The organism is Microbispora amethystogenes (assembly GCF_016863015.1).
Lineage (GTDB): Bacteria > Actinomycetota > Actinomycetes > Streptosporangiales > Streptosporangiaceae > Microbispora > Microbispora amethystogenes.
This window is the reverse complement of sequence record NZ_BOOB01000027.1, coordinates 1-56486: the sequence shown is the minus strand read 5'-3', so window position 1 is coordinate 56486 and position 56486 is coordinate 1. Positions and strand designations below refer to the sequence as shown.

Annotated in this window: 54 protein-coding genes, 1 tRNA gene, 1 pseudogene and 2 riboswitches; of the genes and pseudogenes, 30 read left to right on the top strand and 26 right to left on the bottom strand. The window is 71.7% G+C overall.

The genetic code is table 11. The annotated features are described in order from the left end of the window. The first annotated feature begins 16 nt into the window (after positions 1-16). The gene (locus tag Mam01_RS18945) at positions 17-529 is read left to right on the top strand and encodes a MarR family transcriptional regulator (protein WP_239101425.1); all 513 of its coding nucleotides are present in this window, start codon (positions 17-19) and stop codon (positions 527-529) included. 134 nt (positions 530-663) lie between these two features. Here the strand turns inward: Mam01_RS18945 and Mam01_RS18940 are convergent, their stop codons facing one another. Beyond that, on the bottom strand, positions 664-2391 hold the full coding sequence (locus Mam01_RS18940; RefSeq protein ID WP_239101424.1) for a S8 family serine peptidase: 1728 nt from the start codon (positions 2389-2391) through the stop codon (positions 664-666). Between the two features lie 188 nt (positions 2392-2579). Here Mam01_RS18940 and icmA point away from each other — a divergent pair, with 188 nt between their 5' ends. Beyond that, positions 2580-4250 carry a coenzyme B12-dependent isobutyryl-CoA mutase large subunit gene (gene icmA, locus Mam01_RS18935; protein WP_204286613.1) on the top strand — a complete coding sequence of 557 codons (1671 nt, stop codon included), beginning with the start codon at positions 2580-2582 and terminating at the stop codon, positions 4248-4250. A 35-nt stretch (positions 4251-4285) separates the two neighbouring features. Here icmA and Mam01_RS18930 read toward each other — a convergent pair whose 3' ends face one another. Then, entirely contained in the window at positions 4286-4792 is a 507-nt protein-coding gene (locus Mam01_RS18930; RefSeq protein ID WP_204286612.1) for a DinB family protein, read from the bottom strand. Positions 4793-4919: 127 nt separating this feature from the next. On the opposite strand from Mam01_RS18930, the gene Mam01_RS18925 reads away from it, so the two are divergent. The 3 genes from Mam01_RS18925 (at position 4920) to Mam01_RS18915 (ending at position 8180) form a co-directional block, all read left to right on the top strand. After that, entirely contained in the window at positions 4920-5840 is a 921-nt protein-coding gene (locus tag Mam01_RS18925; RefSeq protein ID WP_204286611.1) for a tetratricopeptide repeat protein, read from the top strand. A 247-nt stretch (positions 5841-6087) separates the two neighbouring features. Further along, positions 6088-7497, top strand: a complete 1410-nt coding sequence (locus tag Mam01_RS18920; RefSeq protein WP_204286610.1) for an NAD-dependent malic enzyme — start codon at positions 6088-6090, stop codon at positions 7495-7497. Positions 7498-7604: 107 nt separating this feature from the next. After that, entirely contained in the window at positions 7605-8180 is a 576-nt protein-coding gene (locus Mam01_RS18915; protein WP_204286609.1) for a YqgE/AlgH family protein, read from the top strand. A 102-nt stretch (positions 8181-8282) separates the two neighbouring features. On the opposite strand, the gene Mam01_RS18910 is transcribed toward Mam01_RS18915, so the two are convergent. Then, on the bottom strand, positions 8283-9710 hold the full coding sequence (locus Mam01_RS18910) for a cellulase family glycosylhydrolase (RefSeq protein ID WP_204286608.1): 1428 nt from the start codon (positions 9708-9710) through the stop codon (positions 8283-8285). A gap of 235 nt (positions 9711-9945) precedes the next feature. Between Mam01_RS18910 and Mam01_RS18905 the strand changes: the two genes are divergently transcribed. After that, complete coding sequence (locus Mam01_RS18905; protein ID WP_239101423.1) at positions 9946-10923, top strand: leucine-rich repeat domain-containing protein; 978 nt, start codon at positions 9946-9948, stop codon at positions 10921-10923. Positions 10924-10945: 22 nt separating this feature from the next. Here the strand turns inward: Mam01_RS18905 and Mam01_RS18900 are convergent, their stop codons facing one another. Beyond that, positions 10946-11587: a TetR family transcriptional regulator gene (locus tag Mam01_RS18900; RefSeq protein ID WP_204286607.1), complete on the bottom strand. Its 642-nt coding sequence runs from the start codon at positions 11585-11587 to the stop codon at positions 10946-10948. A gap of 135 nt (positions 11588-11722) precedes the next feature. On the opposite strand from Mam01_RS18900, the gene Mam01_RS18895 reads away from it, so the two are divergent. The 6 genes from Mam01_RS18895 (at position 11723) to Mam01_RS18870 (ending at position 19004) form a co-directional block, all read left to right on the top strand. Continuing rightward, entirely contained in the window at positions 11723-13285 is a 1563-nt protein-coding gene (locus Mam01_RS18895; RefSeq protein ID WP_204286606.1) for a DHA2 family efflux MFS transporter permease subunit, read from the top strand. A gap of 117 nt (positions 13286-13402) precedes the next feature. After that, complete coding sequence (locus Mam01_RS18890; RefSeq protein ID WP_373868705.1) at positions 13403-13654, top strand: DUF3039 domain-containing protein; 252 nt, start codon at positions 13403-13405, stop codon at positions 13652-13654. Positions 13655-13935: 281 nt separating this feature from the next. Continuing rightward, a complete protein-coding gene (locus Mam01_RS18885) occupies positions 13936-14913 on the top strand; it encodes a zinc metalloprotease (protein WP_204286605.1) in 978 nt (325 codons plus the stop codon). Positions 14914-15043: 130 nt separating this feature from the next. After that, positions 15044-15946 carry a hypothetical protein gene (locus Mam01_RS18880; RefSeq protein ID WP_204286604.1) on the top strand — a complete coding sequence of 301 codons (903 nt, stop codon included), beginning with the start codon at positions 15044-15046 and terminating at the stop codon, positions 15944-15946. A 383-nt stretch (positions 15947-16329) separates the two neighbouring features. Next, positions 16330-16935 (top strand): hypothetical protein, encoded by a 606-nt coding sequence (locus Mam01_RS18875; protein WP_204286603.1) that lies wholly within the window; start codon positions 16330-16332, stop codon positions 16933-16935. Positions 16936-17249: 314 nt separating this feature from the next. Next, the gene (locus Mam01_RS18870) at positions 17250-19004 is read left to right on the top strand and encodes a DEAD/DEAH box helicase (RefSeq protein ID WP_204286602.1); all 1755 of its coding nucleotides are present in this window, start codon (positions 17250-17252) and stop codon (positions 19002-19004) included. Positions 19005-19061: 57 nt separating this feature from the next. On the opposite strand, the gene Mam01_RS18865 is transcribed toward Mam01_RS18870, so the two are convergent. From Mam01_RS18865 to Mam01_RS18850, 4 genes are all read right to left on the bottom strand, one after another. Further along, positions 19062-19643 (bottom strand): hypothetical protein, encoded by a 582-nt coding sequence (locus tag Mam01_RS18865; protein ID WP_204286601.1) that lies wholly within the window; start codon positions 19641-19643, stop codon positions 19062-19064. Between the two features lie 292 nt (positions 19644-19935). Beyond that, positions 19936-20610 carry a hypothetical protein gene (locus tag Mam01_RS18860; RefSeq protein WP_204286600.1) on the bottom strand — a complete coding sequence of 225 codons (675 nt, stop codon included), beginning with the start codon at positions 20608-20610 and terminating at the stop codon, positions 19936-19938. 159 nt (positions 20611-20769) lie between these two features. Continuing rightward, positions 20770-21342, bottom strand: coding sequence for an isochorismatase family protein (locus Mam01_RS18855; RefSeq protein WP_204286599.1), 573 nt, complete (start codon positions 21340-21342; stop codon positions 20770-20772). 63 nt (positions 21343-21405) lie between these two features. Then, a complete protein-coding gene (locus tag Mam01_RS18850; protein ID WP_373868709.1) occupies positions 21406-22683 on the bottom strand; it encodes a nicotinate phosphoribosyltransferase in 1278 nt (425 codons plus the stop codon). Between the two features lie 45 nt (positions 22684-22728). On the opposite strand from Mam01_RS18850, the gene clpS reads away from it, so the two are divergent. The 5 genes from clpS to Mam01_RS18825 all read left to right on the top strand — a co-directional run bounded on the left by clpS (position 22729) and on the right by Mam01_RS18825 (position 25512). Then, positions 22729-23016, top strand: coding sequence for an ATP-dependent Clp protease adapter ClpS (clpS, locus tag Mam01_RS18845; protein WP_150939384.1), 288 nt, complete (start codon positions 22729-22731; stop codon positions 23014-23016). Continuing rightward, positions 23016-23540: a DUF2017 domain-containing protein gene (locus Mam01_RS18840; RefSeq protein WP_150939382.1), complete on the top strand. Its 525-nt coding sequence runs from the start codon at positions 23016-23018 to the stop codon at positions 23538-23540. Before clpS ends, Mam01_RS18840 begins: the two co-directional genes overlap by 1 nt. A gap of 10 nt (positions 23541-23550) precedes the next feature. Then, positions 23551-23967 (top strand): M67 family metallopeptidase, encoded by a 417-nt coding sequence (locus Mam01_RS18835; protein ID WP_150939380.1) that lies wholly within the window; start codon positions 23551-23553, stop codon positions 23965-23967. Positions 23968-24285: 318 nt separating this feature from the next. After that, the gene (locus Mam01_RS18830; RefSeq protein ID WP_150939378.1) at positions 24286-24564 is read left to right on the top strand and encodes a MoaD/ThiS family protein; all 279 of its coding nucleotides are present in this window, start codon (positions 24286-24288) and stop codon (positions 24562-24564) included. Further along, positions 24565-25512, top strand: a complete 948-nt coding sequence (locus tag Mam01_RS18825) for a PLP-dependent cysteine synthase family protein (RefSeq protein ID WP_204286597.1) — start codon at positions 24565-24567, stop codon at positions 25510-25512. Between the two features lie 69 nt (positions 25513-25581). Here Mam01_RS18825 and Mam01_RS18820 read toward each other — a convergent pair whose 3' ends face one another. Then, positions 25582-27279, bottom strand: coding sequence for a DUF3352 domain-containing protein (locus tag Mam01_RS18820; RefSeq protein ID WP_204286596.1), 1698 nt, complete (start codon positions 27277-27279; stop codon positions 25582-25584). 190 nt (positions 27280-27469) lie between these two features. On the opposite strand from Mam01_RS18820, the gene Mam01_RS18815 reads away from it, so the two are divergent. The 7 genes from Mam01_RS18815 (at position 27470) to Mam01_RS36765 (ending at position 34937) form a co-directional block, all read left to right on the top strand. Beyond that, positions 27470-28264 carry a thioesterase family protein gene (locus Mam01_RS18815; protein ID WP_204286595.1) on the top strand — a complete coding sequence of 265 codons (795 nt, stop codon included), beginning with the start codon at positions 27470-27472 and terminating at the stop codon, positions 28262-28264. A 70-nt stretch (positions 28265-28334) separates the two neighbouring features. Then, positions 28335-29171, top strand: a complete 837-nt coding sequence (murI, locus tag Mam01_RS18810) for a glutamate racemase (protein ID WP_373868704.1) — start codon at positions 28335-28337, stop codon at positions 29169-29171. Further along, on the top strand, positions 29168-29920 hold the full coding sequence (locus Mam01_RS18805; protein WP_204286594.1) for an MBL fold metallo-hydrolase: 753 nt from the start codon (positions 29168-29170) through the stop codon (positions 29918-29920). Before murI ends, Mam01_RS18805 begins: the two co-directional genes overlap by 4 nt. A 5-nt stretch (positions 29921-29925) precedes the next feature. Continuing rightward, positions 29926-30642, top strand: coding sequence for a ribonuclease PH (gene rph, locus Mam01_RS18800; RefSeq protein ID WP_150939365.1), 717 nt, complete (start codon positions 29926-29928; stop codon positions 30640-30642). A 32-nt stretch (positions 30643-30674) separates the two neighbouring features. Next, complete coding sequence (gene rdgB, locus Mam01_RS18795) at positions 30675-31277, top strand: RdgB/HAM1 family non-canonical purine NTP pyrophosphatase (protein WP_204286593.1); 603 nt, start codon at positions 30675-30677, stop codon at positions 31275-31277. A 47-nt stretch (positions 31278-31324) separates the two neighbouring features. Beyond that, a complete protein-coding gene (locus tag Mam01_RS18790) occupies positions 31325-33064 on the top strand; it encodes a molybdopterin-dependent oxidoreductase (protein WP_239101422.1) in 1740 nt (579 codons plus the stop codon). Positions 33065-33182: 118 nt separating this feature from the next. After that, positions 33183-34937: a toxin glutamine deamidase domain-containing protein gene (locus Mam01_RS36765; RefSeq protein ID WP_239101421.1), complete on the top strand. Its 1755-nt coding sequence runs from the start codon at positions 33183-33185 to the stop codon at positions 34935-34937. 130 nt (positions 34938-35067) lie between these two features. On the opposite strand, the gene Mam01_RS18780 is transcribed toward Mam01_RS36765, so the two are convergent. The 4 genes from Mam01_RS18780 to Mam01_RS18765 form a co-directional block, all read right to left on the bottom strand. Next, the gene (locus Mam01_RS18780; RefSeq protein WP_204286592.1) at positions 35068-37566 is read right to left on the bottom strand and encodes an ABC transporter permease; all 2499 of its coding nucleotides are present in this window, start codon (positions 37564-37566) and stop codon (positions 35068-35070) included. Between the two features lie 3 nt (positions 37567-37569). Further along, on the bottom strand, positions 37570-38313 hold the full coding sequence (locus Mam01_RS18775) for an ABC transporter ATP-binding protein (protein ID WP_204286591.1): 744 nt from the start codon (positions 38311-38313) through the stop codon (positions 37570-37572). A 113-nt stretch (positions 38314-38426) separates the two neighbouring features. Further along, positions 38427-39092, bottom strand: coding sequence for a response regulator transcription factor (locus Mam01_RS18770; protein WP_239101439.1), 666 nt, complete (start codon positions 39090-39092; stop codon positions 38427-38429). Between the two features lie 141 nt (positions 39093-39233). Next, positions 39234-40418 (bottom strand): sensor histidine kinase, encoded by a 1185-nt coding sequence (locus tag Mam01_RS18765; RefSeq protein ID WP_239101420.1) that lies wholly within the window; start codon positions 40416-40418, stop codon positions 39234-39236. Between the two features lie 717 nt (positions 40419-41135). On the opposite strand from Mam01_RS18765, the gene Mam01_RS18760 reads away from it, so the two are divergent. After that, complete coding sequence (locus Mam01_RS18760) at positions 41136-41351, top strand: hypothetical protein (protein WP_150939357.1); 216 nt, start codon at positions 41136-41138, stop codon at positions 41349-41351. 103 nt (positions 41352-41454) lie between these two features. On the opposite strand, the gene Mam01_RS18755 is transcribed toward Mam01_RS18760, so the two are convergent. The 4 genes and pseudogenes from Mam01_RS18755 to bcp all read right to left on the bottom strand — a co-directional run bounded on the left by Mam01_RS18755 (position 41455) and on the right by bcp (position 44038). Beyond that, entirely contained in the window at positions 41455-42648 is a 1194-nt protein-coding gene (locus Mam01_RS18755; RefSeq protein WP_204286590.1) for an esterase-like activity of phytase family protein, read from the bottom strand. Between the two features lie 320 nt (positions 42649-42968). Next, positions 42969-43042 (bottom strand) — tRNA-Leu (locus Mam01_RS18750). A gap of 36 nt (positions 43043-43078) precedes the next feature. Continuing rightward, positions 43079-43285: pseudogene (locus tag Mam01_RS37690) on the bottom strand (HNH endonuclease); the annotation flags it as partial. 285 nt (positions 43286-43570) lie between these two features. After that, entirely contained in the window at positions 43571-44038 is a 468-nt protein-coding gene (gene bcp / locus Mam01_RS18740; protein WP_204286589.1) for a thioredoxin-dependent thiol peroxidase, read from the bottom strand. 134 nt (positions 44039-44172) lie between these two features. On the opposite strand from bcp, the gene Mam01_RS18735 reads away from it, so the two are divergent. Beyond that, positions 44173-44508, top strand: a complete 336-nt coding sequence (locus Mam01_RS18735) for a DUF3618 domain-containing protein (RefSeq protein WP_204286588.1) — start codon at positions 44173-44175, stop codon at positions 44506-44508. Positions 44509-44546: 38 nt separating this feature from the next. Here Mam01_RS18735 and Mam01_RS18730 read toward each other — a convergent pair whose 3' ends face one another. Continuing rightward, positions 44547-45722 (bottom strand): amino acid deaminase/aldolase, encoded by a 1176-nt coding sequence (locus tag Mam01_RS18730; protein WP_204286587.1) that lies wholly within the window; start codon positions 45720-45722, stop codon positions 44547-44549. Between the two features lie 191 nt (positions 45723-45913). Here Mam01_RS18730 and Mam01_RS18725 point away from each other — a divergent pair, with 191 nt between their 5' ends. Next, positions 45914-46729, top strand: coding sequence for a DUF6286 domain-containing protein (locus tag Mam01_RS18725; RefSeq protein ID WP_204286586.1), 816 nt, complete (start codon positions 45914-45916; stop codon positions 46727-46729). Between the two features lies 1 nt (position 46730). Further along, on the top strand, positions 46731-47204 hold the full coding sequence (locus Mam01_RS18720; RefSeq protein WP_150939347.1) for a hypothetical protein: 474 nt from the start codon (positions 46731-46733) through the stop codon (positions 47202-47204). Here Mam01_RS18720 and Mam01_RS18715 read toward each other — a convergent pair. The 6 genes from Mam01_RS18715 to Mam01_RS18690 all read right to left on the bottom strand — a co-directional run bounded on the left by Mam01_RS18715 (position 47133) and on the right by Mam01_RS18690 (position 52416). Further along, on the bottom strand, positions 47133-48578 hold the full coding sequence (locus tag Mam01_RS18715) for a hypothetical protein (protein WP_204286585.1): 1446 nt from the start codon (positions 48576-48578) through the stop codon (positions 47133-47135). The two genes, Mam01_RS18720 and Mam01_RS18715, sit on opposite strands and share 72 nt — an antisense overlap. A 73-nt stretch (positions 48579-48651) precedes the next feature. After that, positions 48652-50025: an L-serine ammonia-lyase gene (locus tag Mam01_RS18710; RefSeq protein WP_204286584.1), complete on the bottom strand. Its 1374-nt coding sequence runs from the start codon at positions 50023-50025 to the stop codon at positions 48652-48654. 34 nt (positions 50026-50059) lie between these two features. Further along, positions 50060-50449 carry a glycine cleavage system protein GcvH gene (gene gcvH / locus Mam01_RS18705; RefSeq protein ID WP_204286583.1) on the bottom strand — a complete coding sequence of 130 codons (390 nt, stop codon included), beginning with the start codon at positions 50447-50449 and terminating at the stop codon, positions 50060-50062. After that, a complete protein-coding gene (gene gcvT / locus Mam01_RS18700) occupies positions 50446-51537 on the bottom strand; it encodes a glycine cleavage system aminomethyltransferase GcvT (RefSeq protein ID WP_204286582.1) in 1092 nt (363 codons plus the stop codon). The genes gcvH and gcvT overlap by 4 nt, the downstream gene beginning before the upstream one ends. 43 nt (positions 51538-51580) lie before the next feature. After that, positions 51581-51676: riboswitch (glycine riboswitch) on the bottom strand. Beyond that, positions 51677-51774, bottom strand: a riboswitch (glycine riboswitch). It lies immediately after the preceding riboswitch. Positions 51775-51875: 101 nt separating this feature from the next. Further along, a complete protein-coding gene (locus Mam01_RS18695) occupies positions 51876-52196 on the bottom strand; it encodes a type II toxin-antitoxin system PemK/MazF family toxin (RefSeq protein WP_204286581.1) in 321 nt (106 codons plus the stop codon). Next, positions 52186-52416 carry a ribbon-helix-helix domain-containing protein gene (locus tag Mam01_RS18690; protein WP_204286580.1) on the bottom strand — a complete coding sequence of 77 codons (231 nt, stop codon included), beginning with the start codon at positions 52414-52416 and terminating at the stop codon, positions 52186-52188. Before Mam01_RS18690 ends, Mam01_RS18695 begins: the two co-directional genes overlap by 11 nt. A gap of 103 nt (positions 52417-52519) precedes the next feature. Between Mam01_RS18690 and Mam01_RS18685 the strand changes: the two genes are divergently transcribed. Continuing rightward, positions 52520-53365 carry a DUF4240 domain-containing protein gene (locus tag Mam01_RS18685; protein WP_204286579.1) on the top strand — a complete coding sequence of 282 codons (846 nt, stop codon included), beginning with the start codon at positions 52520-52522 and terminating at the stop codon, positions 53363-53365. On the opposite strand, the gene Mam01_RS18680 is transcribed toward Mam01_RS18685, so the two are convergent. Then, positions 53344-54114, bottom strand: coding sequence for an AfsR/SARP family transcriptional regulator (locus tag Mam01_RS18680; protein WP_204286578.1), 771 nt, complete (start codon positions 54112-54114; stop codon positions 53344-53346). The two genes, Mam01_RS18685 and Mam01_RS18680, sit on opposite strands and share 22 nt — an antisense overlap. A gap of 379 nt (positions 54115-54493) precedes the next feature. Between Mam01_RS18680 and Mam01_RS18675 the strand changes: the two genes are divergently transcribed. Beyond that, complete coding sequence (locus tag Mam01_RS18675; RefSeq protein WP_204286577.1) at positions 54494-55378, top strand: hypothetical protein; 885 nt, start codon at positions 54494-54496, stop codon at positions 55376-55378. Here the strand turns inward: Mam01_RS18675 and Mam01_RS18670 are convergent. Then, the gene (locus Mam01_RS18670) at positions 55357-56145 is read right to left on the bottom strand and encodes an AfsR/SARP family transcriptional regulator (protein ID WP_204286576.1); all 789 of its coding nucleotides are present in this window, start codon (positions 56143-56145) and stop codon (positions 55357-55359) included. The two genes, Mam01_RS18675 and Mam01_RS18670, sit on opposite strands and share 22 nt — an antisense overlap. Positions 56146-56486: the final 341 nt, after the last annotated feature.

The following is a 56486-nucleotide window of genomic DNA, read 5'->3' as shown; positions in this document are numbered from 1 at the left end:
CTCAGAGCCACCGTCCGTGACCGGTCCCCGGCCGCTCAAGCTCCCGTTCGACCCGATCGAGCGGGCCGCCGAGACCTGGCGCGCGACGTTCGGGCCGTCGTCGGCCATGGCCGCCGTGACTTCGATCATGAGAGCCCATCAGATCCTGCTGGCGCAACTGGACACGCTGCTCAAGCCGTACGACCTGACCTTCGCCAGGTACGAGGCGCTCGTGCTCCTGACGTTCAGCCGGTCGGGGGCGCTGCCGTTGTCGAAGATCGGCGAGCGGCTGATGGTGCATCCCACGAGCGTCACCAACACGGTCGACCGGCTGGAGCGCGCCGGGCTGGTGCGGCGCATGCGCAACCCGCGCGACGGCCGCGGGGTGCTCGCCGAGATCACTGGCGAGGGCCGCGACATCGTACGGCGGGCCACGGACGACCTGATGAACGCCGGTTTCTGCCTGGGCATGTACGACGACGCCGAACTGGGCGAGATGTTCGGCCTGCTCCGGACGCTCCGGGTCGCCGCGGGCGACTTCAGCCCCTGACCGCGGCCCCTGACCGCGGCCCCTGGCCCGGCCCCCCGGCGTGAGCGGGCCCCGGCCGCTGTCGCGCGGCCGGGGCCCGAAGGTGGAGCGGCGGCGCGCCCGCGTGTCACGGGTGCGCCACCGCTCCGCGGTCGTCAGCGGCCGACGGCGTGGAGGGCGTCGACGATGCCCTTGCCGTAGAAGCCGTTGCTGCCCGCCGTGCCCTCGCAGACGTGCGTGGCGGTCACCGTGGTGCCGCTCGGCAGGTTGCGGGTGTAGGTGAAGGCGGGCGGGTTCGGGCAGGCCGTCTTGGTCGCCGTGCCCTTGAGGATCGCCTCGACCCTGTCCGGGTCCAGGGTCAGGCCGCCGCGCAGGCGGTCACGCTGGCCGTACCGGCTGACGATGAGCGCCGCGACGCCGGCCGCGCGCGGCGAGGCCATCGAGGTGCCCTGCAGGTACTGGTAGTAGGCGCAGGTCGAGCCCTTGCAGTCCTTCACCACGTAGTCGACGGTGGGGTCGCCGTTCGCGTCGATCTCGCCGTTGGCGACGGCCAGCGCCTTGGGGTACGCCGACAGGGTGGCCTTGCTGACGTCCCGCGTGTTGCCGGGGGTGTCGTAGACGTCGCCGCCGGGCGAGGCCACGTCGATGTAGCCGTTGCCGTAGCTGGAGTAGTAGGCCTTCCGCTTGCTGATGCCGGTGGAGGAGACCGAGATCACGTGCTCGGCCTCGGCCGGCAGCGAGACGCAGGACGCGGGGATGGTCCGGGTCCTGGTCGCCTGGCCCGGGAAGCTGGCGTAGTCGGGGCTGGTCGCGTCGACGTTGGTCTTGGTGTAGTCGATCGCCTCGTTGCCGGCCGCGCCGACCAGCGTCACCCCGTGCGCGTGCGCGTAGTCGATCGCCCGCTGGGTGGCGGCGATGTAGAGCCGCTGCTGCGCCTGCTCCTCGGGGCTGTCGGCCGGGTTGTCGGCGCAGTTGAACAGCCACGGGTCGATGTAGTAGCTCATGTTCACCACGTCGACGCCGATGTCGCCCGCGTAGGTGAGGGCGTCGACGGTCGGCTGGAGGAAGAAGTAGCCCGAGTCCTGACCGGCCCGGAGGTTCACGATCGTCACCTTGGGCGCGACGCCCGAGATGCCCAGCTTGTTGATGGGGGAGGCGATCGACGAGGCGACGTGGGTGCCGTGGCCGTCCTCGTCCACGTCGTTCGGGTCGGTGCAGGACCCGTCGGGGTCGTCCTCACACGGCCCGTCGATCTCGGTGCCGTTGGCGTCCGCGGGCACGTCGACCGTGAAGTTGCGGCTCAGCCGCCGGTCGAAGTTGGGCGCGATGTCGGGGTGCGAGGCGTCGACGCCGGTGTCGAGGATGCCGACGAGGACGCGCTTGTCGCCCTGCTCGTACCTGTGTGCCTCGTCCGCGTGGATCTGCTTCATGTCCCACTGCAGGTCGGCGAGCGGCTCGTCCTTGACGTTGCGCCCCCACTTGGGACCCTTGCCGCCCCGGCCCTCCCTCTCGACGCCCCGGTTCCTGGCCGCCCGCGAGGGGGCCTTCCGCGCGGCGGACGCCTTGGCGTCGTCGGGCGCGCTGCCGATCACCCGGTTGGGCGCGACGCCCTCGATGGCCGCCGCCCCGGCGAGGGCGTTGGCGAAGCCGGCGTTCGTGCTGCTGACCGTGGCCACGCCGACCTCGGTGTTCGCCTTCACCACGGTGCCGCCCGCGGCCTCGATCGCCTTTTGGGCGTCCGCCGCGGACGTGCCTTCCTTGTACAACACCACGTATTCGGTCTGCGTCGCCGATCCCGCGGCCGTCGGTGCGGCCTGCGCGGGTACGGCGAGGGTTGCCGCCACCATCGCCGCGGTCGCGGCGACGACTGTCAAGCGGTTCACATCCACCTCCGTGTGGACCTTCAAGGGCGGTGACCATATTTGAAGATTTCCGCGCGCTGTCAAAGACCTGTTGGATTTCGCGACCAACGTGTGACGTGACCTTGGCGGAACCGGGGAGTCAGACGATGGTGGCCGAGATTACTAGGACGTCCTAGTATTCGGAGAGGAGTCACGACCGGGGAGGACGCATGCAGCCGGATGAGCCGATCGAGGCGGGCCGGGCCCGCTGGCAGGCGCGGTACGACGCCGCCTTCAAGCGCGACCGCGAGTTCCGGACCCTGTCGGGCTTGGAGGTGGACCCCGTCTACGGCCCGCCCGGCGCGGACCCCAGGTTCGGGCGCATCGGCTGGCCGGGGGAGTTCCCCTTCACCCGCGGCCTGTACGCCACCGGCTACCGCGGCCGTCCCTGGACGATCCGGCAGTTCGCCGGGTTCGGCAACGCCCGGCAGACCAACGAGCGTTACAAGATGATCCTCGGCGCCGGGGGCGGCGGCCTGTCGGTGGCGTTCGACATGCCGACGCTGATGGGCCGCGACTCCGACGACCCGCGCTCGCTCGGCGAGGTGGGCCACTGCGGCGTCGCGGTCGACTCCGCCCTCGACATGGACCTGCTGTTCGACGGCATCCCGCTCGGCGACGTGACCACGTCGATGACCATCAGCGGGCCGGCCGTGCCGATCTTCTGCATGTACGTGGTCGCGGCCGAGCGGCAGGGTGTGCCGGTGGGGAAGCTCAACGGCACGCTCCAGACGGACATCTTCAAGGAGTACATCGCGCAGAAGGAGTGGCTGTTCGCCCCGGAGCCGCATCTGCGGCTGATCGGCGACCTCATGGAGTTCTGCGCCGCCGAGATCCCCGCGTACAAGCCGCTGTCGGTGTCGGGCTACCACATCCGCGAGGCCGGGTCCACGGCCGCGCAGGAGCTGGCCTTCACGCTCGCCGACGGGTTCGGCTACGTCGAGCTCGGCCTGTCGCGCGGACTCGACGTGGACGTCTTCGCCCCGGGGCTCTCGTTCTTCTTCGACGCGCACATCGACTTCTTCGAGGAGATCGCCAAGTTCCGCGCGGCGCGCCGCATCTGGGCCCGCTGGATGCGCGACGTGTACGGCGCCCGTACGGAGAAGGCGCAGTGGCTGCGTTTCCACACCCAGACGGCCGGGGTGTCGCTGACCGCGCAGCAGCCGGACAACAACATCGTGCGTACCGCCGTCGAGGCGCTGGCGGCCGTGCTCGGCGGCACCAACTCGCTGCACACCAACGCGCTGGACGAGGTGCTCGCGCTGCCGTCGGAGAAGGCCGCCGAGATCGCGCTGCGCACCCAGCAGGTGATCATGGAGGAGACCGAGGTCGTCAACGTGGTCGACCCGCTCGGCGGATCCTGGTACGTGGAGGCCCTGACCGACCGGCTGGAGGCCGAGGCGGAGGAGATCTTCGCCAGGATCCGCGAGATGGGCGGCGGCGGCACGATGACCGCCGGCATCCTGCGGGGCATCGAGGACGGCTGGTTCATGTCGGAGATCGCCGAGTCGGCCTTCGACTACCAGCGCAAGCTGGAGAAGGGTGACAAGCGGATCGTCGGCGTCAACTGCCACACCTCGACGGTGGAGGAGCCGCTGGAGATCCTCCGGATCAGCCACGAGGTCGAGGCCGAGCAGCGCCGGGTGCTCGCCGAGCGGCGCGCGGCGCGCGACCGGAAGGCGGTGGACACGGCGCTGGCCGCCCTGCGGAGCGCGTCGAGGACGACCGAGAACATGATCGTGCCGATGCTGGAGGCGGCCAGGGCCGAGGCCACCCTGGGCGAGATCTGCGACGTTCTGCGCGAGGAGTGGGGCACCTACTCCGAGCCCGCCGCCTTCTAGACGCTTCCGGCCCGCCTGAGTGCGGCGGCCCGGTCTCAGACGCCCACGGTCCCGTCGACGCCCTCGCGCAGGAAGTCGGCGTGGCCGTTGTGCCGGGCGTACTCGTGCATCATGTGCAGCATCACCAGCCGCAGCGACACCTCCTCGCCCCACCGGGGCTGGTAGGCGGTGACGTCGAGCGACTCGGCCGCCCGCTCGATCCGGCGGGAGTGCTCGACCTCCGCCTGCCAGGCGGCGAACGCCTCCGCGCCGGTGGACCCGCTCGCGTCGTACGCCGCCTGGTAGTCGCCTTCCTCCGACCAGACGAGCGGCACGTCCTCCCCGCCGATCACCCGGCGGAACCACGCGCGCTCGACCTCCGCCATGTGCCTGACCAGGCCGAGCAGCGAGAGCGTCGAAGGCGGCATCGACCTGCGGCGCAGCTCCTCGTCGGACAGGCCCTCGCACTTCAGCGCGAGCGTGGCCCTGTGGTAGTCGAGGAACGCGCGCAGCATCTCCCGCTCGCCGGCGATGCTCGGCGGGCCGATGCGTTCCACTGCCATTTCCTGCTCCCTCCGATGCGGCGGTCGTGCGCCGTTCACCCTATGGCGGGCGCCGGGTCCACCCGATCGCGAGGAAGGCGGCGGGGATGGCACGGATCACGCGGAAGAGTACGGCAGGATTGGGGGTATGGCAGCGGAGTTCTCTCGACCTGGATCGCTCTACGGCGCCGTGGACCTCGGCGCGCGCAAGCAGGCACTCGACGCCCAGGCGCGGCGTGAGGCCGCCGGACCGTCCGGAGCCGCCTCCTCGGCGGCCGTCATCGAGGTGACCTCGGCCACCTTCAACGCCGATGTGGTGGAGCGCTCGCTGAGCGTGCCCGTGATCGTCGAGGCGACGATGCGCCGGGCCGAGCAGGTCCAGCAGTTCAGCGGGGTGATGGACAAGCTGGCCGCCGAGGCGGCGGGCGCGTGGCTGCTGGCCCGCGTCGACGTGGAGGCCGAGCCGCAGCTCGCCCAGGCCCTGCGGATGCGCGCGGTGCCCACCGTCTACCTGGCCTTCCAGGGGCAGCTCATGCCCCTGTTCGAGGGTCCGCTCCCGGAGGCGCAGCTCCGGCAGGCGCTCTCGCAGGTGTTCGAGCAGCTCGGCGTCGAGGCGGGCGCGCCCGCGGACGCGGACGCGGCGGACGAGCCGCCGGTCGACCCCGAGCTTCTGGCGGCGGAGCAGGCCGTGGAGAAGGGCGACCTGGACGCGGCGGCCGCCGCCTACCAGCGCCTGCTGGCCAGGTCGCCCTCGGACGAGGGTGCGAAGATCGGGCTCGCCGGGGTCGGCCTGCTGCGCCGCACGCAGGACCTCGACGAGGCCGACGTGCTCCGGCGGGCCGTGGACGCCTCCGACGACATCGACCTGCAGCTCCAGGCCGCCGACCTCGAAATGGTGAGCGGGCGGGTGGACGAGGCGTACGACCGGCTCATCGGGCTCGTGCGGCGCACGCGCGGCGGCGACAGGGACCGGGTCCGGGTGCACCTGCTCGGGCTGTTCGACGCGCTGCCCGCCGACGACCCCTCGGTCGTACGGTCGCGCAGGGCCCTCGCCAACGCCCTGTTCTGAGAGCCGTTCCGGAGCCCGGCGGGACGGCGTCACGGCGCCGTCCCGTTCTCGCCGCGTGCGGACTTGAGGCGGCGCCGAGCGGCGCTCTGGCCGTGGGCTGAAACACCCGGCCGGAGATGGCACGATGGAAACACTCATGTGCCGCCCACGCCGGGGTGCGAGAGCGTGACCGCCACGCGGAGGCCGCGCGTACGCGAGCAGCCGGGCGGGCGCGGCCAGGCACCACCCCGCAAAGGAGCGGATAGACGTGGCCACCGTGCCCAGCGTTTCCTACTCGATCACTGTGCGCCTCGAGGTGCCCGCGGGGGGCAAGGCCGTCAGCCTGCTGACCCACGCGGTGGAGAACGCGGGCGGCGTGGTGACCGCCCTCGACGTGACCAACGCCGGGCACGAGAAGCTCCGCATCGACGTGACGTGCGCGGCCAAGGACGCCGACCACGTCCAGGCGATCGTGGACAGCCTCGGCGCGGTCGAGGACGTGGCCATCCACAAGGTCTCCGACCGCACCTTCCTCATGCACCTCGGCGGCAAGATCGAGATGCAGTCGAAGGTCCCCCTGCGCAACCGCGACGAGCTGTCGATGGCCTACACCCCCGGTGTGGCGCGGGTCAGCCTGGCGATCGCGCGCAATCCGGAGGACGCCCGCCGCCTCACCATCAAGCGCAACTCGGTCGCGGTCGTCACCGACGGCTCCGCCGTCCTCGGGCTCGGCAACATCGGCCCCGCCGCCGCGCTGCCGGTGATGGAGGGCAAGGCCGCCCTGTTCAAACGGTTCGCCGGCATCGACGCCTGGCCCATCTGCCTCGACACCCAGGACGTGGACGAGATCGTCGCGGCCGTGCGGGCCATCGCGCCGGGCTTCGGTGGCATCAACCTGGAGGACATCTCCGCGCCGCGCTGTTTCGAGGTCGAGCGGCGGCTGCGCGAACTGCTCGACATCCCGGTCTTCCACGACGACCAGCACGGCACCGCCATCTGCGTGCTCGCCGCGCTGACGAACGCGCTGAAGGTGGTCCGCAAGGAGATCTCCGAGGTGCGGATCGCGATGGCCGGGGCGGGCGCGGCGGGCACCGCGGTGCTGCGCCTGCTGCTGGCCGCCGGAGCGCGCAACGTCGTGGTCTGCGACTACCGGGGCGCGGTCCACCTCGGGCGCGACGACCTCGACGACTCGCTCCGGTGGATCGCCGAGCACACCAACGCCGACGGGTACGGCGGCGACCTGCGCGGCGCGGTCAAGGGCGCCGACGTCTTCATCGGCGTCTCCGCCCCCGGGATCCTCACCGGGGACGACGTCGCGGCGATGGCGCGGGACGCGGTGGTGTTCGCGCTGGCCAACCCCGAGCCCGAGGTCTCCCCGGACGACGCCCGCGAGCACGCGGCGGTCGTGGCGACCGGCCGGTCCGACTACCCCAACCAGATCAACAACGTGCTGGCGTTCCCGGGCGTGTTCCGCGGGCTGCTCGACGCGCAGGCGGACGGCGTGACCCCGGAGATGCTGCTCGCCGCGGCCCGCGCGCTGGCCGCGGTGGTGAGCCCCGAGGAGCTCGGGCCCAACTACATCATCCCCAGCGTCTTCCACCCCGACGTGGCCAACGCGGTGGCGGCCGCCGTACGGGAGTCGGCCGGGGGCAGGCCGCGCGGCTTCACGGAGGCCTGACCGGCGCCTGGCACCGACGGCGACGCTCCGGTCGCGGTGGGTCACCTGCCGCGGGCAAACCGGGGGCGACGTACACGAATTCGCATTCCTCCCTCATGATGGGATGTATGGCGGAGGCGATCTACGTCGGCGGTTTGCTTGTGGCGACGCCACTGCTCGACGACCCCAACTTCCGGCGTAGCGTCGTGCTCGTCCTGGAGCACGACGAGGACGGCGGCACCCTGGGCGTGGTGCTCAACCGGCCCAGCGAGATCGCGGTGACCCAGGTCCTGCCCTCGTGGGACCCTCTGGTCACCGGTCCTCCGGTGCTGTTCGAGGGAGGTCCGGTGCAGACGGACAGCGCGCTCGCGCTCGCCGTCGTGCTGAGCGGGGAGGAGCCGCTGGGCTGGCGCCGGCTGCAGGGCAGGGCCGCGGTGTCGCGCCTCGGCACGGTCGACCTCGACGCGCCCCCGGAGATCCTGGCGGGGGAGATCTCCCAGATGCGGATCTTCGCGGGCTACGCGGGCTGGACGGCGGGGCAACTGGAGAACGAGCTGAAGGAGGGCGCCTGGTACGTCGTCGACTCGGAGCAGGGGGACACCTTCGATCCCGACCCCTCCGCGTTGTGGCGCACCGTGCTGCGCCGGCAGAAGGGCGATCTCGCCCTGGTCGCCACGTTCCCGGACGACCCGACGCTCAACTGAATCACCGGCCTTTCCTCACGACCCGCACGACCCGTACGGCCTGTACGGCCGAGGGCCGGGCGCGGTGCGCGCGCCCGGCCGTGTATTGGGGATCGCGGTGTCTCAGCTCGCGGTGCAGCTCACCGCGGGCACCGGGTTGGCGCCGTTCCAGGAGCCGAGGAAGCCGAACGACGTGGACGCTCCGGCGCCGAGGCCGCCGTTGTAGCTCACGTTCTTCGCCGTGACCGACGAGCCGCTCGACGTCAGCGTGGCGTTCCACGCCTGGGTGACCGTCTGGCCGTTGGCGTACGTCCAGGTGACGGTCCAGCCCGAGATCGCGCCGGAACCGGCCTTGACGGTGACCTCGGCCTGGAAGCCGCCGCCCCACTGGTTCGTGACCTGGTAGGTCGCCGAGCAGCCCCGGCCGTTGCCGCTGGGCGACGCGCTCGGAGACGCGCTGGGAGACGCACTCGGGGACGCGGACGGGCTGCGGGGCGGGCTCGGAGACGCGCTGGGCGACGTGCTGGGCGAGCCGGACGGGCTGGCCGACGGGCTCACCGGCGGCTGGCCGCTGTAGATCGTGGCCTCCTTGGCGGTCGGCTTGATGCCGTTCGCGCCGTTGAACAGCCGCTGGCCCCACGAGGTGAGCTGGTTGACGTTGAAGTTCGTGACCTGGTCCAGGTACTCGACGCCGCCGCCGTTGCCGCTCCACGACCAGCCGAGGTAGCCGACGCCCCGCGACTGGGCCTGGGACATGATCGTGTCCTCGTCCGGGTCGCCGTCGGAGTGCATGTTGCCGAACTCGCCGATGACCAGCGGAAGGCCCGCGGTCTGGAACGCCTGCAGGTAGCTCGTGATCTCGGCCGCGGTGTCGAAGACGCCGTACATGTGGATCGAGAAGACGGTGTTCTTCTGGGTGTCGCTCGCGAAGACCGAGGCGGCGTTGTCACGCATGACGAACTGCCAGTCCTGGCCCCAGTTCGGCGCGTCCACCATGAGCATGTGCTGGAAGCCGGCGGCGCGCATCCGGACGATCGCGTTCTTGGTCGCGGTGGTCCAGGCGGACGGGTTGTTGTTGCCGTACGGCTCGTTGCCGATGTTGATGACGACGTAGTTCTCCTGGCCGGTCAGCACGCTCTTCAGGCCGACCCAGTAGTCGACGGCCTGGTCGAGCGTGTACGCCCCGCCCTGCTCGGCGTACCCGGTGGTGTCGTGGTTCTCCAGCACGCAGATTAACCGGTTCTGCTTGCACAGCGAGATGACGTTGGCGACGTCGCTCGCCGTGTTGGCCGTCCAGCGGCCGCCGCTCAGCACGACGCGCACGGTGTTCGCGCCCAGCGACTTGATGTTCGCGAACGAGCTCGTCTGGCTCGCGTACCAGGTGTGCGCGTGGCTGGTGCCGCGCATCACGAAGTTGTTCCCGTTGGCTTCGACGATCTTCGTGCCGCTGACGTGGAGGCCGGTCGCGGCCTGCGCGGTCTGGTTCATCGCGACCACCGACAGCAGGAGGGCGAGCAGTGCCGCGCCCACGGCGATGAGACGTGTTTTCATTCTGTACCTCGGGTGGGGGAGCGACGCCGTTGGGAGCGCCTCCGGCACCATAGGCGGCGCGGCCCGGCACCGTACAGGAGACGGACCGGCGGGGCCGCCGCGCGGATCCGCCTCAACTGAACCGGTTCGGCAGGATGGGCCACCGGACCAGCGCGATCGTTCCCCGCCACCCCTCACCTGGGCCTCCGCGACCCGATGAAACGTTCACCGGCCCTCGCGCCGATAGGGTCGGCGCGTGCCCGAACCCAGCCGGCTCCCCGAGGACGCCGTGAGAGTCGCCGGCGACGTCCCGGTCGCCCTGGTGGCGCCGGACGCCGGGCTGTCGTCGCTTCCCGCCGCCGTCCGGGGCGCGGAGACGATCGAGCACATCGACCTCGACGGGAACGCGCTCACGTCGCTGCCCGGATGGGTCGCGCGGCTGGAACGCCTGCGCGTCCTGTCGCTCTACGGCAACCGGCTCACGGCCGTCCCGCCGGAGCTGGGAGAGCTGACCGCCCTCGAACACCTCGGCCTCGGACGCAACGCGCTGACCTCGGTGCCCGCCGCGCTGTGGCGGCTGAGCCGGCTGCGGACGCTCGTCCTCGCCGAGAACGAGATCACCGATCTGCCTCCCGGCCTGGCCCGTATGGGCGCGTTGCGCATGCTCGACCTGGCGCACAACCGGCTCCGGGAGGTGCCGGCGGAGATCGGGGATCTCCCCGGTCTGACCGACTACCTCTACCTGGGCGACAACGGGCTCACGACGGTGCCCGCCTCGCTCGGACGGCTCGACCGCCTCGGTTATCTCAGCGTCGCCGAGAACCGGCTTACGGCGCTGCCCGCGTCGATCGGCGGCATGGCGGCCCTGCACGAGTTGCGCGTGCAGGACAACCGGCTCACCGAGCTGCCGGAGACGATCGGCCGCCTGGCCGGGCTGCGCGAGCTGCACCTCAGGAACAACCGCCTCACCGTGCTGCCCGAGTCGATCGGGGGGCTGCGCGGGCTGCGCCACCTGGACCTGCGGGGCAACCCGCTGGAACGGCTGCCCGAGTCCGTCGTACGGCTGACGCGGCTGACCCACCTCGACCTGCGGGCGACCCGCCTCACCGCGCTGCCCGCCGGGCTGGCGGAGCTGCCCCTGCTGGAGAAGCTCGACCTGCGCTGGGTCAAGCTCGGTGAGGTACCCCCCTGCGTGGAGTCGCTGCGCGAGCGCGGCCGCGTCGTCCTCCTGTGAGTTGTCCCCCTGTGAGGGGCGCTCAGCGCGCCGGGGGGACGGCCCCGGCCGTCCCGGGGCGTACGGGCAGGTCCCAGCCGGGCTGGAGGGAGCGCTCGGCGAGCGTGAGCAGGTCCTCGTACCGCCGTGCCATGTCGCCCAGATCCTCGGTCGGTCCGTTGAGGCAGAGCAGGCCGATGCCGACGAACAGCGACACGACGAACTGCGGCTGGAGGTCGTCGGGCGGGACTCCCATCCTCCGGGCCACCTCGGCGACGAGCCTGCGCTCGTTCTCCCGCACCAGCCGCATGCCCCCGGCGAGCAGGGACGGAGTGGAGTGGATGAGGCGGCGAGCCTTGAGGATCCTGCTCGTCCCGGCCTCGTCGAGCTCCCGTAGGATGCCCAGCATGGCCCGCATCGACTGACTCAGTGCCGTGAACGGCGGCTCCGACTTCGGGCGGGTGACCAGTTCGGCGAGGAACATGTCCTGTTCCTCGGCGGTCAGCGAGAGCGCCACGTCCTCCTTCGAGGCGAAGTAGCGGAAGAACGTCCTCGCCGACACGTCCACCTCGGCGGCGATCTGCTCGACCGTGGTCGCCTCGTACCCCCTGGTGAGGAAGAGGTCGAGAGCCGCGTCGACCAGAGCGTCCCGGGTGCGTTGCTTCTTGCGCTCGCGGAGCCCCACGGTGTCACCTCCTTCGAAAACTGCCGGTAGCAACCCTCAGATGTCACCGTATGTCGGATAAAAGGATTTGTCATCTGTCATCGACTGACATTAAATTGCTAGGGGTCTGCTCAGTGGTGCTAAGGGGGAACCTCGATGACACAAGCCGTATCGGTGGACGCGGACGCGCCTCCAGGACGGGGCCAGGGACGTCCGTGGCTCACGCTGCTCGCCGTCTCGCTCGGCGTGATCATGGTCATGCTGGACGGCACGGTCGTGGCCATCGCCAACCCGGTGATCCAGGTGGAGCTCAAGGCGACGCTGTCGGACCTGCAATGGGTGACCAGCGGTTATCTGCTCGCCCTCGCGGTCTTCCTGATCACGGCGGGCAAGCTCGGCGACCTCTTCGGGCACAAGCGGGTCTTCCTGGTCGGCGTGGCCGGCTTCGCGCTGACCTCGCTGGCGATCGGCCTGTCGTCCTCGGTGGGCATGCTGATCGCGCTGCGGGTGCTGCAGGGACTGTTCGGCGCGCTGCTCCAGCCCGCCGCGCTCGCGTTGCTCAGGTCGGCGTTCCCCGCCGAGAGGCTGAACATGGCCATGGGCGCGTGGGGCGCGATCATCGGCCTGTCGAGCGCGGGCGGCCCGATCATCGGCGGCCTCCTGGTGGAGAACGTGAGCTGGCAGTCGGTGTTCTTCGTCAACGTGCCGGTCGGCGCGGCCGCGCTGGCGTTCGGCCTGTGGGCGCTGAGGGAGAGCAGGGCGCAGGCGCTGTCCAGGGTCGACTGGCTCGGCGTGCTGTTGCTGTCGTTCGCGATGTTCGACCTGGTGTGGGCCATCATCAAGGCGCCCACGTGGGGCTGGGGCGACGTCCGCACCGTCGCCTTCCTCGCCGCCGCCGTGCTGATCGGAGCGCTGTTCGTGTTCTGGCAGTCCAGGGCTCGCGAGCCGCTGCTGCCGCTCAGCCTGTTCCGCAACGCGTCGGTCTCGATCGGCACCGTGCTGATGATCCTGATGGCGTTCTCGATGTTCGGCGCGATGTTCTTCCTGACGTTCTTCTTCCAGGGCGTGCACGGGCTCACGCCGCTCGACTCCGGTCTGCGCATGCTGCCCATGAGCGCCGGCATGATCGTCGCCTCGCCCATCGCGGGCGTCCTCATCGGCAAGCTCGGGCCCAGGATCACCATCGCGGGCGGCATGGTGATCAGCGCGGTCGCGATGTTCCTCATGTCGCGGCTCACCGTGGACGCCGCCTTCGCCGACACCGCGATCCCGTTCGTGCTGCTCGCGTTCGGCCTGTCGCCGGTGTTCGTCGGCGCCACCGAGATCATCGTCGGCAACGCGCCGGAGGAGCTGAGCGGCGTCGCCGGCGGTGTGCAGAACTCCGCCATGCAGGTCGGCGGCGCGCTCGGCACCGCCATCCTGGGCGCGATCGTGTCCGCCCGGGTGGCCGACGTGCTGCCCGGCCACCTCGGCCCGGCCGCGGCGGCCGTACCGCCTGAGCAGATGGGCCTGCTGGAGGCCGCCGCGTCGGTCGGCGCCGCCCCGCCGGGGACCGGCCCCATCGCGAAGGTGCTGGCGGACGCCTCGCACCTGTCCTTCATGGACGGACTGAACCTCGGCTTCCTCGTGAGCACGGCGGTCGCCGTGCTCGCCGCGGGCTTGGCCCTGTTCGTCCGGGCCGGCCGCAAGACCGAGGGCGCCCCGGTCCACCTGGGCTGACGGCCCGGCCATCCGTTCCTCGTACGGCCCCCGCCACCACGCGGGGGCCGTACGCGTGTCCGGGCGACCGGTTCGCGGGCCGGGGGGAGCGCGCCCGCTGCAATAGACTTGGTGCTCGTGAGCGGCACGAAGATTCTTCCCGAGAGCGACGTAACACCCCGGCTCTCGCACGGCGACGGTGACCACGAGCGCTTCTCGCACTTCGCCGACAAGAACAAGATCACTGAGAGCTACGTGACCGGTGCGCCGGTGCGGGCCCTGTGCGGCAAGGTCTGGGTGCCCAGCCGCGACCCGAAGAAGTATCCGGTCTGCCCGGAGTGCAAGGAGATCTACGAAGGGTTGCCGAAGGGCGAGCCGCCGGCCGAGTGAGTGTCGGTACGGGATGACCATTCCCCCGACGGCTAACGTCAGCCTTCTGACCAGCCGTATCGGGGGAAAGAATGGTTCGGCGACCGATCGCCGTCGTCCTCGCATGCCTTTACGCGCTGGGCGGCGTCCTCGCCGTCCCGGCGTCCGCCGCCTCTCCGCCGCCCCGCCACGGGGGGACGCGCGGGCCGGTCACGGGCCTCCCGCCGGACCGCCATGCCGCGACCTCGACGCGCGGGCCGTCCGCTGCCCGTGTGTCGGCGGCCCGTGTGTCGACCGCACGCGTGACGGCTGCCCGGATGTCCGTCGCCCGGCCGGGTGACTGCCCGGCCCGGCCCGGCGTCGCCCCGCGCCGGGGCTCGGGGGCCGCGCTTCCCCAGGGGCTCACGCACGCGCTGGAGCCGCGCGACCCCGGGCCGGACGAGGTCGCCCGCATGTCGGCCGATCTCGGCCGCAGGCTCCAGGCGGCGGAGGGGAGCGGCGGCGCGGGCCCGGCCCGGCGCGACCCGGGCGCCGTCGAACGGATCACCGTGCCGGTGTGGGTGCACATCGTCAGGGACGGCGCGCTCGGCCTGCCCGACGCCGCCGTGGCCAGGCAGATCGCCGTGCTCAACACCGCCTACTCCGGCGGGTACGGCGGCGCCGACACCGGGGTCAGGTTCGAGCTCAAGGGCGTCACCCACACCGACAACCGCGCCTGGTTCCGCGACCCGCTGGGATTCGAGGAGCCGCTGAAGGAGAAACTGCGGACCGGCGGACCCGAGACGCTCAACCTGTTCATCGCCCAGATGAGCCGGCTCGTGCTCGGATACTCGACCTATCCCTACTGGTACAAGGACGACCCCGGCCTCGACGGGGTCGTCATCGACTGGCGGAGCGTGCCCGGTGGCCCGCTGCGCGACTTCGCCAGGGGCTTCACCGCCGTCCACGAGATCGGCCACTGGCTCGGCCTGCTGCACACCTTCGAGAACGGCTGCGCCTCCACGGGCGACGCGGTGGACGACACCCCCGCCGAGGCCCGCCCGACCAACGGCTGCCCGCCGCGGAAGGACACCTGTCCCGCGCCGGGGGACGACCCGATGCACAACTTCATGGACTACTCCCAGGACCGGTGCATGCGCGAGTTCACGCCGGGCCAGGCCGTACGGATCCGGCAGATGTGGGACGTCTACCGCCGCCCGGCTCCGCAGGGCGCCGACCCGGAGGCGACGCCGGGCGCTCTCGCCGAGCGGTCCGATGACGAATCCGCTGGGAAGCGTTGACGCGGCGGCGCGTGTGTGAGTAACTCCACAGCAGCGTTCATGGTCACAGGGCTCCGCGGGTGGCCCTGATCGCTTCGTCACTCGCCGGTTCCGTCCCACGCACGCCCGGCCAGGTCGCCCGGGAGGCTATGTGGATGACGAGTGGACCCGCCGGGTCTGGCCGCCCGCCGAACAGCCCCCGGGACCGGGCGAGGCGGGCCGTGAGACCACCGGCAGGGGCCTCACGCGTCCGTACGGCATGCCGGGAACGGGCGGGGACACGGGTGCGGAGGACGCCGGGAGCGCCTCCGGCCGGCATCGCACGGCGCGCGGCGCCGGAGGGCGCGACCGCACGGCCCCGTACGGCGCGCCGGTCCCCGGACGGGCGACGGCCGAGCCCTCGGTGTGGCCGCTGACGTCGCCCGCCGAGGAAGAGGAGGACGAGCTTCCGCCCGCCGCCCGCCGGTACGGCGCGCCCGCCGCACCTCCCCGGCGCATGCCCCGGTGGCTGTGGCGGCTCCTGGTGGGCGGCCTCGCGTTGGTGTGCTCGGCGGCGGTCATCGGCGCGGTGGTGGTCACGGTCCTGAACCGGGCCGAGCGCGTGCCGCCCACCGTGATCCACGACCAGGTGGCCGGAGTCGCCTACACCCTCCCGCCCGAGTGGCGGGAGGGGGTGGTCGCCCCGGTGAGCGGCTTCACCACCGTCGCCGCGCGCGGGGACAGCGCCACGGTCATGGCACGGCCGGGAGACCCGGTCGATCCGCCCGGCCTCCGCTCGGAGGTCATCGACCTGAGCGATCTCTACGCCCGCCTGCTGCTGCACGGCGACAAGGTCGAGGTGCTCGACGACCGCGCGGTGACCGTCGGCGGGCGGCCGGGCCACACGCGGGCCGTACGGGCCGAGTACAGCGACGTCGTGAACGAGCCCGCCTTCATGCGGGTGACCCTGCTGACCCGGTCCGACGGCGGCAGCACCGTCCTGCTCGGGCTCGCGCATCCCGACCAGCCGCGGTCGCGCGCCGAGATCGAGGGCCTCATGTGGGGCGCCCGCTGACGGCCGTGGCACGTTCCGCCAGGCCTTCTCCGTACGGCGGAACCGGCACATGGCATGCCAGGAAAATGGCTTCTTGACGGCGTTCTGCCCGATATAGCGGCTCAAGTGGAAAACGGGGCGTCATAACGGTCGAGTGCTCTTTCCTCTATGCCCGGACGCATCGGTATATGAATGGCCGAGTGCTCGGTCGGCGGTTCCGTCGGGTGATGCGGGGAATCGCGGCAATCGCCGGAACGGCTTTGAGATAGGCGTAACATCTGTTTGCCGGTATCCGATAAGTGGCTCGCTGCCCGCGTTTCTCCGGACGGGTATCTTCGAGGTCGCATCGCACGAAAAACGCGGTGACCCGGAAAGACCAATTCTCACCATGGGGGGAAATCAAATTGATTTCTCGTAGGAGCAGCTCTGCCTCTGGTTCGCGTGGCGCCGGTCGCCTGCTGACCTGGTCCGCCGCGGTGGCGGTGACCTGCGCGACCGTGGGGCTGTCGGGCTCGATCGCGGCGAGCGCCACCTCGACGAAGACCACCCCGGTCACGCAAGAGGCGACGAGTCCGCAGGGCGGGGAGAAGAGCTTCATTCCCCTTCCGCGCCTCGACTCGGCGAACATCATCACAACCTTCAGCGTGCTGCCGGCGGTGGGCACCACCACGAGCGTGACGCCGCTCACCTCGCAGACCTTCACCGGGTCGGCGCGCAGGGGCCACGTGTTCGTCAACGACGGCACGGCCTGGGCGGACCTCACCTCTGTGTTCTCCCCGGGCTTCCTGTACGACGTGACCCTGTCGCCGGCGCCGAGCAGCGCTCTGTCGGGCACCGGCGGCGTTCTGACCAGCCTCACCACCAGCGGCATTCCCGTGGGGCGGCTCAGGGTCACCGTGCGGAAGGCCGACGGCAGCATCTTCGCCTCCGACTGCAGCGTCTCGACCACGAGCGGCGCCTCGACGCTGCCGCTGACCGCCGCGGACTGCACCACGCCGACGCGTCTGTGACGACGGGCGAAGCCGGCTAGACGACAGGGCGGGTGGCCCGCGGAGGCATGAAACTCCGCGAGCCACCCGCCCTTCGTGTCTCCGTCGTCCTGACCTGGGCCGTGACCCCGCGTTCCGCGGCGTCGGCCGGTGCGGATCGGGCCAGGTCCGGTGGCGTCCCGATCGGTGGCTGTGGCGATTCCCACACCATGCGATTTCGGACCACCATGCGTGTGGTCGGCGCGTTCTGTCGGTGTGGCGGGCTACTCTGATGGCACTGTGAGGGAGCGAACCGATAGAGACACCAGTGTTCCGATGAGTTCGGGGAGGCGTCGTTGAGCGTTTCGGCCGCGTCCCACCTCTCCCCGTCCTACCCCGACAGAGCCGCCTGGGGCACCGCCCCCAAGCTGCGTGCCTGGCAGCAGGAGGCCTTCGACCTCTACGTCCGGCACGAGCCGAGAGACTTCCTGACGGTCGCCACCCCCGGCGCCGGCAAGACGACGTACGCGCTGCGGATCGCCAGCGAACTGCTCAGCCGCGGCGTCGTGCGCGCACTGACGATCGTCACGCCGACCGAGCACCTCAAGCGGCAGTGGGCCGACGCGGCGGCGCGGGTCGGGATCGGCATCGATCCCGAGTTCAAGAACAGCCAGGGCGCCACCTCCCGCGACTACACCGGCGTCGCGGTCACCTACGCCCAGATCGCGATGCACCCGGCGCTGCACCGCGCCCGCACCGAGGCGCGCAAGACCCTGGTGATCTTCGACGAGATCCACCACGCCGGTGACGCCAAGTCGTGGGGCGACGGTGTCCGCGAGGCGTTCGAGCCGGCGACCCGGCGGCTGGCGCTGACCGGCACGCCGTTCCGGTCCGACGAGAGCCCGATCCCGTTCGTCACCTATGTCGAGGACGGCGAGGGCGCCCTGCGCAGCGTCGCCGACTACTCCTACGGGTACGGCCCGGCCCTGGGCGACGGCGTCGTCCGGCCGGTCATCTTCCTCGCCTACTCGGGGGAGATGAAGTGGCGCACGCGGGCCGGGGACGAGATCGCCGCCACGCTCGGCACGCCGCTGACCAAGGACCAGCTCTCCCAGGCGTGGCGCGCCGCGCTCGACCCGAAGGGCGACTGGATCCGCCAGGTCATCCACGCCGCCGACCGCCGGCTCACCGAGGTCCGGCGCGGCGTCCCCGACGCCGGCGGCCTGGTCATCGCCTCCGACCACGAGTCCGCCCGCGCGTACGCCCGGCACATCCGCGCCGTGGCCGGCGAGGGCGCGGAGATCGTCCTGTCCGACGACCCCGGCGCGTCCAAGAAGATCAAGGACTTCGCCACCTCCGAGCGGCGCTGGCTGGTCGCGGTCCGGATGGTCTCCGAAGGCGTCGACATCCCCCGGCTCTGCGTCGGCGTGTACGCCACGAGCACCTCCACCCCGCTGTTCTTCGCCCAGGCCGTCGGGCGTTTCGTCCGCGCCCGCAAGCGCGGCGAGACGGCCTCGGTGTTCCTGCCGTCGGTGCCCGTCCTGATGGGCCTGGCGGGGGAGATGGAGACCGAGCGCGACCACGTGCTGGGCCGCCGCCGCGATGAGGACGGCCTCGACGACATGCTGCTGGAGCAGGCGCAGCAGGAGAAGAAGCAGCCCGACGCGCTCGGCGACGAGCTGCCCTTCCAGACGCTGGAGGCGTCCGCGACCTTCGACCGGGTGCTGTTCGACGGCGGCGAGTTCGGCACCGCCGCCGCCCCCGGCTCACCGGAGGAGGAGGACTTCATCGGCCTTCCCGGCCTGCTGGAGCCCGACCAGGTGGCGTCCCTGCTGCGCAAGCGTCAGGCCGACCAGCAGGCGGCGATGCGCAAGACCCGCAAGAGCGAGGACCAGGCGCCGGCCCTCGCGCCGCACGAGCAGCTCGCGGAGCTCCGCAAGGAGCTCAACGGCCTCGTCGGGGCGTGGAACCACCGCACCGGCCAGCCGCACGGCGTCATCCACGCGGAGCTACGCCGAGCCTGCGGCGGCCCCGCGATCGCCCAGGCCACCGCCGAGCAGGTGCGTGAGCGAATCGCGATGATCCGCAAATGGGCCACCCAGCGCAGGTGACCCCACCTCGGCCCTCGGTTCGCCGCCCCTAGCAGGGCGGCGAACCGAGGGACGCCGTCACTCTCCGCCGCGCGGAGCCCCGCTTCGCGAGGCGTGCTGGTTCACGCGGACCTGGGCGGACAGGTCGTCCAGCCGTTGGAGAACGGCCTCGAACATCGTCGCGTTGGACTCCGCCATCTTGTCCATCCGGTCATGGAGGCTGTCGACGCGCTGGGTGAGGTGGTCGACTCGGTCGCTGAGTCCGTCGACCCGTTTGGTGAGGTGGTCGACTCGGTCGTTGAGGGCGTCGACGCGGTCGGTCAGCCCGTCGACTCGGTCGCTGAGTCCGTCGACCCGTTTGGTGAGGCCGTCGACCCGGTCGTGGAGGCTGTCGACGCGGTCGGTGAGGTGGTCGACCCGGATGTTGAGAGCCTTGATGTTGCCGTCCAGGCGGCTGATCTCGCCGTCGATGCGGTCGAGCCGGATGGTCACGACGCCCATCTGCCGCTTGAGGATGCCGACGTCCGTCCTCGTCTCCTCGGAGACCTGCTCGACCCGGAGCAGGCGGTCGCTCATCTCATCGATTTTGTCCCAAGCCATCTGCGTCGCGTCGTACGCGTGCTCCGCCGCCTGCTTGCGGCAATAAACGCTGAGTTCCATGAAGTCGTTCTCCAAGCGATTGACGCGTTGTCTGAGGGTGAGCATGGCCATGGGGCGTCCTCCAACTGTAGGGCAGCGCAACCGGGGGCGCGCTGCGAAGGCGGGGTGCGCGGAGGACATTGCTATCAGGTTCGAACCGTCATGGGAGGGTGAGGATTCAGGAAATTCGCGGGACGTCCCGCGCGGGATAAGGGTTGTCCTCACCGGTGTATGAATGGTCACCGGAAGCGGGAGCGGCACGTGTGTTTTTCCACCGGCACCGGAAAGTCGAGAAACGGCGAATCGCCATTCACTACGACATGGGCGACCGAAGGGGAATTCGGTCGCCAGTGTGGCCGTCGATGGCGACGTAGCGGTGATGGTGCCGGGCGACCGGACTCAGCCGGAGGCTGAGAGAGGCGACGCCGCCCTCCACGCGGATCGGGACGCGGTGCGTCCCCTCCTGGCTCTCGCCCTCCGCGCCCTCCTGCACCCAGATGCGCAGACGGTGCCCGGCCTGGTGCACCGCCACCGTGGCGGTGTCGCACTGTCCCGTGGTGGCGGGCCAGTAGACGGTGAGGCCGTGGAGGGCCCGGCCGCGGAACGACAGCCGTACGGCGTCGGGGGTGGCGACGCGCTGGTCGCAGGCGGGCCCGCCGCTCAACGCGGGCGGTGGCGACACCGGCGAGGGGGCGGGGCCCGCCGGGCCGCCCGGTGTCTCCTGGCCGCTCCGCCCGCCCTGACCGCTCGGCTCGTCCGGTTCGTCCTGCCCGGGTGTGGCGGCGCCGGGGTCCCGTACGGCGACCGTCTGTGCGGGCACGGCCCCGGGCCTCTGGGCGAACCCCAGGGCGATCGTGGCCGTCTGCAACGCCGCCAGGGTCAGCGCGCCCGCGGCGCGAAGCGCACCCCGGTGGCCCCGGCCGAAGATCAGCCAGACGGAGACCGGGGTGAGGACGAGCCAGCACAGGCCGAGCGAGAACGCGATCATCGGGCCGCCAATCCACGAAGGGTCGTCACTCCAGGTAATACACCCATGACGGTTCGTGGTACGGGCATTGACGTCCGGCGCGGCGCGGCTCGGGACCAGCGGATCAGGACAGGCGGATCAGGACAGGCGGATCAGGACCGATGGATCAGGACCGATGGATCACGACTGGAGGACGGGCTCCCCGGTGAGTTCCACGCCGGCCTCGGCCAGGCGGGCGAGCGCCGACTCGGTCGTGTCCCTGGCGACCCCGGCGGTCAGGTCCAGCAGGACCCGTACGGCGAAGCCGCCGGCCGCGGCGTCGAGAGCGGTGGCCCGGACGCAGTGGTCGGTGGCGATGCCGACCACGTCGACGGCCTCCACCCCCCGCTCGCGCAACCACGCGGCCAGCCCGACTCCGTCGGCGGTGGCGCCCTCGAACCCGCTGTAGGCCGCCTGCCGCGCGCCCTTGCTGAAGATCTCCTCGACCTTCGCCGTGTCGAAGGCCGGGTGGAAGCCGGCGCCTTCGGTCCCGGCCACGCAGTGCGGCGGCCAGGTGTCGACGTAGTCGGGTTCGGCGGCGAAGTGCGGCCCGGGGTCGATGTGGTAGTCGCGGGTGGCCACCACGTGGTCGTACCCGTGGTCGTCGACGTGGCGGCTGATCGCGGCGGCCACCCCGGCGCCGCCGCCGACCGGCAGGCTGCCGCCCTCGCAGAAGTCGTTCTGCACGTCCACCACGATGAGCGCGGTCTTCATCCGATCACCCTCCGGCGCGATCACGGAGGACCGGCGTCGTCCTCATGCGCCGGTCCTCCGCGATCACTTGAAGATAGTAGGGACTGCGGGGTCTCCAGGGGAGAGGCTGCGGGCTTCGAGTGGCAACTCCGCCAAAGTCGCCCGGTGGCGCTCGCGGGCGGCCAGGAGGCTCTCGCGGCCCACGACCTTGCCGTCCCGGACGAGTTCGGCCAGCAGCGGGCGGTCGTCGGACTCCACCGGCTCGCGGGTGAGGACCTCGGCGGTGGCGGCGCCTCCGCCGGTCCTGCGGTAGGCCCACTTGCGCCCGCCGATGCTCGGCTTGCCCACCGACGCCTTGGCGACCGCCTGGAGGCCTCCCGAGCCGTCCTCGCGGGCGACCAGCTTGTAGACGAGGCTGGCCGTCGGATGACCCGAACCCGTGGACAGGGCGGTGCCGACGCCGTACGCGTCGACGGGCGCGGCCGCCAGCGCGGCGATCGCGAACTCGTCCAGGTCACTGGTGACGACGATCCGGGTCCGGTCCGCGCCCAGGTCGTCGAGCAGGCGGCGCACCTCGACCGCCACCACGGCGAGGTCGCCGGAGTCGATGCGGACCGCGCCGAGGTCCGGCCCGGCCAGCTCCACCGCCGTCCGTACGGCCGTCTCCACGTCGTAGGTGTCCACGAGCAGGGTGGTGCCGAGCCCGAGCGACTCGAGCTGGATCCGGAAGGCCTCCGCCTCCGAGTCGTGCAGCAGGGTGAACGCGTGGGCGGCGGTGCCCGCGGTCGGCACGCCGTACAGGTGACCGGCCATGAGGTTGGAGGTGGAGGCGAAGCCGCACAGATAGGCGGCCCTGGCGGCGGCGACCGCGGCGTACTCGTGGGTGCGGCGCGAGCCCATCTCGATCAGCGGCCGGTCGCCGGCCGCCTGCGCCATGCGGGACGCGGCGGCGGCGATCGCGCAGTCGTGGTTGAGAATCGACAGGATCAACGTCTCCAGCAGCACGGCCTCGGCGAAGGTCCCCTCCACCACCATGATCGGGGAGCCGGGGAAGAACGCCTCGCCCTCGCGGTAGCCGTACACGTTGCCGGAGAAGCGGTAGCCCGCGAGGAAGTCGCCCGTCGGCCCGTCCACGATCCCGGCGGAGCACAGGAACTCGATGTCCTGCTCGTCGAAGCGGAAGTCCTCCAGCGCGTCGAGGAACCGCCCGGTGCCGGCCACCACGCCGTAGCGCCGTCCTCCGGGCAGCCGCCGCGCGAACACCTCGAAGACCGCCCGCCGGTGCGCCGCGCCGCCCGCCAGCGCGGCCTGGAGCATCGTCAGTTCGTACTGGTCGGTCAGCAGGGCCGTGCCCGTGGTCATGCGCACGTGTCGAAGACTACGACGGTCGTGGTGCAGGATGGTTACGTGGGTAGCACAGCTCCAGCCGAGGTCGAGCGTCCGTCGTCGGACGTGCGTCCCGATCTGCCGTGGCTCACGATCGTGTGGAACGACCCGGTCAACCTCATGTCGTACGTCACGTACGTCTTCCAGACCGTGTTCGGCTATCCCCGGCAGAAGGCCGAGAAACTGATGATGGACGTCCATCACAAGGGCAGGGCCGTCGTTTCCAACGGCACCCGGGAGGAGATGGAGCGGGACGTGCAGATACTCCACTCCTACGGCCTGTGGGCGACCGTCCAGCAGGACAAGTGATGAGCGCGGGATTCAGGGCGGCGCGCGACGGCGTCTCGGTCCACCTCGACGCGGGCGAGGTGTCGATCCTGCGCTCGCTGGTGTCGCAGGTGCTGGGCCTGGTGGAGCCGGGCGCCACGGGGGACGACCCGCTGGAGCGCGCGCTCGGCATCGGCTCGGCCACCCCGCCGGACGACCCCGTGCTCGCGCGGCTGTTCCCCTCCGCGTACGCCGAGGACGACGAGGCGGCGGGGGAGTTCCGGCGGTACACGGAGGCGACGCTGCGCGACGGCAAGCGGGCCGACGCGACCACCCTGCTGGAGACGGCGGCGCCGGGGCGGCTGACGCTGACCTCGGAGCAGGGTCAGGCGTGGCTGCGGGCGCTCAACGACGTCCGCCTCGCGCTGGGCGTGCGCCTGGAGGTGACCGAGGAGGTCCACGAGGAGATCGCCTCGATGTCCGAGGACGACCCGCGCTATCCCGCGTTCGTGACCTACGACTGGCTGACCTACCTGCAGGACACCCTCGTCAGGGCGCTTTGGTAGGTTTTCCGGCATGCTGACGATCTCACGCGAGCTGGTCGACAAGATCGTGGCCCATGCGCGGGCCGATCACCCGGACGAGGCGTGCGGCATCGTGGCCGGGCCCGCCGGGTCGGACCGTCCCGAGCGCTTCGTCCCCATGGAGAACGCGGAGCGGTCCCCGACGTTCTACCGCTTCGACTCGATGGAGCAGTTCCGCGTGTGGCGGGAGATGGACGACAGGGACGAGGTGCCCGTCGTGATCTACCACTCCCACACCGCCACCGAGGCGTACCCCTCCCGCACGGACATCGGGTACGCCTCCGAGCCCGACGCCCACTACGTACTGGTCTCGACCGCCTCCGAGGAGGAGACGCCGTTCCGGTCGTTCCGGATCAATGACGGCGTCGTTACGGAGGAGGACGTAAAGATCGTCGAGGCGTACGGTTAAACTTGAGCCATGCCCTACGATGACGCCCGTCCTGTGTCGTCACCGGCTGTCCTGATGCGCCGGGTACGCCCGGAATCTCCTGTTCAGGCGTTCCTCTTCGCCCACACGCCGTCCGTCGTCGTCTACGACTGTCGCTGAGCCCCGGCCGCCTGCAGCCGCCCGGTCGATCCCGGCCGGAACCCGGCTGGAATCGCCGCCCGCCCGGCCATGTTCCATCCAGATGAACGGACGCGCGCTCCGCACGGACGCACGCGGGCGGACGTGAGTAAACGGACGCCCACCCCAACGACGACCACAGATCAAGGAGATTGAGCCGAGATGGCCATCGAGGTCCGCATTCCTACCATCCTCCGCAGCTACACCGATGGCGCCAAGGCGGTCAACGCCAAGGGATCGACCCTCGAAGAGCTGTTCGGCGACCTGGAGTCGCGTCACCCCGGCCTGAAGGACCGGCTGGTGGACGACTCGGGGCTGCGCCGCTTCGTCAACGTCTACCTCAACGACGAGGACGTGCGCTTCCTCGGCGGGCTCGGCACCCCGGTCGCCGACGGCGACACGGTGACCGTGCTCCCGGCCGTCGCGGGCGGAGCGCGCTAGATGCGCTTCGACTCGCTGATCGACTCGGTCGGGCACACCCCGCTGGTGGGGCTGCCCCGGCTCTCGCCGTCCGCCGACGTGCGGATCTGGGCGAAGCTGGAGGACCGCAACCCGACCGGGTCGGTCAAGGACAGGCCAGCGCTGTGGATGATCGAGCAGGCCGAGAAGGACGGCCTGCTCACGCCGGGCTGCACGATCCTGGAGCCGACCTCCGGCAACACCGGCATCTCGCTGGCCATGTCGGCGAGGCTCAAGGGCTACCGGCTGATCTGCGTCATGCCCGAGAACACCTCGGAGGAGCGCCGCCAGCTGCTGCGCATGTGGGGCGCGGAGATCATCTCCTCGCCGGCCGCGGGCGGCTCCAACGAGGCCGTACGGGTGGCCAAGGGCCTCGCGGCCGAGCATCCCGACTGGGTGATGCTCTACCAGTACGGCAACCCGGCGAACTGGCGTTCCCACTACGAGTCCACCGGGCCGGAGATCCTCGCGGACCTGCCGGGCGTGACCCACTTCGTCGCCGGGCTCGGCACGACCGGCACGCTCATGGGTGTCGGGCGCTACCTGCGCGAGCACGTGCCGGGCGTGCGGATCGTGGCCGCCGAGCCGCGGTACGGCGAGCTGGTCTACGGCCTGCGCAACGTGGACGAGGGGTTCGTCCCCGAGCTGTACGACGCGTCCGTGCTGACCACCCGTTACTCGGTGACCTCGGCCGACGCGCTCCGGCGCACCCGTGAGCTGCTGGCGTCGGAGGGCATCTTCGCCGGCATCTCGACCGGCTGCGCCCTGCACGCCGCCCTCGGCATGGCCCGCAAGGCCGTGGAGGCGGGGGAGCGGGCCGACATCGTGTTCATCGTGGCCGATGGCGGGTGGAAGTACCTGTCCACCGGCGCCTACGAGGGCACGCTCGACGAGGCCGAAGACCGCCTGGAAGGCCAGCTCTGGGCCTGACTCCCGCCCGCCCGCCGCGCCACCCGTCCGCGGCGCGGCCGTGCGGGCCGGGGGCTCAGGGCCGGGAGCTCAGCCGAAGACGACTCTGAGGGTGAAGCTCGATCCGGCCTCGCCGGAGGTGCCGCTCAGCCCGACCGCCCGCAGCTTCTCCAGGTCCCGCCGCTCGGCGTCCCCGGCGCCGCTCAGATACAGCTTCTCCAGCCGGTCGAGGTCGGCGTACACCGCGTAGGTGGCGTTTCCGGCGTCCGGGACGGCCAGGCGGAACGTCTCCGACTCGGCGAGCGCGCCGCCGCCGCCGAGCGTGGCGGCGTACTTCTGGGTCGTCGCGAGCACGAACCGGCCGTCGCCGCTCGCGGTGGCGAGGTCCGCCGCCCCCTGCCCGCCGCCGAGGCCGTCGAGGAACGCCTTCATCCTGTCCACCACGTCCTGAGCCTTGCCGGCGTCGGTCGTGAGCACCGCGCCGAAGGCGGGCCGCGGGCCGTCCAGGCCCTTCTCGTCCAGGGCGAGCGTGAGGTTCCTGCCCAGCAGCGTCACGAGGTCGTCCGGCAGGGACAGGCCGTACTGCCGCGCCGCGTCGAGCGTCTCCGCGTACGGCCCGCCGCCCGCGCCGTTCGCCGCCTGCTCGATCGAGGGCCACTGCTCGCGAAGCAGGTCGCCCAGGCCGGAGAACGACGCCGCGGCGACCGTGGTCGCGGGCAGTTCGCCGATCCGCACCGGCTCGGGACGGCCCGGCGCCGTCTTCCCACCGCGGGTGATCCCGGCCAGTTCCGCGTAGTCGCCGGAGAACCGGAGGGCGCCGGCGAAGCGCATGCCCTTCACGCGGTCGAACAGCGGCTCCGCGCCGTCCCGCCTGGGGTACGCGGCCTCGACGGACTTCTCCACGTCGGCCCAGAACGACAGCACGCCCGGCTCACCCAGCGTCCGGAGGTCGTCGGCGAAGCGGGGCTCGCCGGACAGCGGCGCCGCCGTGACGTACTGGTCGGCCAGCTTCTGGCTCGGGGCGATGACGGCGTAGCCGTCGCGGAACGCGAGGCCGCCCTTCCCGTCGCGCAGGCCCAGCCGGGCGATGCCCGCTCTGGCCGCCGCCTCGTCCCTGACCTGTACGGCGATCGCCCCGACGGGGTCGCCGCCGTCCGCCGAGGGGAGCACGGCGAGGCCGGCGCGGTCGCCCAGCCACGGCTCGACGTCCCTGGCGTAGTCGACCTTCGCGAGGCCCGTGCCGTCCTTCCCCAGCGCGTTGACCAGCGCCTCGCGCGGGTCGTCGCCGGCGAAGGCGTCCCGGGTCGGGGAAAACCTGCGGGCGATGCCGAACAACGCGAGCTTCTGGTCGGCGGAGGGATCGAGGTCGAGCCGGACGTAGGCGATCGCGCTCGCGGGCAGCACGTCCTGCGGCTGCGTGCCGCCGCCGCTGAGCTTCGAAGCCGCCCACACGCCGCCTCCGCCGACCACCCCGACGAGCACGGCGGCGACGAGCGCGAGGATCCAGCCGCGCGCCCCCCGCCGGCCCCCCGGAGCCGGCGCCGACGCGGACGGCGGCGGTTCGGCCACCGTGCTGAAGCCGATCTCCTCCTGCTCGCCCCACGCGGGCAGGCGTACGGTGTGCGCCTCCCGGCCCGGGGGACGGGGGAACCGGTAGGAGATGGTGCGGTCGAGTTCGCTCTCGTCACGCGGGCCCCAGGGACCCGGTGCCGGTTCGGGGTGTCGCGGGTGCGGAGTCCGGGAATCCGGCTGCCGGGGGGAGCGGTCGGCGGGTATTGGCTCACTCACAAGCGTCGTCGGGTCGTACGCCCGGAGGCGTCGTAGCCCGGAGGCTAGGAGCCCCCGCTAGAAGGGCGCTTGCAGCCCGCTTGACCGTGATGCCCATGTCGGGGTCTCGGGTGATCCCCGCCCGCGACGGCGAAGAGCGCCACGCTACAGTAACGAGCAGAACATCATTCGGTAGAGCGGCGAGGGGCGCATGACCAAGTTCGACGAGGCCACGCGGGCGATCCGGATCGACGACACCACCTACGACGTGTGTCTCGACGACGGATACTCCATGGGCGGGCCGCTGAACGGCGGTTATCTCATGGCCACCGTGCTGCGCGCGGTGACGGACGCCTCGCCGCACCCGCACCCGGTGTCCACCAGTGCCCAGTTCCTGCGGGTGGCCCGGCCGGGCCCGGCCCAGGTCGTGCTCGACCAGCTCAAGTCGGGCCGTACCGCCGCGATGACCCGGGCGCGGCTCGTGCGGGACGGCGAGACGTCCGTCGAGATGCTCGTCACGACCGCCACGCTGGACGGATCGGCGGCCCCGGACTGGTCGGACGGCCCGTCGGCGGACATGCCCGGCCTGGACGGCTGCGTGCGCCTGCCCGATCCCAAGGCCGCGTCGGCGATGAACTTCAGCGCGCGGATGGAGATGCTGTTCGACCCGCCCACGATCGGCTGGCTGACCGGGGAGCCCACCGGACGGCCCGAGTCGCGGGCCTACTTCCGGCTGGCCGAGCCGCAGGACCCCGACCCGTTCGTGCTCGCGATGGCGGTGGACGCGCTGCCGCCGGTCGTGTTCTCGGCGGGGGCGCGGGGCTGGGCCCCCACGGTCGAGCTGACCTGGCACCTGCGCGCCCTGCCCGCGCCGGGGTGGCTCACCCTCATCGGCGGCGGGCGGCTGATCAGCGACGGTTGGTTCGACGAGGAGGTCGAGGTGTGGGACTCGGCGGGCCGGCTGGTCGCCCAGTCACGCCAGCTCGCCCGGCTCGGCCGCGGCTGACGGCCGCCCCCGCGCGTTGTGAGGTTTCTTACCGTCGGCGGCGGGGACCGGTCCCCTAACCTTGGGAAGCGTGCCGGAGGACAACAGCAGGGCGATCGGGATCTTTGACAGCGGGGTGGGCGGCCTGACCGTCGCCCGGGCGATCATCGACCAGCTGCCCCACGAATCGATCTTCTATGTGGCCGACACGGCCAACCAGCCGTACGGGCCCAAGCGCATCGCCGAGCTCCGCGCCTACGCGCTGGAGGTGATGGACCACCTGGTCGAGCACGGGGTGAAGATGCTGGTGATCGCGTGCAACAGCGCCAGCTCCGCCGTGCTCAGGGACGCCAGGGAGCGCTACGACGTCCCCGTCGTCGAGGTGATCCAGCCCGCCGCGCGGCGGGCCGTGCGGGCCACCAGGAACGGCAGGGTCGGCGTGATCGCCACGCGGGCCACCATCGAGTCGATGGCCTACCACGACGCCTTCGCCGCCGCCCCCGACGTCGAACTGGTCGCGGTGGCCGCACCCCTGCTGGTCGAGTTCGTCGAGCGCGGCGAGACGATGAGCGACGATCTCATCGAGGTGGTCCGGGGCTACCTCAAGCCGATCCAGGACGCCGGCTGCGACACGCTGATCCTCGGCTGCACCCACTATCCGCTGCTCACCGGCGCGCTGTCGTACGTCGCCGGGGACGGGGTCACGCTCGTGTCGAGCGCCGAGGAGACCGCCAAGGACGTCTACCGGATCCTGCACGACCGGGGGCTGTCCAACGGCGCGGGCGTGCCGGGGCACCGCTTCCGGGCGACGGGCGACACCGAACTGTTCGAACGGCTCGGGCAGCGGTTCCTCGGCCCAGAGCTTCAGTCGGTGGAGCGGACCGCCCCCGGGCTCGGCGAGGCGACCGGCGTGGGGAGCCCGCGATGAAGCTGACCGTCGTCGGGTGCTCGGGCAGCTTCCCCGGCCCCGACAGCCCGTCCTCCTGCTATCTCCTCGAAGCCGAGGGCTTCCGGATGCTCGTCGACTTCGGCAGCGGGTCGCTGGGCGCCCTCCAGCGGCATGCCGGGCTCTACGACGTCGACGCCGTCCTGCTGTCCCACCTGCACGCCGACCACTGCCTCGATCTGTGCGCCTACCACGTCGTCCGCACCTACACCCCGGACGGCCCCCTGCCGAAGATCCCGGTGCACGCCCCCGCCGGAGCCTCCAAGCGGCTCAACGCGGCGTACGCCATGCCGGACGAGCCGGTGCTGGAGAACTCCTTCGACTTCCTGCGGCTGTCGCCCGGCACGCGGCACGTCGGCCCGTTCGAGGTGACGGCCGCCCCCATGAACCACCCGGTGGAGACGTACGGCTTCCGCGTGTCCCACAGGGGCCGTTCGGTGGCGTACTCGGCGGACACCGGGGAGTCGGCCGAACTGGTCAAGCTCGCCCACGACGCCGACGTGCTGCTGTGCGAGGCGTCCTTCCTCGACGAGCCGGGCCTCGTGCCCGGCCTGCACCTCAGCGGCAGGCAGGCGGCCGAGCACGCCGCGCGGGCGGGCGTCGGCACGCTCGTCCTCACCCACCTCGTGCCGTGGTACGACAAGGCCCGCATCCTGGAGGACGCCTCGCGCGGCGGTTTCGACGGGCCGATGGAGTTGGCGCGGAGCGGCGCCGTGTATGACCTAGGGTGACCCGTATGGCTCGTTCACACGGTCGTCGATCCGACCAGCTACGTCCCGTGACCATCACCCGGAACTGGCTCGCCCACGCGGAGGGCTCCGTACTGGTGGAGTTCGGGGGCACCAAGGTGCTGTGCGCCGCGACGGTCGAGAGCGGCGTGCCCCGCTGGCGCAAGGGCAGCGGGCTGGGCTGGGTGACGGCCGAGTACGCCATGCTGCCCCGGTCGACCAACACCCGCACCGACCGCGAGTCGGTCCGCGGCAAGATCGGCGGGCGTACCCACGAGATCTCCCGGCTGATCGGCCGCTCCCTGCGCGCCTGCGTCGACTACAAGGCCCTGGGCGAGAACTCCGTGCTGCTCGACTGCGACGTGCTGCAGGCCGACGGCGGCACCCGCACCGCCGCCATCACCGGCGCGTACGTCGCGCTGGCCGACGCGATCACCTGGATGCGGCAGCGCCGGATGTGCCCCGGCGACCCCCTGGTGAACTCGGTCGCCGCCGTCTCGGTCGGGATCGTCGGCACCGAGCCCATGCTCGACCTCGACTACAGCGAGGACGTCAAGGCCGAGACCGACATGAACGTGGTCATGACCGGCAGGGGCGACTACGTGGAGGTCCAGGGCACGGCCGAGGGCACGCCCTTCGACCGCACGACGCTGAACGGCCTGCTCGACCTCGCCGCGAGCGGCTGCGCCGAGCTCACCCGCCTGCAGACCGAGGCCCTCTCCTGACCCCTCTCCCGACGAGTACCGAGGACGAGAGCATGAACAAGGTGGTCCTGGCCACCCGGAACGCCGGGAAGATCGTCGAGCTGCGCCGGATCCTCGCCGACGCCGGGGTGCCGGTCGAACTGCTGGGCCTGGAGGCCTTCCCGCACATCGGCGACGTGGCCGAGACCGGCCTCACCTTCGCCGAGAACGCGCTGCTCAAGGCGCACGCGGTGGCCTCGCAGAGCGGCCTGCCCGCCGTCGCCGACGACTCAGGCCTCTGTGTGGAGGCTCTGAACGGCATGCCGGGCATCTTCTCCGCCCGCTGGTCGGGCCGTCACGGCGACGACGACGCCAACCTCGACCTGCTGCTGGCGCAGATCGGCGACGTGCCGGACGGCCGCCGCCAGGCCCACTTCGCCTGCTGCGCGGCGCTCGCGCTGCCGGGCGGGGAGGAACACGTGGTGGAGGGGGCCATGCACGGCTTCCTGATCCGCGAGCGGCGCGGCACGGGCGGCTTCGGCTACGACCCGATCTTCGTGCCGGACGGCGACACCCGGACGACCTCCGAGATGTCGGCCGAGGAGAAGGACGCGATCAGCCACCGGGGCCGGGCCTTCCGCGCGCTGGCTCCGGTGATCGGCCGAGTCGTCTCGTAATCGGGCCGTAAGACCGCCGGGGCGGGCGCGGGCGTAGCGTTCGGACCGTGAACGCAGAAGGCATCCGCGAAGGCACCCGCGAGAGCACGGGCGTGCCCACCTGGGCCGCCGTTCTGACCGGCCTCGTCGCCGCCGCGGTGGCGCTGGGGACGGCCCAGCTCGTCGCCGGTCTGGTCGATCCCGCCGCGGCGCCGGTCGTCGCGGTGGGCGGCGCCGTGATCGACGCCACGCCCGCCGGTCTGAAGGAGTGGGCGATCCGCACGTTCGGCTCCGGCGACAAGCCGGTGCTGCTGACCGGGATCGTCCTGGTGCTCGCGCTCATCGCCGCCGGGCTCGGACTGCTCGCCCGCCGCCGGACCGCGTACGGCATGGCGGGGCTGGCCGTCTTCGGGCTCGTCGGCGCCGCCGCGGCGCTGTCCCGGCCGGACGCCGGAGCGGCGCACGTGCTGCCCTCGCTCGCAGGGGCGGCGGCCGGGGTGTACGCCCTCTCGCGGCTGTGGCGGCGCGCCACGCGGAGCGACGAGGACGACTACGTCGCCGCCAGCAGGGCCGCTGACAGGGCCGCCGAGGCCCGAAGCCACACCCCGGCCCAGCCGGTGAGCGACGTCGTCCCGGTCAGCAGCCCGGCCGGCCCGGCCACGCCCGCCGTGATGCGGCCGGGAACCATGTCTTCAGGCCTCAGGCAGCCTTCCGCGCCGGCCGCGGAGGCGTACGCGTTCGACCGGCGCAGGCTGCTGAACGGGGTGACGGCGGGCGTCGTGGTGGCGGGAGCCGGAGGGCTCGGCGGATGGCTGCTGTCCGGGCGCAAGAACGGCGAACTGGCCAGGCGCGGCGTGGCGAAGGTCCTCCCGCGTGCGGCGCGGCCGGCCGCGCCCATCCCGGCCGGGGCGGACCTGCGCATCCCGGGCCTCACCCCGTTCGTGACCCCGAACGCGGACTTCTACCGGGTGGACACCGCTCTCGTGGTGCCGACGGTGGACCCGGCCCGCTGGACGCTGAAGATCCACGGACTGGTGGACCGGCCGGTCGAGCTGACCTTCGCCGATCTGCTCAAACGGCCCCTGACGGAGGCCGACGTCACGCTGACCTGTGTGTCCAACGAGGTCGGCGGGTCGTACGCCGGCAACGCGCGCTGGCTCGGCGCGCGCCTGGCCGACGTGCTGCGCGACGCCGGGATCCGGCGCGAGGCCGACATGCTGCTCAGCGTCTCCGAGGACGGCTGGACCTGCGGCACACCGGTCGACGTGGTCATGGACGGCCGGGACGCGCTGCTGGCCGTCGCGATGAACGGCGAGGTGCTGCCCGAGGAGCACGGCTTCCCGGTCCGCCAGGTCGTCCCCGGGCTGTACGGGTACGTCTCGGCGACCAAGTGGGTGACCGAGATCAAGGTCACCCGGTTCGACCGGGACGAGGCGTACTGGACGCCCCGCGGATGGGCGGCGAAGGGCCCGATCAAGACCCAGTCGAGGATCGACCTGCCGCGCGGCGGGGACAAGGTCCGGGCGGGCCGCACGACCGTGGCGGGGGTGGCGTGGGCCCAGCACCGGGGCATCGACGCGGTGGAGGTGCGGGTGGACGGCGCCGGATGGCAGCAGGCCAGGCTGGCCGGCACGACAGGGCCCGACACCTGGCGGCAGTGGTCGCTCGAGGTGGACCTGACGCCGGGCAGACACACGATCGCGGTGCGGGCCACCGACGCCACCGGCTACACCCAGACCGCGGACGAGGCGCCGCCCGCGCCGGACGGCGCGACCGGGTATCACTCCGTCACCGTCACGGTCCGCTGAGCCTCGCCACGGACGCTCACAACCGGCTGGGTCTGGAGTTGGGAAAACCCGCCGCGCCTCGTAGGGCCCGCCCCTACCATCGGCACCCTGATGGGGCGCGAAGAGGGGGGCCAAACGCGTGAACCAGGAGAAGGCGCGTCGGCATGCGAGGTGGCGGCTGCCGTCGGGTGTGTACAACCCGGTCGTCGCGGCCGACGGCCGGCGATGGCGGGACTACGAGCAGGCCGCCGAGGCGCCTGCTCCCTCGCTGGGGGACCGCCGCCTGGAGGTGCGGATCGCGGCACTGCCGCTGGGCGTGGAGGCCGGGGCCGTGCCGGTCGTCCCCGCCGCCAGGAACGGTGACAACGCGGGCCACGGCCTGAGCATGTCGGTCGGCCGCCGCGGCGGGCCGCCGGTGATCCGGGACGCCGTCCCCGCCACGACACCCGCCGAGGAGACCGGGATCAGGGAGGACGACGGCGATCCTCAGGCCGCCGTGACCACCGAGGCGACCACCGAGGAGACCACCGAGGCGATCACCGGGGAGACGGCGGAGGCGGCGGCCGGGGGGACCGCCGCCTCCGCCGTTCCCGATGGCCCGGCACCTGGTGCGGAGCACACCGGCGCGCTTCCGCCCGTGGACGACGGTCAGGACGCCGTCGCCAGGACCGACCTCCCCGATGCCGAGGACGCGCTTCCGTACGCCGAGGACAGCGAGGCGAACCAGGGCGAGGAGGACAGCGGCGCGGCACCGGCCGTGCCCGGTGGCTACCCGTCCGCCGGCGTCTCGGGATCACCGCACGGCCCAGTGGACGGCGGCGCGACGGCCCGCATGCTGGACGGCAGTGCGACGGACGCGGGCGACGGCGAGCGGCCGGTTCCCGGGGAAACGGACGCGGTCGCTTCGGCCGAATGCGGATGGCCGGACGAGGCCGTCCCGGAGGTCGGCCATCTCGGGCACTCCGGCGAGACCGCGGAATCCCGTCAGGACGAGGCGTCCGGCGACGCCCCCGAGGCAGGCGCGCGGACTGCTTCCGAGGTAGCTCCCGAGTCGGGTGCGGTGACGGGGCCCGAGACGGGTGGGGGAGCCGGTCTCCGGGCGGGCGCGGGCGTCGCTCCTGAGGCGACGCCGGAGGTGGGTTTCGCAGCGGGTGCCGAAGCACGCCGCGAGATGGGCCGCGAGATGGGCCACGAGATGGGCCAGGGCGCGGACGCCGGGACGGACGAGTTCGCCGACGGCGACGACTTCTGGTCGGCCGTCCTGCGGGACGAGACGGAGCGCGACTGGCTGGACGGCCCGGATCGTCCCCGGCGGCTGGAGGAGACCCGCACGTACGGCCGGCCGGGTGGCCTGGCCGAGGCGGACCAAGAGGGGCAGGCGAGCCTGGCACAGGCGGTGAACGGGCGCTTCCCGGACCCGCGCGGCACCTGGATCCGCCTCATCAACGCCGAAGGTCCCACGGAGGACGCGTTCAGGTCCAACAACGCCGTCGACTGCGCGCTGTCGGTGATGTCGACCTGGCACGGCGAGCCCGTGGTGGCGGCGCGCAGGCATCCCGAGTACGACCCGTCCGGCCGGCCGCTGCTGACCGGGGAGACCGGGGGCGTCGCGCGGGCCGAGGCGTGGCTCGGGCACCGCTTCGAGTACGTGGGCCACGGCCGCCGGGCGTACGTGGCCGTCGCCCAGCGGCTGATCTTCGGCGGGCACGGCGCGGCCGCCGTCCTCATCACCCGGTGGGCCGGGGGCGGCAGCCACGCGTGGAACGCCGTGAACTGCCGGGGAGAGGTCCTGTGGATCGACGCCCAGCGGGGGCACATGGCGGTGGACCCGCCGTACGAGGACGTCACGGGCGTCTTCGCGGTGGTCGTCGACCGCCAGGGCCGAGGTCTGTGACGGCCTGAACCGGAGGTCGCCGCAGACGGTGCCTGTGCCGAGGCCTGCGCGGTGCGCGCCGCGCGTGGGCGCCGCGTCCGCCGGATCCGGCGGACGCGGCGCCCGGCCCATCCAAGGGGCCGTCGTCCGGTCAGGAGGCCGCCAGCGCGCCGACGACCGAGGCGCGGGCCGCGCGCCGGGCGGGCAGCACCGCGGCGAGCACTCCCGCCAGGCCCGAGGCGGCGATGAAGACCAGGATCTGCGTGACCGGGAGCCGGAAGGAGACGTCCTGCGTCAGCGTCGCCGTAGCCGCCCAGCCGTACACCACCCCGAGCACGACGCCGACGATCGCGCCCACCAGGCCGAGAACCAGCGCCTCGACCGACAGCATCCCCCGGAGTTGCGGCCGGGTCAGGCCGAGCGCGCGCAGCAGCGCCGACTCCCGGGTGCGCTCGTGGACCGACAGCGACAGCGTGTTCGCGATGCCGAGCAGCGAGATCACGATCGCGAGGGCCAGCAGCCCGGTGACCACCATGAGCACGGTGTCGATCGCCTCGTCGAACTGGCCGCGGATCTCGGTCGTGCTGCCGACCTTCACCGCCGGGTAGGCCGCGGTCGCGTCGTCGACGACCGCGCGCGCCCGCTCGGCGGGCACGCCGGGGGCGGCGTTCACCAGGATCTGCGCGTCGTCGACCCTGCCGAAGCGCTGCTCGAAGGTCTGCTCCGCCATGGTGAACGGCGGCAGCAGGGACACGCCGGCCTTCAACACCGCCACCACCGTGAGCGGGACGCTCCGCCCGCCCGACGTGACGGTCACGTGGTCACCGACCTTGACACCGAGGTCCTGGGCCACATAGTCGGCCACGGCGACATTGCCCACGCCGAGGCGGTCCAGCGTGCCGGCCGACGCCTCCGTTCTGACGGAGGTGCCGAGGGCCGATCGGGTGACGGTGCCCACCTCGTAGTCGTGGCCGTTCACCTTGGCCTTCTTCCCCCGGAACTCGGTCACCGAGGACAGGTCGCGGCTCGCGCGCAGGCTGTCGGCGATCGAGCGGGGGATGCCGCCCGTCTGCGCCGTCAGGATGTAGTCGGCCGGGAACTGCCGGTCGAGCTGGTCGCCCACGGTGCTCCGCACCGTCGCGGTCAGGACCGACATGAACGTCATCAGCGTCACGCCGACGGTCAGCGCCACGGTGGTGGTCGCCGCGCGCTTGGGATTGCGCCGGGAGTTGTCCACCGCGAGCCGCCCCGGCACGCCGAACAGCCGCGCCGGGACCCAGCCCGCCAGCCCGCTCAGCGGCCGTACGATCACCGGCCCGAGGACGAGCACCGCGAAGAAGACGAGCACGCCGCCGGCCATGACCGTCAGCAGCGCCGCCTGGCCCGGGCTCTGGAGCACGCCCGCCGCGGTGAGGCCGGCCCCCGCCACCGTGAACAGCGCGGCGAAGACCACCCGGACGACGCCGGTGCGGAACGTGTGCTCCTCGGCCTGCGTGCCCAGCGCCGCGACGGGCGGCACGCGGGTGGCCTGACGCGCGGGGAGCAGCGCGGCGGCCATCGTCACGACGACGCCGGTGCACAGCCCGATGGCGATGGTTTGCGGGGAGAGGCTCACGGTGCCCGTGGGGACGTCCGCGCCGAACGCCTTCAGCGCGGCGACGGCGGCGGCGCCAAGGCCGAGGCCGGTCAGCAGGCCGAGCACCGACGACAGCAGGCCCACCACGGCCGACTCCAGCACGATCGAGGCGAAGACCTGGCGCCTCGTCGCGCCGATGCAGCGCAGCAGCGCCATCTCGCGGGTCCGCTGGGCGACCAGGATGCCGAAGGTGTTGTAGATCACGAGCGCGGCGACGAGCAGCGCGACCGCGGCGAACAGCAGCAGCCCCGTCCGGAGGAACGCCGTGTCCACGTGGTTGCTCCGGGCCAGCTCGTCGCCGCGTTCCCGCCCGGTCATGACCTTCACGCCGCTTCCCACGGCCGCCGCGACGGCCGTACGCAGGGTCTCCGGAGTGGGACCGGAGGAGACGACGTCGATCTCGGTGAAGCCCTTCGCGCCGGTGACGAGCCGGGCCGTTTCCGGGGTAAAAGCGACCGCTCCCCGGTAGGCGAGGTTCTGGTCGAGACCCACGTCGAAGATTCCGACGAGCCGGAACTCGTGCCGCTTGCCCGCCTTGTCGAGCACGGCGACGGTGGCCCCGGGCGCGTACCCCTGGGCCTTGGCGGTGTTCTTGTCGAGCACCGCCTCGCCGGCGGCGGAGGCCGCCCTACCGGATGTGATCTTCATGCGGCTCGCCGGGATGGAGACGCCGGCGGTGGGGTAGTCGCCCACGACCTTGCCGTCCCTGCCGATCAGCGGCGCGTCGCCGGACAGCACCGGCTGGGCGTCCCGGACGCCCCGCACCGCCCTGACCGCGGCGAGCGCGCGCTCCGGCAGGATGCCGTCGTCCTCGGCGTCCGCGTCGTCCGCGGGCGTCACCACCACGTCCACCTTGTCGGCGTCCGCGGCGAACGACCGGGAGAACCCGGCGTCGATCGTGTCGGTGAGCACGAACGTGCCCGCGATGAACCCGACCCCGAGCACGATGGCCAGGGAGGTGAGCATCAGGCGGAGCCGGTGCGCCAGGAGCCCGGCGAGAGTGGTCCGGAACACGGCTCAGGCCTCCAGCGCCATCAGCGCGTCGAGCACGGTCTGCGGCGTCGGCCGCTCCAGCTCGCTCACCAGCAGCCCGTCCCGCAGGAAGATCACCCGGTCGGCGTACGACGCCGCCACCGGGTCGTGGGTCACCATCACGATCGTCTGCCCGAGCTCGCGTACCGACCTGCGCAGGAACGCCAGCACCTCCGCGCCGCTGCGCGAGTCGAGGTTGCCGGTCGGCTCGTCGGCGAAGATCACCTGAGGCTTGCTGATCAGCGCCCGCGCCACGGCGACGCGCTGCTGCTGGCCGCCCGACAGCTCGCTCGGCCGGTGCCCGAGCCGGTCCCGCAGGCCCACCGTCTCGATCACCCGGTCGAACAGCGCCTGGTCGGCCTGGCGGCCCGCGATCTCCAGCGGGAGCCGGATGTTCTGCTCGGCCGTCAGCGTCGGCAGCAGGTTGAACGCCTGGAAGATGAAACCCACGCGCTCGCGCCGCAGCAGCGTGAGCTGCTTGTCGCCCAGCCGGGTGAGCTCGGCGTCACCGATGGCCACCCGCCCGTCCGTCACGGTGTCGAGCCCGGCCAGGCAGTGCATCAGCGTCGACTTGCCGGAGCCGGACGGCCCCATGATCGCGGTGAAGGCCTCGGCGGCGAAGTCGACGTCGACGCCGCGCAGGGCGTGCACCGCGGCGTCGCCCGTGCCGTACACCTTGGTCAGGCCCCGCGCGACCACGGCGGTGCGGGTCTGGGTTGTTGTGCTCATAAGCCCACGCTATGGGCGTGATCAGGGCGTTTCCTCGGCCTCGCGGACGTTCTCGGCGTGCGGCCCCGGGACGGGTGGCGAGGCGCGGGTGCGACTTTCGGGGTAGTCCCGGATCAGCCCCTCGGATGATCGGGGGAGACCACCCCGGTCTCGTACGCGTACACGACGGCCTGAGCCCGGTCCCGCAGCCCGAGCTTGGCCAGCACCCGGCCGAGATGGGTCTTCACGGTCGCCTCCGCCAGATGGAGGCGCGTCGCGATCTCGGTGTTCGACAGGCCGCGGGCCACGTGGAAGAGCACCTCCCGCTCCCGCGCCGTCAGGGCGCCGGTGTCCTGCCGCCGCCGGTCCCCCTCCGGCAGGAGCACGGCGAACCGGTCGAGCAGCCGGCGGGTCGTGCTCGGCGCGACCACCGCGTCCCCCGAATGCACCGACCGGATCGCGCTGATCAGCTCGGCCGGGGGCACGTCCTTGAGCAGGAACCCCGCCGCGCCCGCCTTGATCGCCGCGAACGCGTACTCGTCCAGGTCGAACGTCGTCAGGATCAGCACCCTGGGGCCGCCGGGCGCGGCGCAGATCACACGGGCCGCCTCCACGCCGTCCATCCGGGGCATCCGGACGTCCATCAGGACGACGTCGGCCTCGATCGTACGCAGCGCCTCGACGGCGGCCTGCCCGTCCGCCGCCTCACCCACGACCTCGATGTCCGGCTGCGCCCCGAGGACCATCCGGAACCCCGTCCGCACCAGCTCCTGGTCGTCGACCAGCATGACGCGTATCACTGCCACTTCGCTCCGCTCGTCACCGTCGCGCTTCCGACACCGTACGCGAGCCCGCCGGCGGACGGGCTCGGAGCCTTCTCCCGGACCGGCCCGAGAGCGTGACGCGGCACGGGCGAGTCCTTCTGGCAGGGGCGCACGGACTCAGGCGGCCATTCCGGCGGGGATACGGGCGACCACCTGGAAGCCCCCGCCCGAACGGGGCGCCGCCTCGACGCTCCCGCCGTACATCGCCACCCTCTCCCGCATCCCGATCAGGCCGTGGCCGCCGACCACCCGCGGCGCCGCCGCGCCCCTGCCGTCGTCGCTGACCCGCAGCTCGATCAGCCCCGGGCCGTACGTCATCTCCACCCGCGCCCGCGTGCCCGGGCCGCCGTGCTTGATCGCGTTGGTCAGCGCCTCCTGCACGATCCGGTAGACGGCGAGCTGCTCGCCCTCCGGCAGCGCGCGGGGAGTGCCGGACACCGTGAACTCGGTCGGCAGCCCCGAGTCCCTGACCTGCCTGACCAGCTCGTCCAGTTGCGCGACGCCGGGCTGCGGCGCGTACTCCTCGGCCGGGCTGCCCGCGTCCTGCCGCAGCACGCCCACCAGCCTGCGCATCTCCGCCAGCGCCTGCCGTCCGGTCCCCGAGATCGCCTGCATGGCGCGCCGCGCCTGCTCCGGGTCGCTGTCGATCGCGTACGCCGCGCCGTCGGCCTGGACGACCATCACGCTGACGTTGTGCGCCACCACGTCGTGCAGTTCGCGGGCGATGCGGGCGCGCTCGGCGGCGGCCGCGATGCGGGCCTGCTGGTCGCGTTCCCGCTCGGCCCGTTCGGCGCGTTCCACCAGGCTCTCCACGTATCGGCGGCGGGTGTTGGCGTACATGCCGCCGATCCAGACGGCGACGACGAAGACCGAGGCCGAGGGCCACGCCCGCATGGGATCGGGAGACCAGCTCAGCATGGCGAGCAGCAGCCCTCCCTCGGCGACCACGCCGGCGGCCAGCGCCCACCGCCGCGTGCAGCGGGCGGCGACGCCGTACATCGCGACGAGCACCGCCAGGTTCGCGGGCAGGACGGCGATGTTCAGCAGCCACTGCGCGAAGCTGACCACCGACACCACCGCGAAGACCTCGCGCGGATGGTTGCGCCGCCACAGCAGCGGCACGACGAGCGCGGCGGACAGCAGGAGCAGCACGGGCACGCCGACGTGCCGCGCGTTCATCATTCCGCTGGTACGACTGAAGGCCTCGACCGTCGACACGCACAACAGCGCCAGCGGGGAGATCGCCAGCGTGTCCACGATCCTGCTGTGGCGCCGGGTCCAGGCGCGCATACTGCCGAACACGTACCCCACGATACGTATCGGCTGTTCAGAAAGGTCTCACCCTTGCGGCGGATACCGCCGTACGACTCAGGTCGCAGCCGGCGGCGGCGCTTACGCGATTCTTACGGATCACAGCGCATCATGGTTACCGGGAACGCTTCTTGGAAGCGGGTAAGGGAGATCTGAATGGCGGGTCAGGACGCGGTGCCGCGCGGCGCTGAGGACGAGTCGCGCGGCCCGCGCCCAGATCCGGGCGCCCTGCCGCAGGGGAGCGCTGTCACGGAGGTGAGCATCGTGCCGCAGGGGAGTGCCGTCACGCAGCCGGGCACCGTTCCACAGGCGGGCACTGTTCCACAGGCGGGCACTGTTCCGCAGGCGACGTCGTCTCCACACGGTCCCGCGAGCCCTCCCGGACCACCCTCTTTCGTCAGTCCCGCAGGCATATCGCCGGGGACCCCAGGACCACCTCCGGCCGGCCCCGCGAACGCGCGCCGCGCACTTCCCCCGGGCAGGCCCGCGATCCTTCCGCCGGGCACCACCTCGATCCCTCCGCTGGGCGGCGGGTCCGCGTTCGGCCCCGGAGGGGCCGGGTGGCGCGCCCCCGGCTGGCGGGAAGCGGCGCCGCACTTCGCGGGCGCCCCTCAAGGCCCGTCCCTCCGGCCGCCGGGGGGCCTGCGCGGACGCCTGGCGGGCCGCCTGCCGCAGGGCCAGACCGGGCGGTTGATCACCGTTGGCCTCGTGTCGGCGCTCGTCGGAGCGCTCCTCGGCGGCGGCGTCGTGGCCGCCACCGGTCTGATCTGGGATCAGACGCACGCCGGGGCGAGCCGGGTGGCCGGCGGAGACCAGGACGGCCTGCTTCCTCGTGGCAGGAGCCTCCCGGGCGGGGAGGACGGCCGCCTGCCCCAGTGGTGCCAGCGCACCGAGAACGGCATCATCTGCCGGCCGAACGGCTGAGACGTCGTTTCCGGCAGGCGCGTGCCAACAGGGTGGCCGGCACGCGCCTACGCGTTCTTCCGGCAGACCCGATGCGCACCGGATCTACGGAAGGTCCCGCGCCTTACTGGAGCGCGCGCCGGTCCGCGTGCAGGGGCCGCGCGAGCCGTACGGTGATGAACTCGTCGTCGTCGGCCTTGCCCGCCGTACGGCCGGACGAGAACGGGAAGTTGTTGTCGTTCAGCAGCGCGAGCGTGTGGTCGTCGAGCAGGGCCACGTCCTCGATCGTCTGGAACGGGAAGCGGAACGTCCGTCCGAAGCCGCCGAGCCCTCTGGGGTTGGCCAGGTTCAGCAGGTCGGCGACGAGGTTCTTGTCCATGCGCCCGTCGTGGTCGCGGTCGGCGGCGTCCGCCAGGTAGACGCGCTTGAAGGCCGCGGCGTCGCCCTGCTCGTTGTCCCGCTCGATGACCAGGAAGCGGTGGTCGTCCACGGAGATCGCGTCTCCGATGGCGTTCGAGGGCGACTCCAGCCGATAGGTCCGCCATATGGAGCCGTACCGGCCCGTGCGCAGGTCGAAGTCGTACATCCGCAGGTCGCCGGGCGTGTCGCCATCCACCGTCCCCTCCAGCAACGGGTAGAGGTGGCGGCCGTCCACCGAGCGCGCCATGCCCTCGAACCCCTTGCTGCTGCGGATGTTCGGCTGCCCGCCGTTCAGGTCGGGGTTCTCCGGGGCCCTGACCCCGGGCAGCGGGATCGGAGCCCGCAGGAGCCGACCGGAGGACGAGAAGTGCAGCAGGAACGGGCCGAACTCGTCGCCGATCCAGTAGGTGCCGTCGGCCGACCGCACGATCGACTCCACGTCGAAGTCGGCGCCGGTGAGCACGCGGTCGGCCCGGGTCAGGGCGAACGGCACGCGCCTGTCCGGATCGCTCAGGTTGAACCCGCCGAGCACCTTCACCGTCCCGTTCCTGAGATCGGGGCTGATCCGGTGGACCCGCAGCAGGAAGTCCGCGCTGTTGGCCTTGTTGCCGTAACCGTTGTCGGACAGCACGTCGTAGGTGCCGTCACCTCTCCTGACGACGCCGCTGAAGCCCTGGACGGGCTGCCCGGAGAAGGGCGCGGCGATGCCGTTGAACGGCCCGGCGCCGATGGCCGACCCCGAGGGCTCGCTGCCGGGAACGAAGGTCTCGGCGGGCAGGACGGCGAATCCCGTGAGCGTCGCCTGGCCGAAGTCCGCGGGCCGGGGAACGGCCGACGCGGGGGACGCCAGTCCGAGGGCCAGGGCGGCGGCACCCAACGTGATCGAAAGCTTTCTCATGGCGGGCACGTTAGGGACGCCGCGTGACAGACGCCCCAACAACAGGCGGCCATGGACGGACAACTGCCCCTTCGGACGCCACGGCAGAAGCCTCCGCATGACGTCACTCCCGCTCGCTTCGAGCACGGAGCAGAGCGATGGCCGTACGGATGGCGGAGGACCGGGAGGGGGCCTCGTCCGCCGCGACATACCGCTCGAGAAACGCGAGGTCATCCGCCGAAACCATCACGGCCATTTTCGCCGGCGCCGTTCTCCTTTCACCAGGAGAATCGCTCTCTTCTGCGGAAGAGAATGCGCTGTCATTTTCATTTGAATTTTTGTGGGGTCGGCGGGATTCGAACCCGCACTTCACGGCACCTAAAGCCGTCGCCTCTGCCGGCTGGGCTACGACCCCTTTTCCTCTTCCCTTTCCTGCGAAATTCTCGGTCTGAGAATGGCAGTTCGGGCAGAGAAATCTCAGATTCTCTTTTCTGTTGTCCAGCCAGTTTCCGTTGACGTGGTCGATGTGCAATGTCAACGGCCGACCCTGCCAACTGCCGTCTATCTTACAGTCTGCGCAGCGGTAGGGGACTCCCACTTCCTGGAGTGCCCGGCGGAGCTTGGTGGGCTTCTGCCGAGGCGAGCCGTCGGGCCGCATGACCAGGATCTCCGTCGGCAGGTACCTGCGCGGTGACGGCTTGCCCTTGTAGGGCGAGTGCCGCCGGAAGTGGGAGGTGTCGATCCCGAAGTGCTTGAGGCGGCGGCTGATGTGAGCGTGGGTGCCCCCCGACCACGGAATGCCGAGATAACGCAGCACGTCGGCGATGCTCGCGGCATTGGCCGCCGCTTCGGCCAGCAGTTCGGGGGTGTACGTGTACTTCCGCATGCCGCGGAATGTATCGGCCGCCGCCGACAATTCTGCGACCTGCGCGAAAGGGGTGGATCAGGAAATTCCCAGCTCTTTCACGAGGCGGGCGACGTGGCCGGTGGCTTTCACGTTGTAGAGGGCCTTCTCGACCTTCCCGTCGGGGCCGACGACGAACGTGGACCGGATGACGCCCATCACGGTCCTGCCGTAGTTCGTCTTCTCGCCGTACGCGCCGTAGGCCTTGTGCACCTCGAGACCGGTGTCCGACAGCAGCGGGAACGTGAGCGTGTCGCGCTCGCGGAACTGCCGCAGCTTGGCCGGCTTGTCCTTGGACACGCCGAGCACCACGAAACCCTGCTCGGTCAGGGCGCCGAGGTTGTCGCGGAAGTCACAGGCCTGCTTGGTGCATCCCGGGGTCATCGCCGCCGGGTAGAAGTACAGGATGACCCGGCGGCCACGGAAGGACTCCAGCGAGACCTCCTTGTCGTCGGCGTCGGTAAGGGTGAAGTCCGGCGCGGCGTCGCCGGGCTGGAGCTTGCTCATCACGTCCTCCGGAAAAGGTGACCCGCGGCGATCGGCGGGCAAGCGACAACCAAACTACCGGCTCGTCCGCTGTACGGGGCGACTGCCGGACCTGGCAGACTGATCACACACGAATACCACAGGAGGGGGATCGCATGGCGGACACCGATCCCGATGCGCTGGAAAAGAGGATCGAGCGCACGCGGGCGGAGCTCGCTCGCACGGTCGACGCCATCGCGGACCGGGTGAGCCCGAAGCGCGTCGCCGAGCGCGGCGTGGCGAAGGCCAAGGCGAACGCGATGGACTTCGTCGCGTCCGTGGAAGACCTGGTGCTGGGCCCGCCGCGCGGGATCACCACGTACGGCCCGGAGGGCGCCGAGGCCGAGCCCGGCGAGTATCCGGCGCGGAGCCTCGCCCCGGTGCTCATCGGCGTGGGGATCGTGGTGGCCGTCGGCGCGACGATCGTGCTGCTGCGCCGCCGGTCCCGCTGACCGGCCCGCGCTGATCGGCGACACCGAGGGGGAGGGCGTCAGAGGAACGTCATGCCCTCGCCCCGGTATGTCGGAACCTCCTCGACAACCCGGTCTCCCTCGACGAGGTGCAGCACGGGGAAACGCTCGCACAACTCTCCGGCCTTGGCGTGGCGGAACCACACGCGGTCGCCGAGGCGCAGCCCTGCCGCGGCCTCCCCGAGCAGGGGGGTCTGCACCTCGCCCGCTCCCTCGTCCGGGTGGTAGCGGAGTCCCTCCGGCAGGTAAGGCTGGGGCAGCCGGGTGGGCCCCGCCGCCCCGGAGGCGGGATAACCCCCGCCGAGCACGGTCACGACTCCCGGGGCGGGCCGGCGCACCACCGGCAGTGCGAACAGCGCCGCGGGCCGGCCGGTGAAGCCGCGATAGAAGTCGAACAACCGGGGGTGGAAGAATCCCGAGCCGGCCGCGACCTCGGTGATCGCCCGCTCGGCGATGGTCTTCTCGATGCTTCCGGTGCCGCCGCCGTTGACGAACTCCAGGTCGGCGACCTGCCGTACGGCCCGCACGATCCGGCCGCGCCGTACGGCCAGTTCGCGGCGCGACCGCTGCTGCATCCAGCGCACCGCCCGGCCGTACGGCCCGGGGACGTCGTCGCCCACCCCGGCGATCTGCGCCTCGTACGCCATGAGCCCGGCCAGGCGCAGCCCGGGGCGCCCGGCGACGTCGGCGGCGACGGCGGCGGCCTGCTCCGGCTCCCGGACCGGTGACCGAAGCGCGCCCGCGCGGAACCTGCCGCCGAAGGCCACGAAGCCCGCGTCGATGTCGAGGCAGACGCGGATCGGGTGAGGCGTGCGGAGGCTCTCGATCAGGTCGAGGTGCTCGGGCGAGTCGACCGTCACCGTGATCTCCTGGGCCGCGGCCTCGTCCGACCCCAGGGCGCGCAGGGCCGTCCGGTCGGCCGTCGGGTACGCCACGAGCACGTCCCGCAGGCCGATGGAGACCAGCCACAACGCCTCGGGCAGGGTGAACGCCATGACTCCCGAGAAGCCGTCCATGGCCAGGACCCGCTCCAGCACGGCCCGGCAGCGGATCGACTTGCTCGCGACGCGGATCGGCTTGCCCCGGGCCCGGCGCACCATGGCGGCCGCGTTCGACCGCAGGGCGTCCATGTCGAGGACCGCGAAGGGGGGCTCCAGGTGGGCCGTCGCCCGGTCGAGGCGCTGCCGGTCGTCCATGAGGGCAGCTTAACGCCGAATATATGAGCCTGGTTCACGTTAATTGAGTCTGGGCAAAATCTCGGCCGGGACGCCGCCATGATCGCGCAAGCGGGCGGGTGTCCCGCCCGCCCCGGCGCGGCGCCGATATACCCATGAGGGCGTGACTACCGAGCGGGCCCTGCGCGGTGCGCGGGAGGGGTGAACGGCTGATGAGCATCCTGCAGGAGATCCTGACGGGTTCGTCGGCCAGGAGCACCAGGAGCGCCAGGAGCACAGGCGGCTCCGGCGGCCCTGACGGCCCAGGCGGCGCCAACGGCGCCGGGGATTCCGGCGGCGACGTGCATGCGGAGTACGCCGAGTACGCGGAGGACGCCCTACGCGCCACGGGAGGCGGAGCCGTCATCCGTTCCGGGACCTCCGGCTGGGCCCGGAGCGACGAGGTCACCGGAACAGGCGGCATGACCGTCCCCGGGGAAGGCACGGCCGGCCGTCGTACCGTCGCACGCGTCCTGCGGCCGGGGCGCACCCCCGCCGCGATCGTCGTCGCCGCCGTGCTCGCCCTGCTCGGCTGGGGGCTCACCGTCCAGGCCGTCGCCGTCATGCTCAGGGTGCCGCTGCCCTGGCGGCTGCCGCCCCGCCTGCTGCACCTCACCCTGGCGGACCCCGCCGTCCCGCTCGCCGCGGTCGGCATGATCGTCTGCGGTGCGGGCCTGGTGGCCCTCGCCGTCGTGCCCGGCCGTCCCCGTCTCGTGCCCCTGCGGTGCGAGGACCCGCTGCTCGCGATGGGCCTGACCCGCGTCGGGCTGCGCCGCACGCTCATCTCCGCGGCGCGGGAGGTCGAGGACGTCCGGCGCGCCAACGTGCACATCCTCCGCGGCCGGATCGAGGTCACCGTGGTCACCGGTACGGCGCGGACCGGGGCGGTGCTGCGCGAGGTCGGCGCGGCCGTGGGCGACCGGCTGGCCGGCCTCGGCGTCCAGGCCCGCCACGAGGTGGTCGTACGGCTCCGGGGGAGGGGAAACTGACATGCGGCCGCGTCTGGGGAACCGCGTCGGACTGCTCCTGGTGGGCCTGGTGCTGGTCGCTGGGGGGCTCGGCCTGCTGGCCGTCGCACGGCGGCCCGGGTCGGCGCCGGTCGGCCTGGACGCGCTCGGCGGCCGGCCGTGGGCGCTCCCCCTCCTGGCGGGGACGGCGATGCTGGTCGCCCTGGTCGCGAGCCGCTGGCTCGTCCTGGCCCTCGGCTGGGGACGGCTCGGCAGGCGCACCGGCGCGGGCATCGCGATGCTCGGCGTGGCGCTCAAGGGCATCGAGGGGATCGGCCGCCTGTCGGTCAGAGTGGCCGGGGACGGCAGGCTGCGGGTGGCGGTGTCCCTGCAGCGGTCGGCCGACCTGCGGCAGGTGATCAGGCGGCTGGACGAGTCGGCGGTCTCACGCCTTCGCCGCACGGTCGGCCGGGACGACGCGCCCGCGGTCGTCCGCCTGCACGTTCGCGGACGCTGACCGCCTGCGGCCTCCGGTCGCGGCGCCGGCTCTGGCGTCGGGCGGGGTCGCGGGGGCGCCGAGGGCCAGCCCGGCGGCCAGGCAGGCGAGCGGCACGACGGGCACCACATAACGGTGGTCGAAGGCGGCGATCAGCGGCGGCAGCAGGAGCAGGACCATCGCGGCCGTCCACGGCAGCAGCGCGGCCCACCGCCGCGCGAGCAGCCCGGCGAGCCCGGCCAGCAGCACGACCGCGAGCAGCGGTCCCCGCAGGAAGCCCTGCTCCTGGTAGGCGCGCAGCCATCCCGCGAACGGCTCGGCCATCCGCGTGTCCCCCGAGGCGCCCTGGTAGGCGGTGGTGAGCTCGGCCGCCGTACGGCCGCCGGAGGCGATCTTGGAGGTGAACGGCTTGACCGAGGCGGGGAAGACGTACGCGCTCTGCGGCCCGGCGGAGGGGTAGGGCCTGCGGTCCCACTCGAACGCCCACAGGGCGTCGTGCAGGCCGGTCGCCAGGAAGTCGAGGGGCTGGCTGCGGATCGCCAGCGAGGCGAACTCGCCCGCCAGCCGCTCCCGGTCCTTCTTGACCCGCTGGATGGGGGAGCGGGCGTCCCAGATGTAGGCGGGCGCGGCGAGCCGGGGCCCCGACGGGCACAGCACCGCGAGGTCGCGCGGCGGCTTCATCACCGCGCAGTCGGCGAAGGTCATCGTGCGCGACCACAGCCAGGTGCTGCTGCCGCCCATCCCGTACGACCCGTGGGCGTCGTGGAACCAGACGGCGTACCCGCCGAGGACGGCCGAGGCGGCGGCGAGCCCGGCGAACGCGGCCCGCCAGCGCCGGGCGAACAGCACGGGGAGCAGCGCGAGCACGATCAGCGGCAGCCCGAGGGTCCGGGTGACCGTCGCCAGCCCGAGCAGCAGCAGCGCCGCGACGACGGACCACCCGCCCGGCCGTGGCCGCCACAGCAGGATCGTCACGGCGGCCACGACCAGGGCGGTGAACAGCAGGTCCGCCATGACCAGGTGTTCGAGCTGGATCTGGTGGACGTCGAGCAGCACCGGCGAGGCGGCGAGGGCCGCGCCCCAGCCCGGCAGCCGCGTACGGCGGCGCAGCAGGGCGTAGACGCAGACCGCCATGCCGAGGCCGAGCAGGTGCTGGACGACCACGACGGCGATCATGCTGTGCAGGGGGCTCAGCGCCCACAGGAACAGCGAGTAGCCGGACGGCCGGGAGGGCAGGGGCCGCAGGTCGAGGGCGGAGCTGAGATAGGCGAACGAGTCGGCCCAGAACCACAGCGCGGGCCGGTAGCCGAGCACGGCGAGCGCCCGCAGGGCGGCGCCCGCCGCCAGCAGGACCAGGAACGCCCGATGCGGGCGCAGCGCCTCGCGCCACCTCACGTGACGGCCCTCCTCCTCGTCGGCGAGGGCACCACCCTAGTGGGCGTTTTCCACACGCATGAGGCGAGCGCGGTCAGCATTCGATGACGTTGACGGCGAGGCCGCCGCGCGAGGTCTCCTTGTATTTGTCGAGCATGTCCCGGCCCGTGTCGCGCATCGTCTTGATGGCCTTGTCGAGCGGCACGAAGTGCCGGCCGTCGCCGCGCAGCGCGATGCGCGCGGCGGTGACCGCCTTGATCGAGGCGACGGCGTTGCGCTCGATGCACGGGATCTGGACCAGGCCGCCGATGGGGTCGCAGGTCAGGCCGAGGTTGTGCTCGATGCCGATCTCCGCGGCGTTCTCCACCTGCTCGGGGGTGCCGCCGAGGGCCTCGGTGAGGCCCGCCGCGGCCATCGAGCAGGCGGAGCCGACCTCGCCCTGACAGCCGACCTCCGCGCCGGAGATGGAGGCGTTCTCCTTGAACAGCACGCCGATCGCGCCCGCGGTGAGCAGAAAGCGGACGACGCCGTCCTCGCCGGCGCCCGGCAGGAACCGCAGGTAGTAGGAGAGGACGGCCGGGATGATCCCGGCGGCGCCGTTGGTGGGGGCGGTGACGACCCGGCCGCCCGCCGCGTTCTCCTCGTTCACGGCCAGCGCGAACAGCGTGATCCAGTCCATCGCCCGCAGCGGGTCGGCCCCCTCGGCCTCGCCCTGCAGCTTGCGGTGGAGCTGGTGCGCCCGGCGCCGCACCTTGAGCCCGCCGGGCAGGACGCCCTCACGGGTGGTGCCGCGCCGCACGCACTCGGCCATGACCTCCCACAGGTGCAGCAGGCGGGCCCGGATCTCCTCCGGCGTACGGCCGAAGGCCTGCTCGTTCTCCATCATCAGCCCGGAGATCGACAGGCCGGTCTCCGCGCAGTGCGCGAGCAGTTCCCGCCCGGTCGTGAAGGGGTACGGCAGCGCCGTGTCGTCGGGCTTGATCCGGTCGGCGCCGGTGGCGTTCTCGTCCACCACGAAGCCGCCGCCGACCGAGTAGTACACCTTCTCGCGCAGCACGGCGTCGTCGGCGTACGCCGTGAACCGCATGCCGTTCGGGTGGTGGGGGAGCGACACCTTGCGCTCGAAGACGAGGTGCTCGCCGACGACGAACGGGATCTCCCGGAGGCCGTACAACATCACGGTGCCGCTCGCCCGCATCGCGGCCAGCCGTTCGTCGGCGGTGTCGACGTCGACCAGTTCGGGCTTGTCGCCGGACAGGCCGAGCAGGACCGCCTTGTCGCTGCCGTGGCCCTTGCCGGTCAGGCCGAGCGAGCCGTACAGGACGGCCTCGACCCGGGTGACCTTCTCCAGCAGCCCGTCCTCGTGCAGCCCGCGGGCGAACCTGTGCGCCGCGGCCATCGGACCGCCCGTGTGCGAGCTGGACGGCCCGATCCCCACCTTGAACAGGTCGAAGACGCTGATCGCCATTGATCGTCGCCTTTCCCGTGCGTCGCCGGGACCGTCAGGACTCGCCGGAGGTGAGCGTGCCGTACTCGGCGGCGGACAGCAGGTCCTCCGGCTCCCCCTCCACCCGCACGCGGAACAGCCAGCCGTCGCCGTACGGGTCGGTGTTGACCAGGGAGGGGTCGTCCACGACGGCGGAGTTGGTCTCGACGATCTCACCGGCGACCGGAGCGAAGATGTCGCTCACGGACTTGGTCGACTCGACCTCGCCGACCGCGTCACCGGCCGCCACCGTCGCGCCCGTCTCCGGCACCTGCACGTAGACCACGTCGCCGAGCTGCTCGGCGGCGTACGCCGTGATGCCCACCGTCACGGTGAGGCCGTCATCGATCCCGGCCACCCACTCGTGCTCCTTGGTGTAGCTCAGGTCCTCGGGAATGCTGCTCACTTGCTCCTCCTGTAGAAAGGCAGATCGACGACGTCGACCGGTTCATGGCTGCCCCGGATGTCGACCGTCAGGCCGCCCTCGCGGAGGGCGTCCTCACTCACGTACGCCATGGCGATCGGCTTGCCGAGGGACTGCGACGGTGCGCCGCTCGTCACCTCGCCGACGACGGCGCCCTCCCGGGTGACGGGATAGCCGTGGCGGGGCACCCGGCGGCCGCGGGCCACCAGCCCGACCAGCCGCCGCGTGGCGCCGTCCTGCGCGGCCCGCTCCAGGGCCGACCGGCCCACGAAGTCGCCCGGCTTGTCGAAGCGGACGACCCGGCCGAGGCCGGCGTCGAACGGGGTGGCCGAGGAGGTCAGCTCGTTGCCGTAGAGCGGCATGCCGGCCTCCAGGCGCAGCGTGTCGCGGGCCGACAGCCCGGCGGGGACGAGCCCGAGGTCACGGCCGGCCTCGGTGAGCGCGTCCCACACGGGTACGGCGTGCTCGTTGAGGACGAACAGCTCGAAGCCGTCCTCGCCGGTGTAGCCGGTCCGCGCGATCAGGGCGGGCGCCCCGGCGACGACACCGGGGAGGATGGCGTAGTACTTCAGGCCGTCGACGTCCGCGTCGGTCAGCCCGCGCAGGATCTCGGCGGCGCGCGGCCCCTGCACGGCCACCAGCGCGTACTCGTCGGACCGGTCGGTCACCCGCGCGTCGTACCCCTCGGACCGGGCGATCAGCTCGCGCGCCACGACGGCGTAGTTGGAGGCGTTGGCGACGACCATGTACCGGTCCTCGTCGAGGCGGTAGACGATGAGGTCGTCGAGGATGCCGCCGTCCTCGTTCACGATCATCGTGTAACGGGCGCGGGCGGGGCCGAGGATGCTGAGGTGGCCCACCAGGGCGTGGTCGAGCGCCTCGCCCGCCTGCGGGCCGGTGACGAAGATCTCCCCCATGTGGGACAGGTCGAACAGCCCCGCGGCCGTGCGCACCGCGTTGTGCTCGGCCGACTCGCTGCCGTACCGCAACGGCATCTGCCATCCGGCGAAGTCGGTCAGGGTCGCGCCAAGGCGTTCGTGTACCCCGCGAAGCGGGGTGGATCGGGACATGCGGACCTCGGAAAGGACGGATGCTGCACTGAACTATCGGGCATCCTCCCCCTCTGTCATCGGCGCCTGAGAGCTTCGTCCGATCTTTGCCGGACTTTCACCTTCGGCGAGGCCTCACGGCCTTCTTTCCAGAGGTCACCTGGCCCGCGCGGTCCTTTGCCTTGAGAGGTTCGCGGGGAGGGCTTGCTCCTTCAGGGGCCCTGACCGGCTGCCAGGACGCTCTCCCGCACGGGATGATCGGTGAGCTGCCAGCCTAGTGGTTCGCCGCCGCCCCCGTAACCTGCCAGCCCTCCCGCTTTGTCACACTCACGGTTCCCGCCTGCACCATCAGCGTCGGGCTATCGATGGAACAGACCGAGGAAGCCGCGCAACGCGACGTCGATCTCATGCATCTCGTAAGGGTCGAGGCGGCCGGAGAAGTCACCGAGCCGGGTGGCGTCCACGGCGCTGAGCTGGTCGACGAGTACCCGTGTCGTCTTGCCTTCCACCTCGATCTCGGGCCGGAACACCGCACGGCCCGCGCTGGTCGAGGTGGGGGCGACGACGAGAGTGGACAGGGCGAAGCCGTCTGACTGCAGCACTATCGCGAACCGTTCGCCACGCTGCTCGTGGCCGACGGCGCCCCGAGGGGCGCGCAGGCGGTAGACGTCACCACGCATCCGGATGCCCAAGCTCCTGGCGGATCGCGCGGACCTCGGCGAGGTCGTCCGGGTCCTTGCCAAGCCTCTCCGCGTCCGCGCGGGCCTGCTCCAGCCAGCGGAGGCGGTCGGCGAGCCTGATGGCCTCCCGCACCACGTCTGTGGCCGACCGTCCGTCGGCTGTCAGCCGGGCCAGGATCTGCTCGGTCGTCGGATCAAGCTCGATCGTCAGCACAGCCATATTGTCACTGTACGTGGACGTCACCCGCCGGTCTTCCATCACATTGGGTCACCTATTTTGCGCTTGGAGTAATCCCCCTCGGGGCATGTGGCAGGTTTGATCGGTGACAGACGAGACTTTCTGGGGATTCATCGGTGCTCTCGGTGGGGTGATCGACGAGGACGGCGCCGATCTACTGGGTGAGCGCCTGACGTCGCTGAAGGCGGAGGCGGTGGAGGCGTTCTGCCTACTGCTCGCCGGGAAGGTGCGGGCGCTGACCGCCCTGCCGCTGGAAGGGCGTCCGGTTCGCGACGTCGGCGACGAGGGCCGTCCGCCGATCCCGCTTGTCGGGGACGCGTACGAGAACCTGCTGTACGCGGTGGTCGCCTCCGGGCGGACCCGGTACGAGGCCGTGCTCGCCGATCCGGCGGCCGTCGAGGGCGAGGAGTGGGAGGCGGGGCAGGCCGAACTGCTCGTGGACGTCGTGGCGACCGCGTTGTGGGACGTCGCCGGGCTGGACTGGGCCGGGAACTTCGACCCCATGCTGTCCTGCCTGCCGGACGGTGGCCGGTGGTGCGAGACCTACCGGGGGTCGGCCTGGAAGAGCGCCCCGGGTGCCTACATGAAGGCCGCGCACGCTATGGACCAGGCTCTGAACGACTCCGCCGAGTGGCGCGCCTGGTGGAGCCAGACGGGACTGCGGAAGGTCGAGGTGAGCGTCACCGTCAACGCCGACAGGAGCCGCGAGCGCGTCGAGCGAGGAAAGGAGACCGTAAGGGCCAGTTTCGACAGGGACAGGTCCTACTTCGCCGATCGCGACCCGGCGCCGCTGAGCCTGGTTGACGAGTTCGGCGAGGTCCTTCCGCGTCGGCGTCGTGCTGGTCTCCTGCACGCCGTAGGGCGGCGAAGGAGGTTCGGACGCGAGCTCACTCATGTACCTGAGGTGTGTCACGCACGCTCAGCGCGCTGAGTAGCCACACGTAGACGTGCCGCAGCGGACGAAGGATCCTCGCCGGTGAGGATCCGCTGGTGGAGGGCCTGGGTGTCGGGGGACGGCTCGGTGCCGAGGCGGTCGACCAGGGTGCGGCGCAGCCGCTGGTAGGAGGCAGAGGCGTCGTGGGTCCGGCCCGACCGGTGCAGGGCCAGCATGAGCTGCCGGTGGGGGCGTTCGCGCAGCGGGTGCCGGGTCGCCCACTGGGCCAGGCCGCCGACGATCTCGCGGTGGTGCCCGAGCGCCAGCCGTACGTCGAAGAGGTCCTCGGTCACCGCGCGCCGGTCCTCGTCGAGCCGTTCGGCCCACGTGCGGAGCCTGTCGATCTGCCGCACATCGAGGAGGGCGTCGCCCCGCCACAGGCTCAGCGCCTTCTCGAACAACCGCGCCGCATTGTGGTAATCGCCATTCTCGCGAGCGATTCTGCCCTGCGCCGCCCATTGGTTGAATTCTGCAACGTCCACGGATCCGGGCCGGACGGAAAGAAGGTATCCGCCCTTCACCGTGTGGACCGGAGAAAGGCTGGGGTCGCGGGGGGAGAGCCGCCGCCGCACCTGTGCGACGTAGGTGGTAAGATTGCGCGGCGCTGAAATGGTGGGACGGCCATTCCACAACAGTCCGGTGAGCTGGTCCCGGTGCAGCGCGATATTCGCATTGAGGACGAGCAGCGCCAGGAGCTGCCGATGTCTCGCGGCGAGGCCGGCGATGGCGTCTCCTCGGTCGTTCATGGCCGAAAACGGTCCGAGCACGGCGTATAACACGGTTCCCCTCGCGCAAGGCAGCGTGAACGCGCCGATGACGGCGGCTTTGATCGGCGTTTGACGATATCTCTCTCCGGCTTCATTCGTCAAAATTGCGCGTTTTCCGGCCGCCCGCAGATGCGTTGTTCGGCACTCGCCATTGCTGTCCGTAAAGCGATGAATGCCCAGCGAACATGCACGTGCATGTGATGAAAGCGGTTACATCATCGTGATTGGCCATGAGCCGGTGCAAACGCCGGCAAGTGGGATCCCCGCCGGGCCATGATTGCCGGGCCGGGCGGAGCGCCCGGTCAACCGGTCTCATGAGGTCGCTCTCCCGGACCTCCTGACACTGCTCGGGAGAGTGATGCACGTCCTTCGTCGCCGTCGTTTCCGGCAGGCCGCCGTGCAGGCCGTCGTCGTCTATCTCCTGCTCGTTCTCCTCCTGGTCGTGCAGACCCTGTCGGCGGGCGGGGACGCGATCGCCGCACTGAGGCGGCTCACCTTTCCCGTGTCCGCCGTGGTCGGCTTCGTCGTCCCGGCGGGCCTCCCTCCTGTCGCCGTCGTGCTCGTGCTCGCGGCGACCCTCGCGGCGCAGGCGTGGTTGATCTGTGTGGTGGTGCGCGGGCCGGTGACGCGGCCGGAGGACGCCGATGCGGGCACGGCCGGTGACCCCCGCGTGCGCGTGGTCCGGTGGAGTTTGTACTCACTGGCCGCGGGCGCGTTCCTGTCACACCTCGTGCCGCTTCCCTACAGCGTTGTGGTCCTGCTCGCCACGCTGCTGCAGGGATGGGTGATGATGCGGTTTCCGGATGTTCTCCGCAGAACCGGCCGTTTTCATCGCACCTTGATGCTGAGTACGGGCCTGATCGGCGCGGGCGCCACGTGCCTGCGCGCGCTCGATATCGCCTTCGTCCTGCCGGGGACGGCCGGGGCAATGGCACTCACCCTGGTCAAGCTGGTCCAGTTCCTGGGGTTCGTCTGGCTGGCGTTCGTCGTCGCGGCCCAGATGCGCGAGAGGCGGTGGTCCACCCTCACGGTGCTGCTGGGCTGGATCTCGGTTCTGGTGGGCGCGTTCGCCTTCTGCCTGGACAACTTCTTCGATTTCGGCATCCACGAACCACCCGTCTTCACCTTCGGGCAGTTGCACGCGGTGGTGGCCATCCTCTGGGAGGTGCGATCCGCTCACGAACTGGCGCCCGGACGGACCGAGGACGGCCGGGCGGCCCTTCACAAGACACCGGACGCGTAGGCGAGGGACCCGCCGATCTCCGGGTCGTCGGCCAGGATGCGTTGATGGAGTGTGCGCGTGCCGGGAGCGGGGCCGGCGCCCATCTGGTCGACGAGAGTCCGGTGAAGGCGCTGGTAGGCCATGGACGCCTCGTGAGTGCGACCGGATCTGTGCAGGGCGAGCATGAGCTGCCGGTGAGGGCGTTCACGCAGCGGGTGCGTCGACGCCCACTGGGCCAAGGCGCTGACGACCTCGTGGTGCTGCCCCGCTGCCAGCCGTACGTCGAACAGGTCCTCGGTGACGGTGCGCCGGTCCTCGTCGAGCCGGTCGGCCCACACCGCGAGCGCGTCGACTCGCCTGAGATCGAGAAGGGCGTCGCCCCGCCACAACCGCAGGGCGTCTTCGAGCAGTTCGGCCGCGTTGTGGTAATCGCGATTGTCCCGGGCCGTTCTTCCGTGCATTGTCAGATGATTGAACCTGTCGACATCTACAGAGGCCGAGGGCGCGGAAAGGATATAGCCGCTGCCGACCGTCCGCAGAGCGGAGTTCGCCGGTTCGCGAGGGGAGAGCAGGCGGCGCAGGCGCGCGATGTAGGTGGTGAGATTGCGGCGGGCGGAGTCGGGCGGACGGCCGTTCCACAGCAGGTCGATCAGCCTGTCACGGTGCAGGACGATGTTCACGTTGAGCAGGAGTAACGCCAGGAGCTGCCGTTGCCTCGGCGTGAGCTCCGCGATGACCTCGCCCTGGACGTCGAAAGCCAGGAACGGTCCAAGCAACGCGTACAGCACGGTCCCCCTCGCGCATGGCGGCTAGTGAGCGTTTTTCATAATGATCCGCTTCGACGGCTTCCCCGGTGTCCGCTGGAATCAGCATGCAAGGGACGGGCATGAGTGTCTTGTCTTTTTCTGCACACTTGATGTCGTTTCGTGCACGGTGCCGGTGAGCTGGGGGCGAGGCTGAACGTCGCAGCCGATGGCGCCGCTCGATGCCCGGGCTTGTACATGCGCTGACCAGCGACAACGTCAAGACCTTCGCCGGTCGGGGCTACCAAGGCGCAGGCGCGTGTCCTGGCGCCGGCAAGGAGTAGAGATAAGTGACGTGTATAGGAAATGTGTCGGTTATATGTCAA

Bases quoted from the DNA above. Each gene is read 5' to 3' on its own strand.
- Mam01_RS18805 (WP_204286594.1), top strand. From the start codon at position 29,168: ATGAAGCTGACCGTCGTCGGGTGCTCGGGCAGCTTCCCCGGCCCCGAC.
- Mam01_RS18835 (WP_150939380.1), top strand. From the start codon at position 23,551: ATGCTGACGATCTCACGCGAGCTGGTCGACAAGATCGTGGCCCATGCG.
- Mam01_RS18840 (WP_150939382.1), top strand. From the start codon at position 23,016: ATGAGCGCGGGATTCAGGGCGGCGCGCGACGGCGTCTCGGTCCACCTC.
- Mam01_RS18680 (WP_204286578.1), bottom strand. From the start codon at position 54,114: ATGAACGACCGAGGAGACGCCATCGCCGGCCTCGCCGCGAGACATCGG.
- bcp (WP_204286589.1), bottom strand. From the start codon at position 44,038: ATGAGCAAGCTCCAGCCCGGCGACGCCGCGCCGGACTTCACCCTTACC.
- Mam01_RS18730 (WP_204286587.1), bottom strand. From the start codon at position 45,722: ATGGACGACCGGCAGCGCCTCGACCGGGCGACGGCCCACCTGGAGCCC.
- Mam01_RS18850 (WP_373868709.1), bottom strand. From the start codon at position 22,683: ATGACCACGGGCACGGCCCTGCTGACCGACCAGTACGAACTGACGATG.
- Mam01_RS18720 (WP_150939347.1), top strand. From the start codon at position 46,731: ATGCGGCCGCGTCTGGGGAACCGCGTCGGACTGCTCCTGGTGGGCCTG.
- Mam01_RS18675 (WP_204286577.1), top strand. From the start codon at position 54,494: ATGCACGTCCTTCGTCGCCGTCGTTTCCGGCAGGCCGCCGTGCAGGCC.
- Mam01_RS18915 (WP_204286609.1), top strand. From the start codon at position 7,605: ATGGCGGAGGCGATCTACGTCGGCGGTTTGCTTGTGGCGACGCCACTG.
- Mam01_RS18690 (WP_204286580.1), bottom strand. From the start codon at position 52,416: ATGGCTGTGCTGACGATCGAGCTTGATCCGACGACCGAGCAGATCCTG.
- Mam01_RS18775 (WP_204286591.1), bottom strand. From the start codon at position 38,313: ATGAGCACAACAACCCAGACCCGCACCGCCGTGGTCGCGCGGGGCCTG.
- Mam01_RS18735 (WP_204286588.1), top strand. From the start codon at position 44,173: ATGGCGGACACCGATCCCGATGCGCTGGAAAAGAGGATCGAGCGCACG.
- Mam01_RS18725 (WP_204286586.1), top strand. From the start codon at position 45,914: ATGAGCATCCTGCAGGAGATCCTGACGGGTTCGTCGGCCAGGAGCACC.
- Mam01_RS18815 (WP_204286595.1), top strand. From the start codon at position 27,470: ATGACCAAGTTCGACGAGGCCACGCGGGCGATCCGGATCGACGACACC.
- rph (WP_150939365.1), top strand. From the start codon at position 29,926: ATGGCTCGTTCACACGGTCGTCGATCCGACCAGCTACGTCCCGTGACC.
- Mam01_RS18830 (WP_150939378.1), top strand. From the start codon at position 24,286: ATGGCCATCGAGGTCCGCATTCCTACCATCCTCCGCAGCTACACCGAT.
- Mam01_RS18910 (WP_204286608.1), bottom strand. From the start codon at position 9,710: ATGAAAACACGTCTCATCGCCGTGGGCGCGGCACTGCTCGCCCTCCTG.
- Mam01_RS18865 (WP_204286601.1), bottom strand. From the start codon at position 19,643: ATGGAACTCAGCGTTTATTGCCGCAAGCAGGCGGCGGAGCACGCGTAC.
- Mam01_RS18930 (WP_204286612.1), bottom strand. From the start codon at position 4,792: ATGGCAGTGGAACGCATCGGCCCGCCGAGCATCGCCGGCGAGCGGGAG.
- Mam01_RS18710 (WP_204286584.1), bottom strand. From the start codon at position 50,025: ATGGCGATCAGCGTCTTCGACCTGTTCAAGGTGGGGATCGGGCCGTCC.
- Mam01_RS18755 (WP_204286590.1), bottom strand. From the start codon at position 42,648: ATGAGAAAGCTTTCGATCACGTTGGGTGCCGCCGCCCTGGCCCTCGGA.
- Mam01_RS18825 (WP_204286597.1), top strand. From the start codon at position 24,565: ATGCGCTTCGACTCGCTGATCGACTCGGTCGGGCACACCCCGCTGGTG.
- rdgB (WP_204286593.1), top strand. From the start codon at position 30,675: ATGAACAAGGTGGTCCTGGCCACCCGGAACGCCGGGAAGATCGTCGAG.
- Mam01_RS18860 (WP_204286600.1), bottom strand. From the start codon at position 20,610: ATGATCGCGTTCTCGCTCGGCCTGTGCTGGCTCGTCCTCACCCCGGTC.
- Mam01_RS18895 (WP_204286606.1), top strand. From the start codon at position 11,723: ATGACACAAGCCGTATCGGTGGACGCGGACGCGCCTCCAGGACGGGGC.
- icmA (WP_204286613.1), top strand. From the start codon at position 2,580: ATGCAGCCGGATGAGCCGATCGAGGCGGGCCGGGCCCGCTGGCAGGCG.
- Mam01_RS18695 (WP_204286581.1), bottom strand. From the start codon at position 52,196: ATGCGTGGTGACGTCTACCGCCTGCGCGCCCCTCGGGGCGCCGTCGGC.
- Mam01_RS18925 (WP_204286611.1), top strand. From the start codon at position 4,920: ATGGCAGCGGAGTTCTCTCGACCTGGATCGCTCTACGGCGCCGTGGAC.
- Mam01_RS18855 (WP_204286599.1), bottom strand. From the start codon at position 21,342: ATGAAGACCGCGCTCATCGTGGTGGACGTGCAGAACGACTTCTGCGAG.
- gcvT (WP_204286582.1), bottom strand. From the start codon at position 51,537: ATGTCCCGATCCACCCCGCTTCGCGGGGTACACGAACGCCTTGGCGCG.